General features: G+C 62.1%; 52 protein-coding genes (1 of these 52 cut by a window edge). 26 read left to right on the top strand and 26 right to left on the bottom strand.

The window, feature by feature from the left end:
• From dinG to B348_RS0109810, 6 genes are all read left to right on the top strand, one after another.
• Positions 1-755, top strand: partial view of an ATP-dependent DNA helicase DinG gene (gene dinG, locus B348_RS0109835; protein ID WP_017735951.1) — the final stretch only. 1,390 nt of this gene lie to the left of the window's left edge; the window shows 755 of its 2,145 coding nt (coding positions 1,391-2,145); its start codon lies beyond the left edge, outside the window; its stop codon occupies positions 753-755.
• An 89-nt stretch (positions 756-844) separates the two neighbouring features.
• Positions 845-3,130: a beta-galactosidase gene (locus B348_RS0109830; RefSeq protein ID WP_017735950.1), complete on the top strand. Its 2,286-nt coding sequence runs from the start codon at positions 845-847 to the stop codon at positions 3,128-3,130.
• 82 nt (positions 3,131-3,212) lie between these two features.
• Positions 3,213-4,358 (top strand): EstA family serine hydrolase, encoded by a 1,146-nt coding sequence (locus tag B348_RS0109825; RefSeq protein ID WP_017735949.1) that lies wholly within the window; start codon positions 3,213-3,215, stop codon positions 4,356-4,358.
• 142 nt (positions 4,359-4,500) lie between these two features.
• Positions 4,501-5,532: an OmpA family protein gene (locus B348_RS0109820; RefSeq protein WP_026136696.1), complete on the top strand. Its 1,032-nt coding sequence runs from the start codon at positions 4,501-4,503 to the stop codon at positions 5,530-5,532.
• Positions 5,533-5,559: 27 nt separating this feature from the next.
• Complete coding sequence (pdxH, locus tag B348_RS0109815) at positions 5,560-6,207, top strand: pyridoxamine 5'-phosphate oxidase (protein WP_017735947.1); 648 nt, start codon at positions 5,560-5,562, stop codon at positions 6,205-6,207.
• Between the two features lie 264 nt (positions 6,208-6,471).
• Positions 6,472-6,936, top strand: a complete 465-nt coding sequence (locus tag B348_RS0109810; RefSeq protein ID WP_026136695.1) for a glycine zipper 2TM domain-containing protein — start codon at positions 6,472-6,474, stop codon at positions 6,934-6,936.
• Positions 6,937-7,544: 608 nt separating this feature from the next.
• On the opposite strand, the gene nhaA is transcribed toward B348_RS0109810, so the two are convergent.
• Positions 7,545-8,726 carry a Na+/H+ antiporter NhaA gene (nhaA, locus tag B348_RS0109805; protein WP_017735945.1) on the bottom strand — a complete coding sequence of 394 codons (1,182 nt, stop codon included), beginning with the start codon at positions 8,724-8,726 and terminating at the stop codon, positions 7,545-7,547.
• 216 nt (positions 8,727-8,942) lie between these two features.
• Here nhaA and B348_RS0109800 point away from each other — a divergent pair, with 216 nt between their 5' ends.
• A complete protein-coding gene (locus B348_RS0109800) occupies positions 8,943-10,037 on the top strand; it encodes a PLP-dependent cysteine synthase family protein (RefSeq protein ID WP_017735944.1) in 1,095 nt (364 codons plus the stop codon).
• A gap of 167 nt (positions 10,038-10,204) precedes the next feature.
• Here the strand turns inward: B348_RS0109800 and B348_RS0109795 are convergent, their stop codons facing one another.
• The 3 genes from B348_RS0109795 to B348_RS0109785 all read right to left on the bottom strand — a co-directional run bounded on the left by B348_RS0109795 (position 10,205) and on the right by B348_RS0109785 (position 13,290).
• Positions 10,205-11,818, bottom strand: coding sequence for an NAD(P)/FAD-dependent oxidoreductase (locus B348_RS0109795; protein WP_017735943.1), 1,614 nt, complete (start codon positions 11,816-11,818; stop codon positions 10,205-10,207).
• A 105-nt stretch (positions 11,819-11,923) separates the two neighbouring features.
• On the bottom strand, positions 11,924-12,595 hold the full coding sequence (locus B348_RS0109790; RefSeq protein WP_017735942.1) for a COG3650 family protein: 672 nt from the start codon (positions 12,593-12,595) through the stop codon (positions 11,924-11,926).
• 95 nt (positions 12,596-12,690) lie between these two features.
• A complete protein-coding gene (locus B348_RS0109785; RefSeq protein ID WP_017735941.1) occupies positions 12,691-13,290 on the bottom strand; it encodes a short chain dehydrogenase in 600 nt (199 codons plus the stop codon).
• Positions 13,291-13,393: 103 nt separating this feature from the next.
• Between B348_RS0109785 and B348_RS0109780 the strand changes: the two genes are divergently transcribed.
• The gene (locus tag B348_RS0109780; RefSeq protein ID WP_017735940.1) at positions 13,394-14,302 is read left to right on the top strand and encodes a LysR family transcriptional regulator; all 909 of its coding nucleotides are present in this window, start codon (positions 13,394-13,396) and stop codon (positions 14,300-14,302) included.
• Here the strand turns inward: B348_RS0109780 and B348_RS0109775 are convergent.
• From B348_RS0109775 to B348_RS0109735, 9 genes are all read right to left on the bottom strand, one after another.
• Entirely contained in the window at positions 14,299-14,784 is a 486-nt protein-coding gene (locus B348_RS0109775; protein WP_017735939.1) for a DoxX family protein, read from the bottom strand. The two genes, B348_RS0109780 and B348_RS0109775, sit on opposite strands and share 4 nt — an antisense overlap.
• Positions 14,781-15,557 carry a DNA-binding domain-containing protein gene (locus tag B348_RS0109770; RefSeq protein ID WP_017735938.1) on the bottom strand — a complete coding sequence of 259 codons (777 nt, stop codon included), beginning with the start codon at positions 15,555-15,557 and terminating at the stop codon, positions 14,781-14,783. The genes B348_RS0109775 and B348_RS0109770 overlap by 4 nt, the downstream gene beginning before the upstream one ends.
• Positions 15,554-16,432: a DUF692 domain-containing protein gene (locus B348_RS0109765; RefSeq protein WP_017735937.1), complete on the bottom strand. Its 879-nt coding sequence runs from the start codon at positions 16,430-16,432 to the stop codon at positions 15,554-15,556. Before B348_RS0109765 ends, B348_RS0109770 begins: the two co-directional genes overlap by 4 nt.
• Positions 16,433-16,454: 22 nt before the next feature.
• Positions 16,455-16,751 carry a DUF2282 domain-containing protein gene (locus tag B348_RS0109760; RefSeq protein WP_017735936.1) on the bottom strand — a complete coding sequence of 99 codons (297 nt, stop codon included), beginning with the start codon at positions 16,749-16,751 and terminating at the stop codon, positions 16,455-16,457.
• 193 nt (positions 16,752-16,944) lie between these two features.
• A complete protein-coding gene (locus B348_RS0109755) occupies positions 16,945-17,646 on the bottom strand; it encodes an ABC transporter ATP-binding protein (RefSeq protein WP_017735935.1) in 702 nt (233 codons plus the stop codon).
• A gap of 1 nt (position 17,647) precedes the next feature.
• Positions 17,648-18,415 carry a high-affinity branched-chain amino acid ABC transporter ATP-binding protein LivG gene (gene livG, locus B348_RS0109750; RefSeq protein ID WP_017735934.1) on the bottom strand — a complete coding sequence of 256 codons (768 nt, stop codon included), beginning with the start codon at positions 18,413-18,415 and terminating at the stop codon, positions 17,648-17,650.
• Complete coding sequence (locus tag B348_RS0109745) at positions 18,412-19,665, bottom strand: high-affinity branched-chain amino acid ABC transporter permease LivM (protein ID WP_017735933.1); 1,254 nt, start codon at positions 19,663-19,665, stop codon at positions 18,412-18,414. The genes livG and B348_RS0109745 overlap by 4 nt, the downstream gene beginning before the upstream one ends.
• Positions 19,662-20,585 (bottom strand): high-affinity branched-chain amino acid ABC transporter permease LivH, encoded by a 924-nt coding sequence (livH, locus tag B348_RS0109740; RefSeq protein ID WP_017735932.1) that lies wholly within the window; start codon positions 20,583-20,585, stop codon positions 19,662-19,664. Before livH ends, B348_RS0109745 begins: the two co-directional genes overlap by 4 nt.
• 229 nt (positions 20,586-20,814) lie before the next feature.
• Positions 20,815-21,942, bottom strand: coding sequence for a branched-chain amino acid ABC transporter substrate-binding protein (locus B348_RS0109735; RefSeq protein WP_017735931.1), 1,128 nt, complete (start codon positions 21,940-21,942; stop codon positions 20,815-20,817).
• A gap of 183 nt (positions 21,943-22,125) precedes the next feature.
• Between B348_RS0109735 and B348_RS1000000131740 the strand changes: the two genes are divergently transcribed.
• The 3 genes from B348_RS1000000131740 to B348_RS0109725 all read left to right on the top strand — a co-directional run bounded on the left by B348_RS1000000131740 (position 22,126) and on the right by B348_RS0109725 (position 23,949).
• Positions 22,126-22,287: a hypothetical protein gene (locus tag B348_RS1000000131740; protein ID WP_177325324.1), complete on the top strand. Its 162-nt coding sequence runs from the start codon at positions 22,126-22,128 to the stop codon at positions 22,285-22,287.
• Positions 22,284-22,586 (top strand): DUF2288 domain-containing protein, encoded by a 303-nt coding sequence (locus B348_RS0109730; RefSeq protein WP_017735930.1) that lies wholly within the window; start codon positions 22,284-22,286, stop codon positions 22,584-22,586. Before B348_RS1000000131740 ends, B348_RS0109730 begins: the two co-directional genes overlap by 4 nt.
• A 271-nt stretch (positions 22,587-22,857) precedes the next feature.
• Positions 22,858-23,949: a hypothetical protein gene (locus B348_RS0109725; protein ID WP_017735929.1), complete on the top strand. Its 1,092-nt coding sequence runs from the start codon at positions 22,858-22,860 to the stop codon at positions 23,947-23,949.
• 36 nt (positions 23,950-23,985) lie between these two features.
• Here the strand turns inward: B348_RS0109725 and B348_RS0109720 are convergent, their stop codons facing one another.
• The 3 genes from B348_RS0109720 to B348_RS0109710 form a co-directional block, all read right to left on the bottom strand.
• Positions 23,986-26,163: a hypothetical protein gene (locus B348_RS0109720; protein ID WP_026136694.1), complete on the bottom strand. Its 2,178-nt coding sequence runs from the start codon at positions 26,161-26,163 to the stop codon at positions 23,986-23,988.
• A 204-nt stretch (positions 26,164-26,367) separates the two neighbouring features.
• The gene (locus tag B348_RS0109715) at positions 26,368-28,632 is read right to left on the bottom strand and encodes a bifunctional diguanylate cyclase/phosphodiesterase (RefSeq protein ID WP_026136693.1); all 2,265 of its coding nucleotides are present in this window, start codon (positions 28,630-28,632) and stop codon (positions 26,368-26,370) included.
• 139 nt (positions 28,633-28,771) lie between these two features.
• Positions 28,772-29,137, bottom strand: coding sequence for a YkgJ family cysteine cluster protein (locus tag B348_RS0109710; RefSeq protein WP_026136692.1), 366 nt, complete (start codon positions 29,135-29,137; stop codon positions 28,772-28,774).
• A gap of 251 nt (positions 29,138-29,388) precedes the next feature.
• Between B348_RS0109710 and B348_RS0109700 the strand changes: the two genes are divergently transcribed.
• On the top strand, positions 29,389-30,735 hold the full coding sequence (locus B348_RS0109700; protein WP_017735924.1) for an MFS transporter: 1,347 nt from the start codon (positions 29,389-29,391) through the stop codon (positions 30,733-30,735).
• 147 nt (positions 30,736-30,882) lie between these two features.
• On the opposite strand, the gene rapA is transcribed toward B348_RS0109700, so the two are convergent.
• On the bottom strand, positions 30,883-33,729 hold the full coding sequence (gene rapA / locus B348_RS0109695; RefSeq protein ID WP_017735923.1) for an RNA polymerase-associated protein RapA: 2,847 nt from the start codon (positions 33,727-33,729) through the stop codon (positions 30,883-30,885).
• Positions 33,730-33,948: 219 nt separating this feature from the next.
• Between rapA and B348_RS0109690 the strand changes: the two genes are divergently transcribed.
• Complete coding sequence (locus B348_RS0109690) at positions 33,949-34,290, top strand: hypothetical protein (RefSeq protein WP_017735922.1); 342 nt, start codon at positions 33,949-33,951, stop codon at positions 34,288-34,290.
• Here the strand turns inward: B348_RS0109690 and B348_RS0109685 are convergent.
• The 3 genes from B348_RS0109685 to B348_RS0109675 form a co-directional block, all read right to left on the bottom strand.
• Positions 34,287-35,468 (bottom strand): aminotransferase class V-fold PLP-dependent enzyme, encoded by a 1,182-nt coding sequence (locus tag B348_RS0109685; protein WP_017735921.1) that lies wholly within the window; start codon positions 35,466-35,468, stop codon positions 34,287-34,289. The genes B348_RS0109690 and B348_RS0109685 overlap by 4 nt on opposite strands.
• Positions 35,465-35,935, bottom strand: a complete 471-nt coding sequence (locus B348_RS0109680) for a RidA family protein (protein ID WP_017735920.1) — start codon at positions 35,933-35,935, stop codon at positions 35,465-35,467. Before B348_RS0109680 ends, B348_RS0109685 begins: the two co-directional genes overlap by 4 nt.
• Positions 35,936-36,026: 91 nt before the next feature.
• Positions 36,027-36,893, bottom strand: a complete 867-nt coding sequence (locus B348_RS0109675; protein ID WP_026136691.1) for a LysR substrate-binding domain-containing protein — start codon at positions 36,891-36,893, stop codon at positions 36,027-36,029.
• Between the two features lie 131 nt (positions 36,894-37,024).
• Here B348_RS0109675 and B348_RS1000000131735 point away from each other — a divergent pair, with 131 nt between their 5' ends.
• Positions 37,025-37,186 (top strand): hypothetical protein, encoded by a 162-nt coding sequence (locus tag B348_RS1000000131735; protein WP_003172386.1) that lies wholly within the window; start codon positions 37,025-37,027, stop codon positions 37,184-37,186.
• Positions 37,187-37,329: 143 nt separating this feature from the next.
• Positions 37,330-37,443, top strand: coding sequence for a cytochrome c oxidase subunit CcoM (gene ccoM, locus B348_RS1000000132090; RefSeq protein ID WP_017735918.1), 114 nt, complete (start codon positions 37,330-37,332; stop codon positions 37,441-37,443).
• 249 nt (positions 37,444-37,692) lie between these two features.
• On the opposite strand, the gene B348_RS0109660 is transcribed toward ccoM, so the two are convergent.
• Together B348_RS0109660 and B348_RS0109655 are read right to left on the bottom strand one after the other, a co-directional pair.
• Positions 37,693-39,168: an inorganic phosphate transporter gene (locus tag B348_RS0109660; protein WP_026136690.1), complete on the bottom strand. Its 1,476-nt coding sequence runs from the start codon at positions 39,166-39,168 to the stop codon at positions 37,693-37,695.
• A 323-nt stretch (positions 39,169-39,491) separates the two neighbouring features.
• Positions 39,492-39,692, bottom strand: a complete 201-nt coding sequence (locus tag B348_RS0109655; RefSeq protein ID WP_003172389.1) for a hypothetical protein — start codon at positions 39,690-39,692, stop codon at positions 39,492-39,494.
• Between the two features lie 502 nt (positions 39,693-40,194).
• On the opposite strand from B348_RS0109655, the gene pcaR reads away from it, so the two are divergent.
• The 11 genes from pcaR to pcaC all read left to right on the top strand — a co-directional run bounded on the left by pcaR (position 40,195) and on the right by pcaC (position 51,003).
• A complete protein-coding gene (gene pcaR, locus B348_RS0109650; protein ID WP_017735916.1) occupies positions 40,195-41,037 on the top strand; it encodes a pca regulon transcriptional regulator PcaR in 843 nt (280 codons plus the stop codon).
• A 152-nt stretch (positions 41,038-41,189) separates the two neighbouring features.
• Positions 41,190-42,530 (top strand): MFS transporter, encoded by a 1,341-nt coding sequence (locus B348_RS0109645; protein WP_017735915.1) that lies wholly within the window; start codon positions 41,190-41,192, stop codon positions 42,528-42,530.
• 285 nt (positions 42,531-42,815) lie between these two features.
• Positions 42,816-43,673 (top strand): CoA transferase subunit A, encoded by an 858-nt coding sequence (locus tag B348_RS0109640; protein WP_017735914.1) that lies wholly within the window; start codon positions 42,816-42,818, stop codon positions 43,671-43,673.
• A complete protein-coding gene (locus B348_RS0109635; RefSeq protein ID WP_017735913.1) occupies positions 43,673-44,452 on the top strand; it encodes a CoA-transferase subunit beta in 780 nt (259 codons plus the stop codon). The genes B348_RS0109640 and B348_RS0109635 overlap by 1 nt, the downstream gene beginning before the upstream one ends.
• Entirely contained in the window at positions 44,449-45,651 is a 1,203-nt protein-coding gene (pcaF, locus tag B348_RS0109630; protein WP_177325325.1) for a 3-oxoadipyl-CoA thiolase, read from the top strand. The genes B348_RS0109635 and pcaF overlap by 4 nt, the downstream gene beginning before the upstream one ends.
• Before the next feature lie 17 nt (positions 45,652-45,668).
• On the top strand, positions 45,669-46,373 hold the full coding sequence (gene pcaH / locus B348_RS0109625; protein WP_017735911.1) for a protocatechuate 3,4-dioxygenase subunit beta: 705 nt from the start codon (positions 45,669-45,671) through the stop codon (positions 46,371-46,373).
• Between the two features lies 1 nt (position 46,374).
• On the top strand, positions 46,375-46,941 hold the full coding sequence (gene pcaG / locus B348_RS0109620) for a protocatechuate 3,4-dioxygenase subunit alpha (RefSeq protein ID WP_017735910.1): 567 nt from the start codon (positions 46,375-46,377) through the stop codon (positions 46,939-46,941).
• Positions 46,942-47,130: 189 nt separating this feature from the next.
• On the top strand, positions 47,131-48,426 hold the full coding sequence (locus B348_RS0109615) for an MFS family transporter (RefSeq protein ID WP_017735909.1): 1,296 nt from the start codon (positions 47,131-47,133) through the stop codon (positions 48,424-48,426).
• Between the two features lie 10 nt (positions 48,427-48,436).
• Entirely contained in the window at positions 48,437-49,792 is a 1,356-nt protein-coding gene (locus B348_RS0109610; RefSeq protein ID WP_017735908.1) for a 3-carboxy-cis,cis-muconate cycloisomerase, read from the top strand.
• Between the two features lie 10 nt (positions 49,793-49,802).
• Complete coding sequence (gene pcaD, locus B348_RS0109605) at positions 49,803-50,594, top strand: 3-oxoadipate enol-lactonase (protein ID WP_017735907.1); 792 nt, start codon at positions 49,803-49,805, stop codon at positions 50,592-50,594.
• 10 nt (positions 50,595-50,604) lie between these two features.
• Positions 50,605-51,003 carry a 4-carboxymuconolactone decarboxylase gene (gene pcaC / locus B348_RS0109600; protein WP_017735906.1) on the top strand — a complete coding sequence of 133 codons (399 nt, stop codon included), beginning with the start codon at positions 50,605-50,607 and terminating at the stop codon, positions 51,001-51,003.
• Positions 51,004-51,317: 314 nt separating this feature from the next.
• Here pcaC and B348_RS0109595 read toward each other — a convergent pair whose 3' ends face one another.
• The 4 genes from B348_RS0109595 to B348_RS0109575 all read right to left on the bottom strand — a co-directional run bounded on the left by B348_RS0109595 (position 51,318) and on the right by B348_RS0109575 (position 57,014).
• The gene (locus tag B348_RS0109595; protein ID WP_017735905.1) at positions 51,318-52,217 is read right to left on the bottom strand and encodes a polysaccharide deacetylase family protein; all 900 of its coding nucleotides are present in this window, start codon (positions 52,215-52,217) and stop codon (positions 51,318-51,320) included.
• A gap of 85 nt (positions 52,218-52,302) precedes the next feature.
• Entirely contained in the window at positions 52,303-53,553 is a 1,251-nt protein-coding gene (locus B348_RS0109590; protein WP_017735904.1) for an OprD family porin, read from the bottom strand.
• A gap of 144 nt (positions 53,554-53,697) precedes the next feature.
• Positions 53,698-55,305, bottom strand: coding sequence for a J domain-containing protein (locus B348_RS0109580; RefSeq protein WP_017735902.1), 1,608 nt, complete (start codon positions 55,303-55,305; stop codon positions 53,698-53,700).
• An 11-nt stretch (positions 55,306-55,316) separates the two neighbouring features.
• Positions 55,317-57,014 carry a molecular chaperone HscC gene (locus B348_RS0109575; protein WP_017735901.1) on the bottom strand — a complete coding sequence of 566 codons (1,698 nt, stop codon included), beginning with the start codon at positions 57,012-57,014 and terminating at the stop codon, positions 55,317-55,319.
• Positions 57,015-57,175: the final 161 nt, after the last annotated feature.

Below are 57,175 nucleotides of genomic sequence, written 5' to 3'. Positions count from 1 at the left end.
CCGCCGAAATGCTGCGGCGCAACCTGTGGAACGTGGCCTACGGCTGCCTGGTGACCTCCGCCACGCTGACCGCCCTGGGTACCTTCGACCGTTTCCGCATGCGCGCCGGCCTGCCGAAAAAGGCCGTCACCGCCGTGGTGCCAAGCCCGTTCCATCACGCCGACGCCGGCGTGCTGCGGGTGCCGGACCTCAAGGCCGACCCCCGGGACGCAGCCGCGCACACCGCCGCGATCATCCGTGACCTGCCGGAACTGGTCGAAGGCTCGCGTGGCACCCTGGTGCTGTTCTCGTCCCGCAAACAGATGCAGGACGTGTTCGACGGCCTCGACCGCGACTGGCGCAAGCAGGTGTTTATCCAGGGCAACCTGTCCAAGCAGGAAACCCTGAACAAGCACAAGGCGCGGGTGGATGGCGGTGATTCCAGCGTGCTGTTCGGCCTCGCGAGTTTTGCCGAAGGCGTGGACTTGCCCGGCGCCTACTGCGAACACGTGGTGATCGCGAAGATCCCGTTCTCGGTGCCGGACGATCCGGTCGAGGCGGCACTGGCCGAGTGGATCGAAGCGCGCGGCGGCAACCCGTTCATGGAAATCTCGGTGCCGGACGCTTCCTTGAAGCTGGTCCAGGCCTGCGGCCGCTTGCTGCGCACCGAAGAAGACCGGGGCACCATCACCTTGCTTGACCGCCGTCTGGTCACCCAGCGCTATGGCAAAGCTATTCTTAATGCTCTGCCACCGTTCCGGCGCGAAATTTCTTAAGCCACCGTGGGCGGTTTCGCCCACTTCGTGGTCTATCTCACTGTATTTCATCAGGCCATTCATCGGCCGTCTGGGAGAACCTTGTCTGTATGATTCGCACGCTGCCCGCTCTATTTGCCCTACTGTTCGCCGCGCCCTTGCTGGCCGCGCCTGCCGGGCAACAGACCCTGTTCAACTTCGTCCGGCCGGCCGATGTGGTCAAGGTGGCGACCCAGGACGCCAGCCTGCCGCAATACAACGCCGAACAAACCCCGGAAGGCGAAGTGCTGCGCCGCATCACCTTCAACCCGGCCGCTGAGCCGAGCCTGGTGCTCAGCCCGCAGACCGGTGCCTGGGACTGGTCGCAGTCCAGCGCCATGAGCCTGCGCATCCAGAGTGCCATGGACTGGGCGCTGACCCTCTACGTCACGGTGCAGAGCGCCGACGGCAAGACCTTGCGCAGCCGCATCGACTTGCCCGCCGGCCCGGCCCAGACCTTGCTGGTGCCGCTGCAAGCCAACTCGCCACTGAGCCAGGGCATGAAGGCCGGCCCGCCGATGCCGATCACCGTGGACGGCCAGCGCGTGTTGCTCGCCGGCAGCTTTGGCGAGATCGACCGTAGCCAGGTGGTGTCGGTGACCTTGTCGATGCAAAAGCCCAATGCTGCGCAAAGCATCCTGCTGGAGCGCTTTGGCGTGCAGGACAGCGACCCGGTGATCAAGGCCGCGTACAGCGAGCTGGTGGATGCCTACGGCCAATCCACCCGGGCGCGCTGGCCGGAAAAGGTCAGCAGCGACGAACAACTCAAGGCCGCGGCCGCCAAGGAACAGCAACAGCTGCAAGGTTGGCTGGCCACGCGGGATAAATCCGCCCTGGACAAGTTTGGTGGCTGGAACAAGGGCCCGGCGTTCGACGCCAGCGGTTTTTTTCGCACCGAGAAACGTGACGGCCGTTGGTACCTGGTGACACCAGAAGGCCATCCGTTTTACTCCCTGGGCGTCAACACCGTCGCCCCGGATAACAGCCAGACCTACGTCTCCGGCCGTGAATGGATGTTCGCGGCGCTGCCCAAGGCCGGTGAACCCTTCGACCGGTACTACGGCAGCGGCGATAACCGCACCGGCAACGGCGCCGGCGAAGGGCGCAGCTTTGGCGCCGGGCGTTGGTACGACTTCTACGGCGCCAACCTGCAACGCACTTACGGTGGCGAGGGCTTTGACCAGAAACGTTGGGCCACCCACACCCTCGACCGCCTGCAGGCCTGGGGTTTCAACACTTTGGGCAACTGGAGCGACGAAGACCTGGCCCGCGCCGACCGCGTGCCCTACACCTTGCCGCTGTCGATTGTCGGCGACTACGCCAGCATCAGCACCGGCACCGACTGGTGGGGCGGCATGCCCGATCCGTTTGACCCGCGCTTCGCCATGGCCACCGAACGTGCCGTGGCCATCGCCGCCCGTGATCATCGGGATGACCCGTGGTTGATCGGCTTCTTTGCCGACAACGAACTGGCCTGGGCCGGCCCCGGCGACGATGCGAAGTCCCGTTACGCCCTGGCCTACGGCACCTTGCGCATGACCACCGACGTGCCGGCCAAGCGCGCGTTCCTCAAGCAATTGCGCGACAAGTACCGCAACGAGGAAGGCCTGTCGAAAGCCTGGGGCATCCATTTGGCGGGCTGGGAGCTGATGGAAGACCCGGGTTTCGAGCCGCCGATGCCAAGTGCCGAGCACCCGGAAATCGAGGCCGACTTCAAGTATTTCCAGAAGACCTTTGCTGACGCCTACTTCAAGACCATCTCCGACTCGCTGAAATGGCACGCGCCCAACCAGTTGCTGCTGGGCGGCCGTTACGCGGTGAGCACCCCGGAAGCGGTGGCGGCCTGCGCGCAGTATTGCGATGTGCTGAGTTTCAACATGTACACGCTCAAACCCCAGGACGGTTATGACTTCGCGGCCTTGCGCGCGCTGGACAAGCCGGTGCTGATCACCGAATTCAACTTTGGCTCCACGGATCGTGGCCCGTTCTGGGGTGGTGTGACGCCAGTGGCCAGGGAAGAGGAGCGCGGCACGGCGTACGCCAACTTCCTCAAACAGGCCATGGCCGAGCCGTCGATTGTCGGCGTGCATTGGTTCCAGTACCTGGACCAGCCTGTGACCGGCCGCCTGTTGGACGCCGAGAACGGCCATTTCGGCTTGGTCGGCATCACCGATGTGCCGTTCCAGGGCTTTGTCGAGACTGTGCGCAAGAGCAACCTGGCGGCCGTCGATCAGTTGGGCAAGGAGGCGGAAAAAGCCAAGGCGGCCAGCGCGGTCCGTGAACATCAAAGTGGTAATGGCGCAAGCGCTGGCAAAGCCGCCGGGCATGCGGGCGGGCACGCGGGAAATGGTCACTGATTGCGCGTTGACGGGTTCACAAAGCCTGCAATGACTGGAACAATGTCGGCCACTTTTTACGGCGTTTTCCGAGGGGGCTTAGGTGCAGATTCAGGGTCATTACGAGCTCCAGTTCGAAGCGGTACGTGAAGCTTTCGCCGCCTTGTTCGATGACCCTCAGGAGCGTGGCGCCGGGCTGTGTATCCAGGTCGGCGGTGAAACCGTGGTTGACCTGTGGGCCGGCACCGCCGACAAGGACGGTGCCGAGGCCTGGCACAGCGACACTATCGTCAACCTGTTCTCCTGCACCAAGACCTTCACCGCCGTCACGGCCCTGCAACTGGTCGCCGAGGGCAAGCTGAAGCTGGACGCCCCCGTGGCCGATTACTGGCCGGAATTTGCGGCGGCAGGCAAAGAAGCCATCACCCTGCGCCAGTTGCTCTGCCATCAGGCGGGCTTGCCGGCAATCCGCCAGATGCTGCCCACCGAAGCCCTGTATGACTGGCAATTGATGGTCGACACCCTGGCGGCCGAGGCCCCGTGGTGGACGCCGGGCCAGGGCCATGGCTACGAGGCGATCACCTACGGCTGGCTGGTCGGTGAATTGCTGCGCCGTGCCGACGGGCGCGGCCCTGGGGAGTCCATCGTGGCGCGGGTGGCACGCCCGTTAGGGTTGGACTTTCATGTCGGCCTGGCGGATGCCGAGTTTTATCGTGTTGCCCATATAGCGCGCAGCAAAGGCAATATGGGCGATGAAGCCGCGCAACGCTTACTGCAAGTAATGATGCGCGAGCCGAATGCGATGACGACGCGGGCATTTGCCAATCCACCGTCTATTCTGACCAGCACTAATAAACCCGAATGGCGACGCATGCAGCAACCCGCCGCCAATGGCCACGGTAATGCGCGCAGCCTGGCGGGTTTTTATAGTGGTTTGCTGGACGGTAGTTTGCTGGAGAGCGACATGCTTGAAGAGTTGACCCGCGAACACAGTATCGGGGCGGATAAAACATTACTCACACAAACCCGCTTCGGCCTGGGTTGCATGTTGGATCAGCCACACCTGCCCAATGCCACCTTCGGCCTTGGCCCGCGTGCTTTCGGGCATCCGGGGGCGGGCGGTTCGGTGGGGTTTGCCGACCCTGAGCATGATGTAGCGTTTGGTTTCGTGACTAATACATTGGGGCCTTATGTACTTATGGACCCGCGTGCACAGAAGTTGGTCAGAATATTGGCCGGTTGTCTGTAAACCCCTTGCTGTTTCACGTTTTTTTGTTACAAAGGCAACTATAAGAAGAGGCTGAAGGAAAAGTTGTAACTTTATTCTTATCCTGGCGTCTGTTTAACGGGTCATCCAGACCCCTGATTTTTTCTCATTTTGTGGATATCTCATGTTATCGAACAAGTCCTTGGCACTGGCGCTTTGCCTCACTATGACTGGCTGCGCACAAACCCCACAAAATGATGCCGATGGCGGACATTGGTGGTCATTTGGGTCTGATAAAACCGCCGCCAAGGATGCCGCGACTCAGGTTGCCGCCAAGCCGGATGCCAAAGTCGCCGCCGATGCCAAGGCTGCCGACCTGAAAGCCGATCTCAAGGCTGCTACCCCTGCACCTGCCGCCGCGCCGGCTGTCGCCAAGACCGACAGCGAAACCCACTGGTGGTGGCCGTTCGAAAGCAAGCCAAAGCCATTGGCCAAGGTCGATGTCACCAACATCCCGATGCCAGACCCAAAAATCACCCAAGCCTGGCTGGACGACTATGAGCCGCGCCTGCGCGCTGCCATCAAGGACAGCAACCTGCAACTGGAGCGTCGTGACAACGTACTCGTCGTGATCGCCCCGGTAGACGGCTCCTACAACCCGAAACGCCCGGCGATGCTGCTGCCGGTCACCCTGGGCCCGTTCACTCGCGTGGCCAAGGCCGTTGAAGCCGACCCGAAGACCGCCGTGCTGGTCCTGGGCCACGTCGATGCCACCGGTACCGCACCGGCGAGCCAGGTGTTGAGCAAGGAGCGTGCACAGTCGATTGCCTCGATCTTCAGCCTCAGCGGCTTGAAGCAGGATCGCCTGATGCTGCGTGGCATGGGCGACCTTATGCCACGTGCCGCCAACGACAGCACCCAGGGCCGTGCGCTGAACCGTCGCATGGAAATTATGTTCACTCAGCGTACAACTATGTTGGCCTTGCTGAGCAAGTACAACTCGGGCAAGACCCCGCCTGTGGCTGAAATGGTCGCCGTGCAGGACGTTCCTGCACCCGCACCGGCTGTAAAAGCCCCGGCGAAAAAAGCGCCTGCCGCCAAAAAAGCCGCTGCCAAGCCAGCTGCCAAGAAAGCCCCGGCCAAGCCGGCTGCGAAAAAAGCGGCTCCGGCCAAGGCCAAGGCTGCTGCACCGGCTAACGACCAGGCAAAAAACTGACCTGTTGAAGTAGAAGGATAAAGCCGCATGACCCAGGCACTGGCCGATATGCGCCGTGACTACACCCGGGACGGTTTGAGCGAGGCCCAGGCCCCGGCCGAGCCGTTTGCGTTGTTCCACCAGTGGTTTGCCGATGCGGTGAAAACCGAGCAGCCACCGGTGGAAGCCAATGCCATGACCCTGGCCACGGTTGACCAGGAGGGGCGCCCACACTGTCGCATCCTGCTGCTCAAGGGCCTGGATGCGCAGGGCTTTACCTTCTTCACCAACTATCAGAGCGCCAAGGGCGAACAGCTTGCCGCGCGGCCGTTTGCGGCCATGACGTTCTTCTGGCCGACCCTGGAGCGCCAGGTGCGGATCGAGGGGCGGGTGGTCAAGGTGTCGCCTGAGGAGTCGGATGCTTATTACCAGGTCCGTCCGTTGGGGAGCCGCTTGGGGGCTTGGGCTTCGCCGCAGAGCAAGGTCATTCGTGACCGTGAAGAACTGCACGACTTGCTCAAGGCCACCGAGCAGCGTTTCATCGATACCCAACCCGACTGCCCCGAGCACTGGGGTGGTTATCGCTTGCTGCCCGAGCGCATCGAGTTCTGGCAAGGCCGCGCCAGCCGCCTGCATGATCGCCTGAACTACCGCCTGCAAGGGGCCGACTGGACCCGCGAGCGCCTGGCGCCCTGAGCGCCACCTTTCGTCATCCCGCCTGAATGTTTTCCGCTGCGCCGACGTCTCTATGGTAGAGACGTCGGCCGCGTGCGGCTGCGCGACTACAATGATGAAACAGTCGTGACATCACTTGGCACAAGAGCTGGGCTACCGTTGGTCGAGTTTTGTGGTGCTAGCAGTCTGTACTCAGGCTGAATGAAAGCTATTTTCTGCGGTGCTTGCCGTGACAGGCGCCAAGCCGCAGCGTCTAATGATCACCTGTCCTTTGGAGTTGATGCTATGCGTAAGTCCGTTTTACTAGTTGCCTGCTTCACCACTCTGTCACTTCTGCTGGGTGGCTGTGCTTCGAGTCTGACCGGCGACTCGTACTCCCGTGACGAAGCGCGTCGTGTACAGAGCGTGCGCATGGGCACCATTGAATCCCTGCGCCCGGTGAAAATCGAAGGCACCAAGACCCCAATCGGCGGCGCTGCTGGCGCAGTCATCGGCGGCGTTGGCGGCAGCGCCATCGGCGGCGGCCGTGGCAGCATCGTGACCGCAGTGATCGGCGCCGTCGCCGGTGGCCTGCTGGGCTCGGCCACCGAAGAAGGCCTGACCCGCACCCAAGGCGTGGAAATCACCGTGCGCGAAGACGACGGCAGCATGCGTGCCTACGTGCAGGCCGTGCAGGAGAATGAAATCTTCCGCATTGGTGACCGTGTGCGCATCATGACCGTTGATGGGACTAGCCGGGTTACTCGCTAAGCGTTAGCCGCAGAAACGAAAAAACCCCAACCGGGTGACCGGTTGGGGTTTTTTGTTGCAAGCCCAGTTAGTGGCTGGGCTTGCGGCTTCAAAGATGCATCGACCTGCAGCCGGATACTACCGTCGGGCATAGTGTCATGCAAGGTTGAACGATGGCCGGCATTGGTATGCTTTGAATCTTTCTCTTGGCGATTGCCGCTGCAAAAGTTTGCAATAGATACACTAATCAGAAATGGATATTCGGCCTCTTTTGGTCACACCTTCAAGCGGTATTTTGGTTAGGCTCCTCTTCGTTCTGCGTTTGTCGCTTTCAGGTGAGCCGGGTACGCGCGCGAATTTTTGGACCGACCGCCACGGGCTAGTAATCCGTGCCGGATTCATGCGGAAAGCCCATTAACCCGGCCGCCTCAAAGATGCATCGACCTGCATCCAAAGGCCCACATGTTCCGGTAAGTGCGCTGGAGGTAAGGCCCAACTCACGGAGGGCCGAGTATGTCTAAGTTTGCCTGTGGCGAGGGAGCTTGCTCCCGCTGGAGTGCGCAGCGCTCCCAAGGCTTCTGGGGCCGCTTCGCAGCCCAGCGGGAGCAAGCTCCCTCGCCACATTGACCTTAGTGGGACACTTTCTTGCGACTCGCCATCGCCGTCACCGCATACCCAATACACGCCGCCAGAATCGACCCGGTCAGAATCCCCATCCGATCCTCCCCGGCAAACTCACTGGCGCCCGGCACAAACGCCAGCGAACCGACAAACAGGCTCATGGTAAAGCCGATGCCGCACAGGATCGCCACGCCAAACACCTGGCCCCAGTTGGCGCCTTCGGGCAGTGCGGCCAGGCCGGTCTTGATGGCCAGCCAGGTGAGGCCGAACACACCGACGGTCTTGCCTATCAGCAGGCCGGCGGCAATGCCCATCGGCACGTGGTGGGTGAAGCTTTCCAGGCTGACGCCGGTCAGGGATACGCCAGCGTTGGCGAACGCAAACAGCGGCAGGATGCCATAGGCCACCCACGGGTGCAGCGCGTGCTCCAGGGTCATCAGTGGTGAAGGCTCGGCGTTCTTGGTGCGCATCGGGATGCAGAACGCCAATGTCACGCCGGCCAGGGTGGCATGCACGCCGCTTTTCAGCACGCAGACCCACAGGATCAGCCCGATGATCAGGTATGGCCCGAGCTTGATCACGCCCAGGCGATTCATCGCGATCAAGGCGATCAGGCATGCGCCCGCACCCGCCAGTGCGGCGCCCGAGAGGTCGGCGGAATAGAACACGGCAATCACGATGATTGCGCCGAGGTCGTCAATGATCGCCAGGGTCATCAGGAACAGCTTCAACGACACCGGCACGCGCTTGCCCAGCAGGGCCAGCACGCCAAGGGCGAAGGCAATGTCGGTGGCCATGGGAATTGCCCAGCCGGACAGTGCGGCGGGGTAGTCCTTGTTGATTGCCCAGTAGATCAGCGCGGGGATGACCATGCCGCCAATCGCCGCGGCACCGGGCAGCACCACTTGCGAGGGCTTGGACAGGTGCCCATCGATCAGCTCGCGCTTGACCTCCAGACCGATCAGCAGGAAGAACAGTGCCATCAGGCCGTCGTTGATCCACAGCAGCGCGGGCTTGGCGATTTTCAGGGCGCCGATCTGTGCCACCACCGGCACGTCGAGAAAGGCGCTGTAGAGGTGCGACAACGGCGAATTGTTGATGATCAGCGCCAACGCGGCAGCGGCGATCAGCAACAGGCCGCTGGCGGCTTCCAGCTGGAAGAAACGGGTGAAAGTGCTACGCAGAGGCAAGGGATGCTCTCCAATCCAGGTTCAATAGGGGGTTACCCTAACCCGTACCGTTAGTTGTTAAAACAAAAGTTATATTCTTATTTGTTATAAGCGATGGCCCGGGGTGACGGTGCGCCAAAGCCTAGCAATTGTGTGTCCAATTGAGTCGGTACTGTATCTGTGTGGAGTGTAGGAAACCTCCTAAGATTGGGGGTGAAATCCTTAGAGAAACTCCTCATGAGCGACCATCGTCCCTGGGCTCGCGAAGCCATTCGCATCATCGAAGCGGACTTCCAGCGCAGCGCTGACACGCACCTGATCCCGCTGCCGTTACCGGGTTTGCCGGGTATCGAGTTGTACTTCAAGGATGAGTCCAGCCATCCCACCGGCAGCCTGAAACATCGGCTGGCCCGCTCGTTGTTCCTGTATGCGCTGTGCAATGGCTGGCTGAAGCCGGGTGCGCCGGTGATCGAAGCCTCCAGTGGTTCGACGGCGATTTCCGAAGCCTACTTCGCTCGCCTGCTTGGCTTGCCGTTTATCGCGGTGATGCCGGCGAGCACTTCCCAGGAAAAGATCGCGCAGATCGCCTTTTACGGTGGCAAGAGCCACTTGGTAAGCGATCCGACGCAGATCTACGCCGAATCCGAACGTTTGGCGCAGGAAAGTGGTGGTCACTTCATGGACCAATTCACTTACGCCGAACGCGCCACCGACTGGCGGGCGAACAACAACATCGCTGAGTCGATCTTCCAGCAGATGCGCTTTGAGCATTTTCCCGAGCCGAGCTGGCTGATTTCCAGCCCAGGCACCGGTGGCACCACCGCGACCCTGGGGCGTTATGTGGGTTATCGCCAGCATTGCACCCGCGTGCTGTGCGCCGATGCCGAGCGTTCGGTGTTTTTTGATTATTACTTGAGTGGCGATGCCAGCTTGCGCCTGGACTGCGGTTCACGGATCGAAGGCATTGGCCGGCCTCGGGTAGAAGCGTCGTTTCTGCCCAAGGTGATTGATGCGATGGTCAAAGTGCCGGATGCGTTGTCGTTGGCGGCCATGCATTACCTGGCTGAGCGGTTGGGGCGGCGGGTCGGCGGGTCCAGTGGAACCAACTTGATTGGCGCGTTGATGGCTGCGCAGCAGATGAAGGCGGCGGGGGAGTCGGGGTCGATCGTGGCGATCTTGTGTGATGGGGGCGAGCGGTATGCCACCACCTACTATGATCCGGCGTGGCTTGAGGCGCAGGGCTTTGAACTGGCTGGCTTGATTGCGGTTGTCGCGGCGAGTGTTGAGCGGGGCAAGCCGCTGCCGGCCAGCGTCTTGCGCGCGAATATCTGATACGGCGCAAAAACCCGTGTTAGAAGTGGACAGTGTGGGAGCGGGCTTGCCCGCGATAGCGGCGGATCAGACAACAGCCTTGTAACTGAAAGACCGCTATCGCAGGCAAGCCAGCTCCCACAAAAGCCAGCTCCCACAGTGGGTGTGTGGAAGCTGGAGGGTGAATGTCAGGCCTCGATGCCCAACATATCCCGCGCCAACGCCTCGGCAATCCGAATCCCGTCCACACCCGCCGACAGAATCCCACCGGCATAACCCGCGCCTTCACCGGCCGGGAACAGGCCTTTCACGTTCAAGCTCTGCATCGATTCATTGCGGGTGATCCGCAGTGGCGACGAGGTGCGTGTCTCGATACCGGTCAACACGGCATCGTGCAGCGAGTAGCCCTTGATCTGCTTCTCGAACGCCGGCAGCGCTTCGCGGATCGCCTCAATGGCGAAGTCCGGCAGCGCGAGGGCCAGATCGCCCCAGGACACACCCGGCTTGTAGGAAGGTTCCACACTGCCAGTGGCGGTGGACGGCTTGCCATCGATGAAATCGCCGACCAACTGCGCCGGAGCCTCGTAGTTGCTGCCGCCGAGGATGTAGGCGTGGGATTCCAGGCGTTCCTGCAACTCGATACCCGCCAGCGGGCCACCCGGATAGTCCACCTCTGGCGTGATGCCGACCACGATGCCGGAGTTGGCATTGCGCTCGTTACGCGAGTATTGGCTCATGCCGTTGGTCACGACGCGACCCGGTTCGGAGGTCGCAGCGACCACCGTGCCGCCTGGGCACATGCAGAAGCTGTAGACCGAGCGGCCGTTCTTGGCGTGGTGCACCAGTTTGTAGTCCGCCGCGCCGAGTTTTGGATGGCCGGCGTATTTACCCAGGCGCGCCGCGTCGATCAGCGACTGCGGGTGTTCGATACGGAAACCCACCGAGAACGGCTTGGCTTCCATATACACACCACGGCCGTGGAGCATGCGGAAAGTATCGCGGGCGCTGTGGCCGAGGGCCAGGATCACGTGCTTGGAGAGGATCTGCTCGCCGCCGTCGACCACTACGCCATGCAACTGGCCGTCTTCAATCAGCACGTCGGTGACGCGTTGCTCGAAACGCACTTCACCGCCGAGGGCGATGATCTGCTCGCGCATGTTTTCCACCACGCCGGTCAGGCGGAAGGTACCGATGTGCGGCTTGCTGACGTACAAGATCTCTTCCGGCGCGCCGGCCTTGACGAACTCGTGCAGGACTTTGCGCCCGTGGAATTTCGGGTCCTTGATCTGGCTGTACAGCTTGCCGTCGGAAAACGTCCCGGCGCCGCCTTCACCGAACTGCACGTTGGACTCTGGGTTGAGCACGCTTTTGCGCCACAGGCCCCAGGTGTCCTTGGTGCGCTGGCGCACTTCCTTGCCGCGTTCAAGGATGATCGGCTTGAAGCCCATCTGTGCCAGCAACAGCCCGGCGAAGATCCCGCACGGGCCAAAGCCCACGACGATCGGACGTTCGGTCAGGTCTTGTGGCGCCTGGCCAACCACCTTGTAGCTGACATCCGGCGCGGGGTTGACGTTGCGGTCATCGGCGAACTTGAGCAACAGGGCGGCTTCGCCTTTCACGTTCAAGTCGATGGTGTAGATGAAGCACAGCTCCGACGATTTCTTGCGGGCGTCGTAGCTGCGCTTGAACAGGGTGAAATCGAGCAGGTCATCACTGGCGACGCCCAGGCGCTGCACGATGGCAGGCCGCAGGTCTTCTTCGGGATGGTCGATGGGCAGCTTGAGTTCGGTGATTCGTAGCATGACAGGATCCGGTGTGCGGCGTTCGTAAGGCCGGCGGTTTTGCAAACCGGCGATTATAAGCCCCAACCGTGGTTTCCCGTCATGCTAAAACAGCGCAGGGGGTAATCAATCGTCCCGCGAACCGCCGAAAGCCGCGCAGCCACGCTGGACTTGACCGTTGATCCGCAATTCGGCGGTCATGTGTTGCAGGCTGCCGCTGACGCTGTCGATGCAACGCTGCGGCGCGACCCACAGTTCGACCTTCTGGTTGTTGGCCTCGGTCATCAGGTTGAAGCGGCCGTCGCCGATTTGCTCTTCCACATACGGCACCGCCAGTGGCGGCTGGCCTTCACGCTCCAGGACCATGCCCTTGGCCGTGACGTTCATCGCCCAGGCCGGCTTGTGCCCGTTGGCGCGCAGGATCATGCGCCTGAAGTCCGGGTCGTTGCACGCCGAGGTCGAGCGCTCCACACGATAGAGTTGCTGCAGGTCCACGCTGCCCTGGGTGCCGCTGGCCACACCGGAGAACTTGCCGCGCAGGTCGGCGAACAGCGCGCCTTGCTGGCCGGCCAGGGAAGCGGCTTCCTGCAGGATGCTGGTGCCGCCGGTGTCGTTGACCACGTAGTTGCGTTGGTCGTTGCACGGCTGGAACAGCAGCTTGCCACTGACCGCCGTGAGTTCGCCCTGCATGCGGGTCAGGCCGGCAGTTGACGGCTTGGCCGGCTCGCTTTCGAACATCTGGCAGGCGGCGAACAGGGGGAGCAGGGCAAACAGGGCAAGGGTACGAGCGGCACGCATAGAGGGTCTCCAGACAAGTGCCGCCACGTTACGCAGGCTGACGCTGCATCACAAGCCCGCCTGCCAGCTTCAGGCGATTCTGTCAGACGTGAAGGTCAGCCGACGATAAAGGTCTGACCGGTCTGCAAGCCCTCGACGCTTTTCGCGTAGGCCAACGCAACATCGGCCCCCGGAGCGGGTTTGAAGCCGCGGAAATACGGCGCATAGCTGCCCATGGCTTCCACCAGCACCGTAGGACTGACGGAGTTGACGCGCAGGCCCCGTGGCAATTCAATCGCCGCCGCCTTTACAAAGGCGTCGAGTGCGCCGTTGACCAGCGCCGCCGAAGCACCGGTGCGGATCGGGTCACGGTTGAGAATGCCGCTGGTGAAGGTGAACGAGGCGCCGTCGTTGGCGTACTCGCGGCCGATCAGCAGCAGGTTGACCTGGCCCATCAACTTGTCGCGCAGGCCCAGCTCGAAGTCGGTTTCGCTCATGTCACCCAGGGGTACGAAGTTCACGCTACCCGCCGCGCACACCAGGGCGTCGAACTTGCCGGTCTGTTCAAACAGTTTGCGGATCGAGGTGCTGTCGCTGATATCGACCTGCAAGTCGCCGCTGCTGCGGCCGATGCTGATGACCTCGTGACGCTGTGCCAGTTCTGCCTTGACTGCCGAGCCGACGGTGCCGCTGGCACCAATCAATAGGATTTTCATGGGGCTGTTCCTCCGGGGGTAAGTGAAGGTTCAGTCTAGAGTGGCTTTTTCAATGGATAAACGTGCTAATAGGCAACCTTTGGTTTTCTATTGGAAACAATCCATGAGCGAAATGGATGACCTGGCGGCCTTTGCCGTGCTGATCGAAGCCGGCAGTTTCACCGTGGCGGCCGAGCAATTGGGCTGCAGCAAGGGGCAATTGTCCAAGCGCATCAGCCAGTTGGAAGCGCAGTTTTCCGTGGTCTTGCTGCATCGCACCACGCGCAAGCTGAGCCTCACGGCAGCCGGTGCGGCGTTGTTGCCCCAGGCCCAGGCGCTGGTGGTGCAGGTGGATCGCGCTCGTCAGGCATTGGCTCGGCTGAAGGACGATTTGGCCGGGCCGGTGCGTATGACGGTTCCGGTGTCGCTGGGCGAAACCTTCTTTGATGGCTTGTTGCTGGAGTTCTCCAAGCAATACCCGCAGGTGCAGATCGAGTTGGAGTTGAACAACAGCTACCGCGACCTGGCACGGGATGGCTTTGACCTGGGGGTGCGCTCGGGTGCGATTGAAAACGAGCGCCTGGTGGCCAAGCCGCTGCTGGCCTGGCATGAAATGACCTGCGCCAGCCCGGCCTACCTGGAACAGCACGGCGAGCCGCAGACGCCGGCGGACCTGGCTGCCCACACCTGTCTGCTCAACAGCCACTACAGCGGCCGCGAAGAGTGGCTGTACCACCAGCAACATGAGTTGTTGCGGGTGCGGGTCAGCGGCACCTTTGCCTCCAACCACTACAACCTGTTGAAGAAGGCCGCCTTGGTGGGGGCCGGTATTGCCCGTCTGCCTTCCTACGTCCTGCCGGCGGAATTGGCTGACGGGCGCTTGCGTTGGCTCCTGCGCGATTATCAGACGCGGAGCATGCCGATGTACCTGGTCCACCCCTATCAAGGCGGCCTGCCACGGCGCACCCAGGTACTGGCCGATTACCTGGTGGACTGGTTCAAGCGCAGCGGCGAAGCGCTGGACCGTCTTTAGCCGTAGCGTCGGGCGATCAGGTGGTCGATAGACAGGCGCCCCGGGCCTCTGGCCACCAGCCACAACAGTATGGCCAGCCAGGTGCCGTGGGTCGGGTAGGCATCCGGGTAGACGAACACCTGAATGACCAGGGTCATGCCGATCAGCGCCAGGGCCGAAAAGCGCGTGGCAAGGCCCACCAGGATCAACACCGGGAAGAAGTGCTCGGCAAACGCCGCCATGTGTGCAGCCACTTCCGGCGATAGCACTGGCACGTGGTATTCACTGCGAAATAACGGCAATGTCGAGGCGGCAAGGCGTGGTTCGCCCAGTTGGAAGGTGCCGCTGATCAGGTCAACGGCAAAACCTTCGACCTTGGTTTGCCCCGACTTCCAGAACACCGCCGCGATGGAGAAGCGTGCGAGAAAGGCGATCAGGCTGTAGGGGATTTTCTCTAAAAGCGCGATTGCCCGATTTATCAGGCCGGTGGGGGCAGTGTTCATGGCGATACCTTTGGTTCCAGGTGCAGATGGGTGATGGCCTCGTGACTGACCAGCAGTGACAGGCATTTGTGCAAGTCGAACTCGGTCGACGCCTCAAGGGCGTGAGCGACTGCTTGTTGCAGCGTTGAGCCGTGGTTCAGGCTGTTGATAAACGCTACGGCGCCGCCGTCGATGGCGAACACCTTGACCCCCAGGCCGTGGCGCAATACCAGCGCACTCTGTGGGTGCCAGGGGTTCAAGGTGGCCAAGGCGCCTTCGATCTGATGCGCGGCCCACACGGCAACCACGGCATACGCGCTGTTCAGCGTCGCGAGGGACGGGTGCAGTTGCAGGCGCAACGTCCCCAGGTCCGCCCCGTTTTGCAGGTGGTGGAGGACGGCGTGCCGATTCAGGCCCGGCGTATCCGCCGCGTGATAAGCCCGCACGCGCAGGCGTTCAAGCTGGGCGACATCTGCCAGGTAGGGCACGCTGGCGGCGGGTTCGAACGCGCGGATGAATGCGGCAAAAGTGTCGCCGTATTCGCTGATCAGCGGGCTGCTCGGCGGGCTGGCCTGTACATAGAGGCCGGCCATGGCCCGAAAGAAGTCGTCGCCCACCAGTTGCAAGGTCACCGGGTGTGCTGCCGCCAACGCATTGATCAACGCGCTGTGGACGTTGTTGCGGTACACCGCAAAGCGGCTGGCCGGGTCGGCACCGTTGCTGCTGAACAGCCCATCGGGGCAGGGCAGGTCAGGCGCCAGCAGAGCGCTGGCAAATGTGTCGTAGAGGCTCATGGGAGCACCTGCGACAAGTGCCAGTCGGCCTGTTGCGCCTCAGCGTGAAGGGCACTGAAGGCCGGCACCTGGTTATCCCGTTCGATCAGCGTGGCCACCGGGCCCGTGCGTGCCAGTAGGGTTTCGTACAGGCGCCACACGGCGTTATCGATGGGCGCACCGTGATCGTCGATCAGCAAGCGGTCGCCGAGGCTGTCAGTGTCTTCGGCAAACCCGGCCAGATGAATCTCACCGACAGCGTGCAACGGCAGTGCATCGATGTAGGCCAGCGGGTCGCGTTGATGATTGATACACGACACGTAGACGTTGTTGACGTCCAGCAGCAAGCCACAACCGGTGCGGCGGATGACTTCGCTGATGAAGTCCGTCTCGTCCAGGGTCGAGCGCTGGAATTGCAGGTAGGTGGATGGGTTTTCCAGCAGCATGGGGCGCTTGAGCGTGCTTTGCACCTGATCCACGTGTGCGCAGACGCGCTTGAGGGTCGCGGCATCGTAGGCGAGGGGCAGCAGGTCGTTGAGAAACACCGGGCCGTGGCTTGACCAGGCCAGGTGTTCGGAAAAGGAGTGGGGTTGATAGCGCTCGATCAGCGCAGCCAGCCGTGCCAGATGCGCACGGTCCAGCGGGCCTTCGCCGCCGATGGACAGGCCCACGCCGTGCAAGGACAGCGGGTACTGCTCGCGGATCAATCCCAGGTAGTGGTGAAACGGCCCGCCGGCGACCATGTAGTTTTCGGCGTGCACTTCAAAAAAACCGATGTCGGGGGCGGTCTCAAGCACTTCGCTGAAGTGCTCGTACTTGAGCCCCAGCCCGGCCCGGCGCGGGAGGCCGGGCGCCTGAGCCTGGGAGATGGCTGGCAAGGATGAAAGGGTCATCATCAGTACTCAGGCTGTGCAGGTTTCAGGACTTGGCGGTGAAGGCGGCTTCCTGGCCGAAACCGGTCGGCGAGGTGGAGCTTGGGGTTTGGGTGCAGGTGCCGGCCGGGACCAGTTTCCAGGCGTTGGCCTGGTCCTTGGTTTTCGACGTGCCGGCGCAGGAGGTGCCAGCGCCGGCGGCGCAATCGTTCTTGCCGGCTTCAGCGACGCCGAAGCATTTCTGCATGTCGTCGGCCGCGTGGGCGGTGGAGGTCAGGGCGGACAGGCTCAGGGCGGAACCGAGGGCCAGGACGAGGGTGGCGGCGGACAGTTTGGTGGTCATGGTGGATCTCCAGCAGTGGGTTGAGTGGGCGGGCTTGGGTGCCTGCTTGTACCACTAGAGACGGGAGCGGGAGGTTCGTTACAGGTCGGTCGAAAAAATTTCAAACATTGCAAAAGTCCGGGATCACCCAAAAACAAATGTGGGAGCAGGCAAGCCAGCTCCCACATAAGCCAGCACAGATATTGAGTGTTGCCTAGCCGCCGAGGTAGGCCTCACGCACCTTCGGATCCGTCAGCAGTTGCTCACCCGAGCCTTCCATCACCACCCGGCCGTTTTCCAGGACATAGGCGCGGTCGGCGATTTTCAGGGCCTGGTTGGCGTTCTGCTCCACGAGGAACACCGTTACACCGTCCTTGCGCAGCTGTTCGATGATGTCGAAGATCTGCTGGATGATGATCGGTGCCAGGCCCAGCGATGGTTCGTCCAGCAGCAGCAGCTTGGGTTTGCTCATCAGCGCGCGGCCGATGGCGAGCATTTGCTGCTCGCCGCCAGACATGGTGCCGCCGCGCTGGCTGAAGCGCTCCTTGAGCCGTGGGAACAGGTGCAGCACCTTGTCCATCTGCTCCTGGAAGTCGCCCTTGTCGGTAAAGAACCCGCCCATGGCGAGGTTCTCTTCCACGGTCAGGCGGGAAAATACCCGACGGCCTTCCGGCACCACGGCGATGCTCTTGCGCATGATCTGCGACGATTGCAGGCCCACCAGCTCTTCACCCATGTAGCGGATGCTGCCGCTGTGGGCCTGGGGCGAACCGCACAGGGTCATCAGCAAGGTGGACTTGCCCGCGCCGTTGGCGCCGATCAGCGTGACGATCTCGCCTTGGCGCACTTCCACGTTGACGCTGTGCAGGGCCTGGATCTTGCCGTAGAAAGTGGAAACGTTTTCGAATTGCAGCATTTTACGCTTCCCCCAAATAGGCTTTGATCACTTCAGGATTGTCGCGGATCTGCTCCGGCGTCCCGTCGGCCAGCGGCGTGCCCTGGTTGATCACCACGATGTGGTCGGAAATGCTCATGACCAGTTTCATGTCGTGTTCGATCAACAGCACGGTGACGTTGTGTTCCTCACGCAGCACGCTGATCAGCGCCTTGAGGTCTTCGGTCTCCTTGGGGTTCAGGCCGGCGGCCGGTTCGTCGAGCATGAGGATCCGCGGGCGGGTCATCATGCAGCGGGCGATTTCCAGGCGACGTTGCTGGCCGTAGGCCAGGGTGCCGGCAGGGCGGTTGGCAAACTCGGTGAGGTTGACCTTGTCCAGCCAGTACGCGGCAAATTCCATGGCCTCGCGCTCGCTCTTGCGGAACGCCGGGGTCTTGAACAGGCCCGCCAGGAAGTTGGTGTTCAAGTGACGGTGCTGGGCGATCAGCAGGTTCTCGACCGCCGTCATGTCCTTGAACAACCGCACGTTCTGGAAGGTGCGCACCACGCCCTTGCGGGCGATCTCGTGGCCGGCCAGGCCCTGGATCGGCTGGCCGTCCAGCAGGATGCTGCCACCGCTCGGCTTGTAGAAACCGGTGAGGCAGTTGAACACCGTGGTCTTGCCGGCGCCGTTGGGGCCGATCAAGGCAACCACCTGTTTTTCTTTGACGGTCAGGGCCACGCCGTTGACCGCCAGCAAACCGCCGAAGCGCATGCTCAGATTTTCGACTTTCAGGATCTCGCGGCTCATTTGCGCAGCTCCATGTGTGGACGTTGCATGGGCAGCAGGCCTTGAGGGCGCCAGATCATCATCAGCACCATCATGGCGCCGAACATCAACATGCGGTATTCACTGAACTCACGCATCATTTCCGGCAGCAGGATCATCACGATCGCCGCCAGGATCACGCCCAGCTGCGAGCCCATGCCACCCAGTACCACGATGGCGAGGATGATCGCCGACTCGATGAAGGTGAACGACTCCGGGGTCACCAAGCCTTGGCGCGCGGCGAAGAAGCTGCCGGCAAAACCGGCGAACGCAGCACCCAGGGTGAAGGCGGAGAGCTTGATGATGGTCGGGTTCAGGCCCAGGGCCCGGCAGGCGATCTCATCTTCGCGCAGCGCTTCCCATGCACGGCCGATGGGCATGCGCAGCAGGCGGTTGATCACGAACAAGGCGGCCAGTGCCAGCAACAGCGCCACCAGGTACAGGAACACCACTTTGCTCACCGGGTTGTAGTCGATCCCGAAGTATTCGTGGAAGGTCTGCATGCCTTCGGCGGCGCTGCGGTCGAACGACAGGCCGAAGAAGGTCGGCTTGGGAATGCTGCTGATGCCGTTGGGGCCACCGGTGATGTCCGTGAGGTTACGCAGGAACAGCCGGATGATTTCACCGAAGCCCAGGGTCACGATGGCCAGGTAGTCACCGCGCAAGCGCAGTACCGGGAAGCCCAGCAGGAAGCCGAACGTGGCCGCCGCCATGCCCGCCAGTGGCAGGCAGATCCAGAAGCTCCAGCCCAGGTAGTGCGAGAGCAGCGCGTAGGTGTAGGCACCCACGGCATAGAAGCCCACATAACCGAGGTCGAGCAGGCCGGCGAGGCCCACGACGATGTTCAGGCCCAGGCCCAGCAACACGTAGATCAGGATCAGGGTGGCGATATCGACTGCGCCGCGCGAGCCGAAGAACGGCCAGATCAGCGCGGCCACGATCAGGCCGATGATGATGTAGCGCTGGGTGCGCGGCAGGGTCAGGAACTGGCTGACCTTGGGCGACACCAACGGACCACGGTTGCCCTTGAACAAGGCACCGACCTGCTGGGTGAACAGCACGCGCAGGAACATCAGCACCGAGCACAGGGCAATGATGGTCAGGGTCACGGGACCGGTGCCATGCACTTCCAGGTTGATCCCGACAATGCTCAGCTTGAGGCCGAGTACCGGAAAGGCCACGGCCCAGACCAGCAAGGCGCTGAAAAACGCCGATTTGAGATATCTGCTCATACTTTCTCAACCTCCGGGCGGCCCAAAATGCCGGTCGGACGGAACAACAGCACCAGAACCAACAGGCCGAACGCCACGACGTCCTTGTATTGGTCGCCGAAGATATCGGCACCGAACGCTTCGGCCACACCCAGCACCAGGCCACCGAGCATCGCGCCCGGGATACTGCCGATGCCGCCCAGGACCGCTGCGGTAAAGGCCTTGAGGCCCACCAGGAAACCGGCGTTGGGGTTGATCACGCCGTACTGCATGCTCAGCAGCACCGCCGCGACGGCAGCCAGTGCGGCACCGATCACGAAGGTCAGGGCGATGATGTTGTTGGTGTTGATGCCCAGCAGGTTGGCCATCTTGATGTCTTCGGCACACGCCCGGCAGGCGCGCCCCAGACGGGAGCGGGAGATGAACAGGGTCAGGCCCAGCATCGCCACCAGGGTGACGACGAAGACCAGGATTTGCATGTAGGAAATCAGCACTTCCTCCGCGCCGCCCGGGCCGAAGGAGATGCTCCCAGGGATCAGGTTGGGGATGGATTTATCCTTGGAGTCCTGGGACAGCAATACGGTGTTCTGCAGGAAAATCGACATACCGATGGCGGAAATCAGCGGGATCAAACGGTTGCTGCCACGCAAGGGACGGTAGGCAACACGCTCGATACTGTAGCCATAGGCACTGGTTACAACGATTGACGCGATAAACGCGGCGGTCATCAACAGCGGCAGGGAGTGGATACCCATCATGGCCAGCCCGGCAAGGGCGATAAAGGCCACGTAGGAACCAATCATGTACACCTCGCCATGGGCGAAGTTGATCATTCCAATGATGCCGTAAACCATTGTGTAGCCAATGGCTATCAAGGCATAGGTGCTGCCAATGGTCAGGCCATTAACCAGCTGTTGGAAAAAATGATAGATCTCAGGCATTACAGCGCTCCTAAAAACCCGATACGCATTTCACTGGTGGAGTCATGTTCCGGCCCTGCGCTGTGTTCTATGAGCACATTTGCACAAAGCGTTTGCCAGCGAACCGCTGGTGACGGTTTTAAGATTTTCAGGTGAGCCAGCGCCCGGATCGCGGGTGACAGGCCCATAAACCTCGTAAAACAAAGCCCACTGCTCTCACAGTGGGCTTGTTGGACCAGTAATGCCTGGCTTACTGAGGGGAAACTTCGGTTTTTGGTTTGCCGAAGTGCCATTCGTAGACCACGAACTTGAAGTCCTTCAGGTCGCCCTTGGCGTCGAAGCTCAGGTCGCCGGTTGGGGTCTTGAAGGTGCCCGCGTGGATGGCTTCGGCCACTTTGGCGGTGTCTTCGCTCTTCGCAGCCTTGATACCGCCTGCGATCAGCTCAACGGCGGAGTAGGCCGGGAACACGAACGGGCCGCTTGGGTCCTTGCCGTCAGCCTTGATGGCGTCAACGATGGCCTTGTTTTCAGGCTCGGAGTCGAACGACTTCGGCAGGGTCACCAGCAGGCCTTCGGAAGCACCCTGGGCGATTTGCGAGATGGAGTCGTTGCCGACGCCTTCCGGGCCCATGAACTTGGCTTTCAGGCCTTTTTCCTGGGACTGGCGCAGGATCAGGCCCAGCTCTGGGTGGTAGCCGCCGTAGTAGACGAAGTCGACGTTGGCTTGCTTGAGCTTCTGGATGATCGAGGAGAAGTCTTTGTCGCCAGCGTTCAGGCCTTCGAAGACGGCAACCTTGGTGCCTTTCTTCTCCAGGGTCTGTTTGACGGCAGTGGCGATGCCTTCACCGTATTGCTGCTTGTCGTGCAGGACGGCAACGACTTTCGGCTTCACGTGGTCGGCGATGTAGTTGCCGGCTGCCGGGCCCTGGGCGCTGTCCAGGCCGATGGTGCGGAACACCAGCTTGTAGCCACGGGAAGTGATGTCCGGGCTGGTGGCGGCTGGGGTGATCATGATCACGCCTTCATCTTCATAGATGTCGGACGCTGGTTGAGTGGAGCTGGAGCAGAGGTGACCGATGACAAACTTGACGCCGTCGTTGACCACTTTGTTGGCTACGGCAACCGCTTGTTTAGGATCGCAAGCGTCATCGTATTCCTTGGCTTCAAGCATCTTGCCGTCTACGCCGCCCTTGGCGTTGATGTCTTTGATGGCTTGCTTGGCGCCGGTGAACTGCATGTCACCGTATTGCGTCACTGGACCGGTCTTGGGCCCGGCGATACCGATCTTGATGGTATCAGCTGCGAACGAATGGCCGGCAACCCCAGCCAGGACCATAGCGGCAAACAGTTTGGAAATCTGCTTAGTAGCCTTATTCATAGTGCTCCACTCTTACTGTTGTATTTTTTATAGTTCTAGCGGCCTTGTGAGCTGCAGAACCGGATCGGATATCTCGGATATCCCCCCGGCAGCGACCTGGCAACTGTACCGGTACAGTGTAGAGCGCCGGTTGATCGCTTGAAAAGCTGGCTGCTGGGGGCAAAACCCGGGTGTGTCGCTTAAATGAAAGAAAAAGACAGAATTGCGGCGGGCTTATGCCAGAGTTTCAGGCAATCCTTGGCTTTTCTGACACTTTCTATCGATGCCTCATTTGCAACTGGGTTTTTCTACCAAGGGCGTGACGTTATGATTGCGCCGTTTTTTCCCCAAGGTGAACTCCCATGACGCAAGAACCTAGCACCCTCTATGCCAAGCTGCTCGGTGAAACCGCCGAAATTTCCTGGAAGGAGCTTGAACCGTTCTTTGCCAAGGGTGCCCTATTGTGGGTCGATGCCGGCCTGGATTTGATCGAGGCCGCCGAAGGAATGGCCGAGGACAACCGTGACAAAGTGGCTGCCTGGCTGGCCTCGGGCAGCCTTGGCGAAGTGTCTGCGACGCGGGCATTGGACCTGGTTGAGCGTGATCCGAGCCTGTGGGCCGTGGTGGTTTCGCCGTGGATTCTGATCCAGGAAAGGGCAGCGTAAGAAAACCTCGCACAAAAAAGGTGCATGTTTTTCCCTGGCAGAAGTGTGTAGCGGAGTAACCGCTGGCGCCGTGATGGCAAGTTGCCGTAGAGAAAGGTCACAGCGCAGGGTGACGTGCGCGTCATGGGAACAGTTTTGAGCCCGGCTAACCGGTGGGAGAATTGTTTCCTGGTGTGAATAAACAAGGGTCATTTGTAAGATAAATCTGCGGGTTGCGCGGATTTGTCAGTGGATTCCGGTAAAGTTCGCGGCTTGTTCCATGGAGCCCGTCATGCCGTCCACGCTGCCGCCCTTACTAAAAACCCCGCACCAGCTGCTCTACCTTGTCTACGGTGAACAGGATGTTTATCGACGCGAGGCCAAGTTCAGCATCCTCACCGCCCTGTCGCAGCTCAAGCAGGGCGAGTCGTTGTGCATTCGGGTCATGACGGATCGTCCGCAGGACTACACCGGCTGGCCAGTCGAAACGCTCGCACTGGATGAGCAGACCTTGACCCGGTGGCAGGGCGACAACGGCTACACCCACCGCCGCAAGGCCTGCGCCATCGCCCATGGGCTGACGCTGGCGGACAAGACCCTGTTCGTTGATACCGACACGCTGTTTCTCAAATCGCCCCACCGCGTACTCGAGCTGATCGAGCCCGGCCAGTATGTGATGGACGAGTTCGAATACGACTGGAGCTACGTCTGCAAGCGTCCGGACTACCTCAAATTGGGTCGCGACCTACAGGCCCATGGCATCAGTGCCAGCAATGGTTTCAAGCTATACAACAGCGGCCTGTGCGGTGTGCGGGCGAGTGACGCACCGCTGCTCGAAACGGCGATCGGCTTTATCGACGAGTGGACCCGCGAGTCGTTCGACATCCACACCATCGAGCAGGTGGCGATTTCCTTCGCGATGCGCGGCAAGCCGGTGCGCGAGGCGCGCAAGTTCGTGCACCACTTTTACGCCGACAAGCGCTTCTTCCATGCCATGCAGGCGCACTTTTTTGGCCTGCACGGTGAGGCGTTCAGCCCGGAACTGGTCGCACGCTGCCTGGATGTGCCGCGCTTCAAGCCGATGCCATCGCCACTGCAGCGCGTGTGGATCAAGTGGCAGTTGCGCAACCTGCGCAAGCATCTGAAGAAGGTCGGCCGTGACTTGCTCTACGGCAGCTCCGCGCCCGAGCACCCGTACTACGACGTCTGCCGACACGGCTGGTGGGAATCCGCCTGCAAGGAAATACGACGCTGGGACGAGGCTGAGCAGAAGAAGCTGCTGCAGGCGAAGGACGCCGGATGGCCGCAGCACATGCCCCGGCCCGCCAAGGCGGCGGACGAGCAAACCATCCTGGCCTTCCTGCGCCAGCGCCTGGCCCAATAACAGGGCGGCGGCGCCGAGTGGCGCCGCCTCCGCGGCCTAGAACGTCTTGCCGGTGTAGTTGTTCAAGGAAATGACCTTGGTCTTGCCGATGCGATGACGATAGATCTCGCGCAGGTACTTGATCGCCTTCTTCACGCAATCCCGTGACAGTCGAATGTCATTGATCGAGACAAACTTCTCTTTGTCGTTGATCAGCTCGCGGTACTTCTTCTCATACATCGGCTTGATCGCGTACCAGTTGGTATCGAGGATCTTCGCCGGGTTTTCAAACTCGTTGAGCAACTCGTCGATGCGGTCTTCGTCGAAGTCCTCGTGGATGATGAAGTCCAGGATCGAGTTGTCCAGCGTCTCATCGAAACGGTACGGGTTGCGCGCAAAACAGCGCTTGATAAACGCCACGATCAGCGTGAGGAAATCATCCGACAGGCACGGGCTCTTGGCGATCAGGGTGGTCAGCGACAGGTTGGCCGAAGCGCCGATCACCAAGGCATACCGCTTGAGCGTGGTGTTGGGGAACAGGCTGTTGAGGTGGGTCTTGAGCCGGTTCAGGTCCATGTAGGACAGCTTGTAGTCCTTGGGCAACGAAACGATGGACACCACCGACGAGCAGTTCTTGAAGAAGTGCAGGTCGTGCAGCGCCGCCGCGTCGTAGCCGGAATTCTTGTACTGCTCCAGGGACGCCTTGTAGCGCTTGGACTCGATCGGCAACAGGCTGATGCCTTCGATGGCCTGGGTGACCTTGTTGAAGTGCGGCAGGTCGATGGAGCGGAAGAACAGGTCGTCGATGTTCAGGCGCTGCGGTTCTTTATCGAACACCTTGAACTTGTCATTGGACGGCGCCGGGGTTTCCGGGACCACGGATTCGGCGTAGGCAATCGCCACCGGGCCGGCCAGGCTCATGAACAGGTCGTTGGCATCCAGGCGGATGGTCTCGCCAATGTCGATACCGGCGCGACGGAAGTAGTTCTGGTCGTAGTCGGTGGTCACCGCCTGGGCGGTGAGGATGTTGAAGATCTGCTGGGAGATGTACTGGTTGGCGTGTTTTTCCATGGCATTGACGTCAATGTTCTGGATATTGCCGTCATCGCTTTCTTCGGCGTAACGCATGATGTCGTTGGAGATCAGCATCATCGCGTTCCACGGCCGGATACGCCCCTTCACGCTGGCTTCGCTGCTGTCTTCGTTGGCGAAGTTGTACGAGAAATCCCATTCTTCCGACAGATACTTGCAGAGCAAACGCCCCGCGTTGATGTGCAGCGCCTCGGACATTTCGCTGCGGTGGTCGGAGATATTCGGCAGCACGCAGATGCCGCTGGTGAAGATCGGCTCGAACACAAACGCGTGGCCGCTCTTGCTGTCGTGCTCGTCGGCGGGCTTGGTGTCGAACGTCTTGTTCATATAGGAGTGCTGCTGGGCCAGGCCGAATTCCGAGGCCATGCCCGAGCCAGTACCACCGCCGGCGCTGAAGATCGAGAAGTACAGGCGCGACTGGTTGGCCTTGATGCCGCAGGAGTCGATCAGGTACGAGTGGATCATTTTCCAGTCGGGGCTGGAGAAACGCTGGGTGTCCTTGTTGAGGATGATCTTGGCCAGGTACTGGCCGAGGATCGGCGCGTTACCGGCGCCACCGGCATGGACTTCCGAGAGGTCCATGATTTTCATCTTGCTGTAGTCGCGCAAGAAGCCGCTTTTTTCGCCCTTGCGCGAGAAGCGGATGCGCCCGGCGATGTCCTTGTCCAAGTCGCCCAGCATCACCAGCGGTTCCACCAGGAATACCGGCTTGCTGGCCTTGCCGCCGCCCAGGCGCAGGTTGTTGCGAATCCACTGGGCCGGGCTGTAGCCCTTGTCCACCGACTTGTCTTCGTTACTGAATTCGTTCAGGTAGAACTTGCGCGCGTTGTACACCAGTTCCGCCACGTCCAGCGCGATGTTCGAACCGCAGCGGCCCAGGCCGATCAGGCATACCGAGGGAAATTCCTGCTCGTTGCGCGGGTCGCCGTCGCCTTCCTGTTGGGGCAGGCGCGGGAACACCATGTCACGCAGGCCGTCGAGGTTGTCGAGGATGCGGTCGGTATTGGTTTCGGTGAAGTACAAGTACTGCTGGGTCGCCAGCGGGCGGGCGCTGCTCAATGACTTTGAACCTGGGGATTTTTCCGCAGGTGCTGTCGGCAACTCGTCGGGAACCACGGTGGCAGAGTTATTTTTGGAAGTCATTGGGCGCCATGTACTTGGACGGATGGCTGGAAGAATTCAAGGAGCCATCACTGAATGGGAGTTCGCGACTTTGCAGCGCGTTTTCGTCCGGGACGCGTGGGTTTAACCCTGCTTTTTCAAGGGAAATCGTGGCCGGACTCTGATGAATCGGCCGTCTGTCGGGTTTCTTTAAGCAAATGATGGCGAAATGCCAAAGTTTCGGCGTCAGCGAATTGGCCGAATCACCGAAGTGGGGCCGATACGGACCGGGGAGGGACTTCTGGGGGCCAGCGGGTCCTTGGTGCCCGCCACGCTGAATGGGTACAACGGATTACGCATCTGAATGCCCTGGATGACACCGATCACGTCGGCGGCACACACCGCCGGGCTCAACAGGTAACCCTGGACGTAATCGCAGCCATGCTTGAGCAGCAGCTCGAATTGCGCCTGGGTTTCCACGCCTTCGGTCACCACTTGCAGGTGCAGGGTGTGGGCCATGCCGATAATCGCCTGGACGATCTCGATGTCGGCGGTGGACTTGGGGATGTCCTGGATAAATGAGCGATCGATCTTCAAGGTGTTCAGCGGCAGGCGCTTGAGATAGGCGAGGGACGAATACCCGGTGCCGAAGTCGTCGATGGCCAGCGACACGCCCAGCGCACGGATCTGCCGCAACAGGGCGAGGGTGCTGCTGATATTGCCCATCAGGGCGTTTTCGGTGACTTCCAGTTCCAGGCGGTGGGCCGCGATGCCGCTGAAGCGCAGGGCGTCTTCGATCTCGTCGGCCAGTTCGTCGCGGGCCAGGTTGAGGGCCGAGCAGTTCACCGCCATGGTCAGTTCGGTGTAGCCCCGGTCAGACAACAGGCTCAGGTCATGACAGGCCTGGCGCAATACCCAGTGGTCCAGGTCGGCAATCAGCCCATTGTTTTCGGCGATGCCGATAAAGCGGTCCGGGGCGAGCAGGCCATGCACCGGGTGCTGCCAGCGCACCAGGGCCTCCAGGCGCGTGACCTTGCCCAGCTTCATGTCGAAGATCGGTTGGTAGAACAGCACCAGTTGGTTGCGCGCACGCAGGGCACCGCGCAGTTCTTCTTCCAGTTGCAGTTCGAGGAAGGCGCGGGTTTTCAGGTTGGAGCTGAAGAAGGTCAGGCTGTTGCGCCCGGTGTCCTTGGATTGGTACAGCGCCAGGTCGGCGGTTTTCAGCAGCTCTTCACAGGTGAGGCCATCATCGGGAAACAGGCTGATACCAATGCTGGTGGTCATCACCATGCGCCGCCCGGCCAGTTCGATCGGTTCTTTCATTTTTTGCATGATGCGTTGGGCCAGGTGGCGCGCTTCGTCACGGTGATGGACGCTGATCAGAATGCAGAACTCATCGCCACCGAACCGAGCCACCACATCTTCATGACTGCGCACCGTGCCTTTGATATGCGCGGCGAGCACGGTGAGCAACTGGTCGCCTGCGTCATGCCCGAGGCTGTCGTTGATGCGTTTGAAATGATCGATATCGAGGAAAACCACGGCCATCATGCCGTGAGTCCTGGTTTTCTCGTCGAGCTTCTCGGCAAAGATCTGGTTGAAACCGCGCCGATTGAGCAGGCTGGTCAACGCGTCAAAGTGCGCCACCTGTTGCAGGGAGGCGCGGGCCTGGTCCAGTTCGCTGAGCAGGGCGTTGACCCGGCGCAGGTCGCGTTCCTTATGCTGAAGCTTCTTGTCCGCGAGGGCGGCGCTGACGCTGCTGCCAATCACCAACAGCGTGATCACGGCGACGGACAGGCCGAGTTGAATGGGGTTGTTGTCCAATGGCAGCGATAGATCGGCGCCAGTGGGCACCAGCATGCGCATGGCCGCCATGCCGGTGAAATGCATGCTCAGGATGCCGGCGCCCAGTACCAGGCTGGCGGCGTACTTGAGCAGTTGGTGGAACACCCCGGCACCGTTGCGCAGGTAGCTCGACAGCAACAGCGCCGCCAGGCTGGCGCCGATGGCAATGCCCACCGAGGCCATGAACAACCCGGATTCGAAATACACCGCGGCCTGGGAGCGCATGGCCGACATGCCCACGTAGTGCATCAGGGCGATGCCCAGGCCCATCCATACCGACGCCAGCAGGTACTGATGGAACCGCAGATGGGTGTGGCTGAGGGTTTTCATGGCGAACAGCGCGGCGATCATGGCGATCAGCAGCGAGGCGAACGTCATGATCAATTCGTAATGAATGGCAATGGGCGCCTGAAAGGCCAGCATGCTGATGAAGTGGGTGGACCAGATGCCACCCGCCAGGCAACCGGCACCGAGCCAGCGCCAGCGGCGACGAGCGGTAGGGTCTTCGACGTGGCCGACCCGCTCGGCCATATCAAGGGTGCCAAAACCCGCCGCACACGCGACCAGGTAGGCCAGCAGAACCAGGAAGGGGTTATGACTGCAATTGAGTAATAAGTGCCCGTTCTCTGGAAGCTCGGTAAAAAAATGCAGACCAAGCCATTCCATAGCATGTCCCGTAAAAGTCGTTGCGCCATTGCCTACAGCGATGGCCTACGACCTCGAGTATAGAAGGCCTGCGAAATTCGCCATGGATAATGGCACTTTGATCTCTACGATTTTGGCATGCCGGCCATAGCGTTTGATGCTAAGCGCTGATGGGCAGGTCCAGCTCGAAGGGCATCTCCAGCGGCGCCAGGCCAAAGGCCGCGCGGGCGGCATCGCAATCGACGTTCTGTACGCCCTCGTGCCAGGACGCTTCAAACTCACGGCAGGTGCTCGACCGTTGCTCGTAGATCGAGCAACGGGTGCCTTTGCCCACTTCGCCTTCAAGGCTGCAGCAACGCACGGGTTTCTGGTCGGTGCCGATCATGGCCACGCGCGTCGGATTGATCTGCACCACCAGATCGTCCGGTACCGTCCCGCCGGAGGAGGCGCACTCACCCCAGAAAAAAGACACACGGAAGTGTGAACAGCAGGCACCACAATTCAGGCACGGACTGGCTTCGGACATGGACGTCATCGATAAGAAATGTAAGAGGGGGTACTACGGGAAGGCTCGCCATTCTATCTGCGCCATGGCCGTTGGGAAGAGGGGCGCAGATATATATTTTCGTAGGGGAAGTCCCATGAATCTGGGGGAAATCATGCCCTATCAGCTTTACGAATCATTACAGACAAGCGCCGCCAGCCTGACTATGTTGCTGATACCGGGCAGGATGCATCGGGCATCGCAGCTCTCATAACAATAAAAGAGACGGACCCATGCAGAACTCGACCCAAGCGGCGAATGCCTGGCGCATTCTGTTCCTGCTGTTCCTGGCCAACCTGTTCAACTTCTTCGACCGCACCATTCCCGCGATCATCATCGAGCCGATCCGCATGGAATGGCACCTGAGCGACTTCCAGCTCGGCATCATCGGTACCGCCTTTACCATCGTCTACGCCATTGCCGGCCTGCCCCTCGGGCGCATGGCCGACACCGGTTCGCGCAGCAAACTGATGGGCTGGGGCCTGTTCGCCTGGAGCGGGCTGACGGCGGTCAATGGCCTGGTCGGCAGTTTCTGGACCTTCCTGCTGGTGCGCATGGGCATCGGCATCGGCGAGGCCAGCTACGCACCGGCGGCCAACTCGCTGATCGGCGACCTGTTTCCCGCCCACCGCCGCGCCCGGGCCATGGGCATCTTTATGCTTGGCTTGCCCCTGGGCTTGTTGCTGGCATTTTTCACCATCGGCTGGATGGTCAAGGCGTTCGACAGCTGGCGCGCACCGTTCTTTATTGCCGCCGTGCCGGGGATGATCCTCGCGGTGTTCATGTTCTATATCAAGGAGCCCAAGCGCGGCGCGGCGGAGACCGTGCAAGTGTCCCAGGAACGCGTGGACCGCCCGATCCGCCGCGTCCTGGCGGTGCCGACCTTCCTCTGGCTGGTGCTGGCTGGCCTGTGCTTTAACTTTGCCACCTATGCCTGCAACTCGTTCCTGGTGCCGATGCTGCAGCGCTACTTCCTGATGCCGTTGCAGGACGCGGCGGTGGCCACCGGGGTCATCGTCGGCCTGACGGGCCTGGTGGGCCTGACCCTGGGCGGCTGGGTGGCCGACAAGATCCATCAGCGCATCGCCAATGGCCGGCTGTTGTTTGCGGCGTTCAGCCTGATTATCTCGACGGTGTGCACCGCCTGGGCCTTGCATGCCGGGCGCATTGAGATCGGCGTGTTCGTCGCGGTATTCAGCGTGGGCTGGCTGTTTGCCTATAACTTCTACACCTGCGTGTACACGGCGATCCAGGACGTGGTCGAGCCGCGCCTGCGGGCCACGGCGATGGCGCTGTTCTTCGCCGGGTTGTACTTGCTGGGTGGTGGCATGGGGCCAATTGTGGTGGGGGGCTTGTCCGATCACTTTGCCCATTCGGCGATGTATGCGGCCGGGGCGGAGCAGATGACCGAGGCTTATAAGGCGGTGGGGTTGCATGACGCCATGTACCTGATTCCGGTGGCGCTGTTCTTGACCATGCTGTTTCTGTTCCAGGCGTCGCGGTGTTTTGTGCGGGATGCCAAGAAGATGAAGGAGGGGTTGAGTGCGGTGGAGGTGCCGGGTTCGGCGGTTACAGCTTGAGACCGAGGTGACCTCATCGCAGGCAAGCCAGCTCCCACAGTTGACTGCATTCCAACGTTGGAACTCGGTCAACTGTGGGAGCTGGCTTGCCTGCGATGAGGCGCGAAAGGCCTATAAAAAAGGCCCGCATTGCGCGGGCCTTCTTTTTTAGCCGGCGACCAGGACGCGAATCGCTTCCAAACGCAAAGCGGCCTTGTCCAGCATCGCCAACCCTTGCTCACGCTGGTTGCGCAACGCCACCAACTCACTGTCACGCACTGTCGGGTTGACCGCCTGCAACGCGGTCAAGCGCGCCAGTTCTTCGTCGGTGTCCGCCGCCAGGCGACGCTTGGCCTCGGCCACGCGCTCGGCATGTTGCGGGGTGATTTTTTCTTCACCGGCGTTGATCCGTGGCGTCAGCTGGTCGCGCTGGGCCTGGATGAACTTGTTGGCGCTGGCCCGTGGCACGCTTTCCAGTTGGTCATTGAGGGTCACGAACGACACACGGCCCGACAGGTCATTGCCATTGGCATCCAGCAGGCAGCGCAGGGCCGCCGGCGGCAGGTAACGCCCCAGTTGCAGGGCGCGCGGTGCCACCACTTCGCTGACGTAGAGCAGTTCCAGCAACACGGTGCCCGGCTTGAGCGCCTTGTTCTTGATCAGCGCCACGGCGGTGTTGCCCATCGAACCGGACAGCACCAGGTCCATGCCGCCCTGCACCATCGGGTGTTCCCAGGTGATGAACTGCATGTCTTCGCGCGACAGTGCCTGGTTGCGGTCGTAGGTGATGGTCACACCTTCGTCGTCGCCCAGGGGGAAGCTGGCGTCGAGCATTTTTTCGCTCGGCTTCAAGATCAGGGCGTTTTCCGAATGGTCTTCGCTGTCGATGCCAAACGCGTCGAACAGGGTTTCCATGTAGATCGGCAGGGCGAACTGATCGTCTTGCTCAAGGATGTCCTCGACCAGCGCATCGCCTTCACCGGCGCCGCCGGAGTTGAGTTCCAGCAGGCGGTCGCGGCCGGTGTGCAGCTCTTGCTCCAGGCGCTCGCGCTCGGTGCGGGCTTCGTCGATCAGGGCTTGCCACTCGCCATCGTCGGCGGCTTCCAGCAGCGGCAGCAGGCGTGGGCCGAACTGGTGCTGCAAGGCGTTGCCGGTCGGGCAGGTGTTGAGGAAGGCATTCAGCGCTTCGTTGTACCACTGGAACAGGCGCTCTTGCGGGCTGGTCTCGAGGTACGGCACGTGCAGTTCGATCACATGTTTCTGGCCGATCCGGTCCAGACGCCCGATGCGCTGTTCCAGCAGATCGGGGTGGGACGGCAGGTCGAACAGCACCAGGTGGTGGGAGAACTGGAAGTTGCGGCCTTCGCTGCCGATCTCGGAGCAGATCAGCACCTGGGCGCCGAACTCTTCATCGGCGAAGTAGGCGGCGGCGCGGTCACGCTCGAGGATGTTCATGCCCTCGTGGAACACCGTGGCCGGAATACCGGAACGCACGCGCAGGGCGTCTTCCAGGTCCATGGCGGTTTCGGCGTGGGCGCAGATCACCAGGACCTTGGTGCGTTTGAGCATTTTCAGCTGGTCGATCAGCCATTCGACACGCGGGTCGAAGCGCCACCAGCGGTGTTCTTCGTCGATGTCCGGTTGTGCCTGGAAGCTGACTTCCGGGTACAGCTCGGCGTGTTCGCCCAGCGGCAGTTCGAGGTATTCGTCCGGGTTGGCCAGCGGGTAGGCGTGCAGCTTGCGCTCCGGGAAACCCTGCACGGCGGCGCGGGTGTTGCGGAACAGCACGCGGCCGGTGCCGTGGCGGTCGAGCAGCTCACGCACCAGGCGTGCGCTGGCTTCGGTGTCGCCATCGTTGACGGCGGTGAGCAGGGCTTCGCCTTCATCGCCGAGGAAACCCTGGATGGTTTTATGCGCCTTGGGCGACAGGCGACCCTTGTCCATCAGCTCCTGCACGGCCTCGGCCACCGGGCGATAGTTCTCGCTCTCGGCGCGGAAGGCTTTCAGGTCGTGGAAGCGGTTCGGGTCCAGCAGGCGCAGGCGTGCGAAGTGGCTGTCCTGGCCCAGTTGTTCCGGGGTGGCGGTGAGCAACAGTACGCCAGGGATCACTTCGGCCAGTTGTTCGACCAGGGCGTATTCCGGGCTGGCTTTCTCTTCGTGCCAGACCAGGTGGTGGGCTTCGTCGACCACCAGCAAGTCCCAACCGGCGGCGAACAGCGCGTCCTGGGCCTTCTCGTCGTCCACCAGCCATTCCAGCGCCACCAGGGCCAGCTGGGTGTCTTCGAACGGGTTGGCGGCATCGCTTTCGATAAAGCGCTCTTCGTCGAACAGTGCAACCTGCAAGTTGAAGCGGCGGCGCATTTCCACCAGCCACTGGTGCTGCAGGTTTTCCGGGACCAGGATCAGCACGCGGTTGGCGCGGCCCGACAGCAGCTGGCGATGGATCACCAGGCCGGCTTCGATGGTCTTGCCCAGACCGACTTCGTCGGCCAGCAATACCCGCGGTGCGATACGGTCAGCGACTTCACGGGCAATGTGCAATTGGTGGGCAATCGGTTGCGCACGCACGCCACCCAGGCCCCACAGGGCGGATTGCAACTGGCGGCTGGTGTGTTCCAGGGTGTGGTAGCGCAGCGAGAACCAGGCCAGGGGGTCGATCTGCCCGGCGAACAGACGGTCGCTGGCCAGGCGGAACTGGATGAAATTGGACAGTTGGGTTTCCGGCAGGGTGACCTGCTCGTTCTGCCCATTGAGGCCGTGGTAGACCAGCAGGCCGTCGACGTCGTCGACTTCCTGTACGGTCATTTTCCAGCCTTCGAAATGGGTGATGCTGTCACCCGGCGAGAACCGCACGCGGGTGAGGGGCGCATTCCGTAGCGCATACTGGCGGGTGTCGCCAGTGGCCGGATAGAGCACGGTCAACAAGCGCCCGTCCTGTGCCAGAACGGTGCCTAACCCCAGCTCTGCTTCGCTGTCACTAATCCAGCGTTGCCCCGGTTGATACTGCTGCGCCATGCTGCCTGACTCCCGCCGTGAAAAAGCCGACTATCTTAACGGAACACGGCCCTCAGCCAAAGGACTCCTGACAAAAACTACTCCGTTTGCGTGGCTGAGCGAGAGTCGGATCGACGGGTGGCGGGCACTTGGGAGTGTCGACTGGGTCACAGCTTGGCGAGTGCGCGCTCAAGTCGCCCTGTGGCGCGCCGACAGCCTGTTGATCAGGAGAGTAAACCTATGCTGCCACCCATGCTGCCCGTGAGCGTTGTGCCGGTCACGTCACAACTCGATCCGGTGCGCCAGAAGCCGGATATCCCGCCCGTGGTGCCAGTACAACCGGGCTCCAATGAAAGCACGATCGACCTGAAAAACCGCGACGCCGAGCAATCGACCCTGCTGCTGCGCGAAGAACAGCGCCGCCAGCAAGAGCAGCAAAAACGCCGGCGTGAAGCCGATGAAGACCCGGAACAGCACTTGGCGATTCCGGGGGATGTGCTCAACGCCGACAACACCGTGCCGGTGATACCGCTGATTGAAGATGCGCCGCGCCAGGGCTTGTGGGTGGACGTCGAAGTCTAGCCGCGCAATGCCCGCAGGGCGGCCAGCAGCCGCTCGATGTCATCCGCGTTGTTGAGCGGGCTGACGGAAATCCGCGCCACGCTGGCCAGGCCGCGCGCCTGCATGTCCAGCGGGGTGTAGGCCACGCCGTTGGCGCCGATGTTGATGCGCTGCAAGCCCAGCCGCCGTTTCAGTTCAAAGGCGTCCCAACCAGCCAGGTTGAAGGCGATCAGGCCCGATTGGCTGGCGCCCAGATCATGCACGGTAATGCCGGGGATCTGACCCAGCGCTTCGCGAATCTGCTGACGGGTCTGCCTGATGGTTTGCCACACCTGCTCGATACCCAGTCGGTTTATCTCCTGCAACGCATTGCCCAATCCCGCCAATAAGGCGTAGGACACTTCGCTGGTTTCAAAACGGCGGGCGTCGTTGCGCAGGTCGAAGCCGTCGGCCGTCCACGGTGCGGAAAACACGTCGCGCTGGGCCGGGTTCAACTGCGCGAGGAACGCTGGCCGCACATACAGCAACGCGGTACCGCGCGGCCCACGCAGATGCTTGCGGCCGGCCGACTTGAGCACATCGCAGTGCAATGCCTGCACGTCCACCGGTACTTGGCCGACGGCTTGGCCGGCGTCGATGAAGTAAGGGATCGCGTGTTTTTTGGCGATCTCGCCGATGGCTTGGGCCGGGTTGATCAGGCCGCCGTTGGCTGGCAACCACGTGAGGTCGATCAGCTTCACTCTGGCGTCGATCATCGCCTCCAGCGCCAGCGGGCACACCGCGCCGGTTGCATCGCAGGGGATGACCTCCACGCGGGCGCCGGCTTGCACCGCGAGCTGCATGCTCGCCAGGTTGCCGCCCCATTCATGGCGGCCCACCAGGATGCGGTCGCCCGGCTGCCACGGCGCCAGTGCCTGGAACGCCATGTTCCAGGCGGCCGAGCCGCTGCTGGCGAAGGCAATGGACGAGGCCGGCGCATTGAGCAATTGCGCGGCGGCGCGGCGGGCGTTTTCCAGCAGCAGGGCGCCATGTTCGCCGGCTTCCATCGGGCCGTCGCGGGCTTCGCGGTGCAGGTGCGCGATGATGGCATCGAGGGTGGCCTGGCTCGGCAGCGAGGCGCCGGCATGATTGAAATGCACGATGCCGGATTGGCAGCCGGGTGTGGCGTCGCGCAGCGCCTGGGTGTCGAGCAGGCTCATGGTTGCAGCTCGAAAATCCCGTCCACCTCCACCGCGACACCGGCGGGCAGGCTGGCAACGCCGACGGCGGTGCGCACATGCCGCCCCTTGTCGCCGAGGGCATTCACCAGCAGGTTCGACGCACCGTTGGCGACTGCGCTCTGGTGCGTGAATTCGGCGCTGCTGGCGATAAATACCCCCAGGCGTACCGTGCGCACCAGGCGCGACAGGTCATCCCCCAGGGCATGGCTCAATTGCCCCAGCAGGCCCAGCGCTGCCAGTTCGGCGGCCTGGGTGCCTTCGCTATCGTTGAGGGCTTCGCCCAGTCGGCCGACGTAGGCCGGTTGGCCATCCACCAGCGGAATCTGCCCGGAGACAAACAGCTGGTTCGCGCTGATCACGTAGTTAATGTAGTTGGCGGCTGGCTGGCTGGGCGTCGGCAGCGTGAGGCCGAGGGCTTGCACGCGTTGGCGCAGGGAGTCGCTCATGATCAATCCTCAAAGGTAAAAGAGGCTTGAGCATGTCGGCCGGGATCATTGGCGACAAACGGATAGATCTCACCCGACGCATCGAAAAAACTCACGCGTCGCGGCAAGCGTCCTGCAGCCATTGGCTGAAACATTCGGCCGCCGCGCTGGCGGGGCCTTGGGGGGCGATCAGCCAGTAGCCGATGTCACTGTGATACGGCGGCCACTCGAACGCTTCCACCAGGCTGCCGTCCTTGAGCCGACGCTCGATCAAGCGGTGGCGGCCCATGGCGATGCCCTGGCCGGCCACGGCGGCTTCGACCACGATGTTGTAGTCATGCAGCATCACGCGGGGATGGCTGGCGAGATCGACGTGGTGGTGCTCGGACCAATCGGTCCACTCGAACGGCCGGTGGGAGGTGGCCATCAGCAACGGGCTGTCATGCCGGGCCTTGAACGCCGGGCTGCACACCGGCGAGATCACTTCCGCCATCAGGCGCGTGGCCTGCACATCGGGCCAATCGCCCTTGCCGTAACGTATCGCCAGGTCCACCTCGGCGGCGGCGACATCAGCCAGTTGAATTGCCGGTAACAACTCCACCTGGATATGCGGGTAGCGATGCAGAAAGTCGGCCAGGCGCGGCGCCAGCCACAAGGTGGCGAAAGAGGCGAGCAGGCCGATGCGCAGCACCGTGGTGCTGGGCGCGGTGCGCTGGGTGCGGGTGGCGGCCGCGATGGTGTCGAGGGCAGGGCGGATTTCGGCGTAGTAGCGTTGGCCGTCGCCCGTCAGGTCAATCGCCCGGGTGCGTCGGATAAACAGCGGTTTGCCCAGGTGCTGCTCAAGTTTTTGCACTTGATGGCTCAGTGCGCTCTGGGTCACCGACAGCTCATGCGCCGCCTTGCTAAAACTCAAGTGCCGCGCCACGGCTTCAAAGGCGCGCAGGGCCAGCAAGGGCGGAAGGTCCTTGTGCAGTGCCACTTGAGTGCGCTCCGTTGCCTGAGGGAAGGGCCGATTTTGGGCGATGGCCTGCATTTTGTCGCCCGCTGATTTGCCGTCGGGCGGGGCAGGACGCATTATTGAGGCATTCCCGCCACAACGTAAGCCAAGCCATGAGCGATGACGACAAGCTGATCGACCTGAACGCCGAACGTGCCAAGCGCGTGCACGACCTTAACGACAAGCGCCTGAACGAAGTGCGCCAGGCCTTCGAGCAGGCCATGCCGTTGGGCAAGGCCAAGAAGAAACCAAAGAACAAACCGAAAAAGCGTTGAGACAGCCTGCATCTGTTGATGCAGGTCAGTTATTACCCTTCTTTACGCCCCGTTGTGGGCGACATTGATCCCCGTCAATTTTCCAATCCGCCTTCTCGATTAACTTAGCCCTATCGCAACAGGGCAAGTGCAGGAGGCCGGTCATGTTTTTCGATAATGTGGTTTTTGCCGGAGTGCTGACTGTCAGCCTCATGGTGCTGTTTTTTGTAGGGTTTGGTTTTTTTATCTGGAAAGACGCGAATAAGCGGAAAAAATAAGTCTTTCTGGATTACATGAGCACGCAAGGCATTTTGGGCGACTTCGGTCGCCCTTTTTTTTGCCCGTTAGTTCGTGATCGTTCCCACGCTCTGCGTGGGAATGCATCCTGTGACGCTCTGCGTCGCAACTTCAAGAGTGGACGCAGAGCGTCCAGGCCGGCATTCCCACGCGGAGCGTGGGAGCGATCACCAGGCAATAAAAAAGGTGCGACCCTCGCGGATCGCACCTTTTTTAATACAGGCGGCTTATCAGCTGCCCAGCGCCTTGGACGCCAGCCAGAACAACCCGGCCGACAGGCCAACGGTCGCTGGCAGGGTCAGCACCCAGGCCATCAGGATGGTCTTGACCGTCCCGCCTTGCAGGCCGCTTTTGTTCGCCACCATGGTACCGGCCACACCCGACGACAGTACGTGAGTAGTGGACACCGGCAGTGCAAAGATGTTGGCAAAGCCAATCATGGTGGCCGTGGTGATCTGCGCCGACATGCCCTGGGCATAGGTCATGCCCTGCTTGCCGATCTTCTCGCCAATGGTCAGTACCACACGCTTCCAGCCCACCATGGTGCCCAGGCCCAAGGCCAGTGCGACGGCGAGGATCACCCAGAACGGTGCGTACTCGGTGGTGGCGGTCAGGTCTTTGCGCAGCTTGTCCAGGTCGGACTTCTCACGTGCTTCCAGGCCCGGCAGCTTGCCGACTTTCTTCGCGGTGTCGTCCAGGCAGAGCAGGTAGCGACGTACTTCGATGCGGCGATCGGCGGTCAGCGAGTGGTAGTCGGACACACCTTTCAACGTATCCAGCAGGGCGTTGATGGTCGGCTCGGTCTGTTGCGGGTTGCAACGGAACTTGCCCGGCAGGTCGTCCTTCACGCTTTTGCCCAGGGCCAGGAACTCACCGAGGGTCTCGTGGTTGCGCTGGTAGAACTGGTTGAGGTGCAGGGTGGCGTCGCGGGTACGCTCGATCTGGTAGGTGGTGCTGCCCAGGTCGAGGACGAACTGCGCCGGCACGATACCGATGAGCACCAGCATGATCAGGCCGATGCCTTTCTGGCCATCGTTGGAACCGTGCACGAAGCTCACGGCCATGGCCGAAATCACCAGGACCAGGCGGTTCCAGAAGGGCGGGTGCTTCTTGTCGTCAAGCTTGCGGCGCTGGTCCGGCGTCTTGTGCATCTTCGACAGTGGGCGCCACCATTTCAGGCCGATCAGCACCAGGGCTGCGACCAGGAAGCCGGCCATTGGCGAGAACACCAGGGACGCACCGATATCGATCGCTTTCTGCCAGTTCACACCGTCAGCCAGGGGGATATCGTTGATCAGGGCGTTGGCCAGGCCGACACCGAGGATCGAGCCGATCAGGGTGTGGGAGCTGGAGGCCGGGATACCGAAGTACCAGGTGCCCAGGTTCCAGGTGATCGCCGCCGCCAATAGCGAGAAGACCATGGCCAGGCCGTGGCCCGTGTTCACATTGATCAGCAACTCCACCGGCAGCAAGTGCACGATGGCGTAGGCGACACCGACACCACCGAGCAACACGCCGAGGAAGTTGAACACCCCGGAGAAGAACACGGCCAGGTGCGGCGGCATGGCTTTGGTATAGATGACTGTGGCCACCGCGTTAGCGGTGTCATGAAAGCCATTGATGAACTCGAAGGCGAGGACAAAGGCCAGGGCGAGCAGCAGGCTCACTAGAACCCAAGCATCCAGTCCGCTGAATAAATCGATCATGAAGGTTTTCTGACCCGGTCGTAAGGGGGCGCGATTATGCCAGAAAACCTCGGTAATCGATGCATTAGCTGCTCATCGGTAGCAATCTTCATTGAAATGCCAGGGGCGGGAGGCGTTCATCCCAGGGTTTTCGGGGCTTTGGCAAGTCTTTGATTTATAAAGTGAGGGCGCGTTTCTGGGAGGAAATGCCACTGAATCGGCATGTCTGAAACATTTGTATGAAATTTCGTTTGCGACGATAGGACGCGTGCCGAATCTATCGCGGCCCTCGGCTGGCAATGCGCCAGCTGAGGTGGCAAGTGCCGCAGCTCAGGTCGAAGGGCTTATGGCTCTTCGGCCTTGAGTTCCTGTTCAATCTTTTGGATTTCCTGGGCAAACGCCTGATCGAGCAAGCTGGCGCGTTTACGCCAAGGTTTACGCTCGGGTTCAGGCTGCGCGGCGTAGGTGGTGACTTCCCCGCCGTAAACGTCCTTGTAACGTTGTTCCTGGCGCTCAAGTTCCGCGCGCAGTTCATCTTTCGTCACTGTATTACCTAATATGAGTTGAGTTTGATTATTGTGCAGTGGCGTACCGGAAAGTCGCTGACAGGTTGTTCGAAGTTGAACGGTTTAACGTTCAAGTCCGAGTGAGTGGCCTGAGGTCGATACTTTAAGCGGTTACTTGTGACCGACGATGCACACTGAATGCATCGCCTGGCGAGCTCTGGCCCCGATAATGAAACCGGGTTGACCTCTGCACAGGTTGCAGTATAGCGGCGCATTTTAAGAACACTATCACCATAAAGTTAAAAATTGCCAACTTCGTGTGAGCGTTTTGTTACTTAAGCGCGTCAGTCGATTGCGGAAAATCTGGCGTCAGAAAGTTTTCATCCTCGAACAAGAGCCTGGCGCTGTAAATTGCGATAATCGGAAGAGTGTCCGATAATCGCCCAGTGTCACTGCCCCGGCGTTGTGCAGTGCGCCCTGTGCGGCTTGTAATAGCGGCCAAACGCGATGACGGTTGAAAACAAGAAAAAGGACTCATGAAATGAACGATCAATTGCGCAACTCCTTCGCATCAGTGGCGCCACCGATCGTGGCGTCACCGGCCAAGCGCATCCAGGCGTTTACCGGCGATCCCGATTTCATGACCTCCCTGGCCCGCGGCCTGGCCGTGGTGCAGGCGTTCCAGGAACGCAAGCGCCACCTGACCATCGCCCAGATCAGCCATCGCACGGAAATCCCCCGCGCCGCCGTGCGCCGTTGCCTCTACACCCTGATCAAGCTCGGCTACGCCACCACCGATGGGCGCACGTATTCGCTGCTGCCCAAGGTGTTGACCCTTGGCCATGCGTACCTGTCGTCCACGCCGTTGGCGGTGTCGGCGCAGCCTTACCTGGACCGCATGAGCGAGCAGCTCCACGAAGCCTGCAACATGGCCACCCTCGAAGGCGATGACATTCTCTACATCGCCCGTTCCGCCACGACCCAGCGCCTGATCTCGGTGGACCTGTCGGTGGGCGGGCGCCTGCCGGCGTACTGCACGTCCATGGGCCGCATCCTGCTCGCTGCGCTGGATGACGCGTCCCTGCAGGACTACCTCGACCACGCCGACCTGCAAACCAAGACCAGCCGCACCCTGACCACCCCGGCCGCCTTGCTCGAATGCCTGCAACAAGTGCGGCAGCAGGGCTGGTGCATTGTCGATCAGGAACTGGAGCAGGGTCTGCGCTCCATCGCGGTGCCGGTGTATGACGCCTCCGGTCAGGTGCTGGCCGCGCTCAACGTCAGCACCCACGCCGGCCGCGTCAGCCGCAGCGAGCTGGAGCAGCGTTTCCTGCCGAGCATGCTCAGCGCCAGCCGCGAGCTGAGCGCGCAGTTGTTTACCTAAGCTGTTCGCTGATCGCACAGATCCCGGTTTGATCAATTGACGATGTTTCCCCCGGCTTATTACTGTGCGGCAGCGCTCTAGGGCGCCGCCTCACTCAATAATAACGACGGCCCCAGGTCGTCAGCCCGCCCATCGGTGTGGAAATAACAATAATGAATCAATCGTCTGTTGGTACGACCCTGGACGTCCAGTCCTTCATCAACGCCCAGCCACTGTCGCGATACCAATGGCGCGTGGTGATCCTGTGTTTCCTGATCGTCTTCCTCGATGGCCTCGACACGGCGGCCATGGGCTTTATTGCGCCTGCACTGTCCCAGGATTGGGGCATCGACCGTGCCAGCCTCGGCCCGGTGATGAGCGCCGCGCTGATCGGCATGGTGTTCGGCGCCCTCGGCTCCGGCCCGTTGGCCGACCGGTTCGGGCGCAAAATGGTGCTGGTGGGCGCGGTGCTGGTGTTTGGTGCGTTTAGCCTGGCCTCGGCCTACGCCGCCAACGTCGACCAGTTGCTGGTGCTGCGCTTTCTCACCGGGCTTGGCCTCGGGGCCGGCATGCCGAACGCCACCACGCTGCTCTCCGAATACACCCCCGAGCGCCACAAATCCCTGCTGGTGACCAGCATGTTCTGCGGCTTCAACCTGGGCATGGCCGGCGGCGGGTTTATCTCGGCCAAGCTGATCCCGGCATTTGGCTGGCACAGCCTGCTGCTGATCGGCGGCATCCTGCCGTTGATCCTCGCGGTGGTATTGCTGGTGTGGCTGCCGGAGTCGGCGCGTTACCTGGTGGTGCGCAATCGCGGCACCGACAAAGTGCGCAAGACCCTGGCACCCATCGAGCCGAACATCGTCGCCCAAGCCAGCGACTTCAGCGTGCCCGAGCAAAAAACCGTGAAGGCGCGCAACGTGTTCGCGGTGATCTTCTCCGGCACCTACAGCGCCGGCACCTTGCTGCTGTGGCTCACCTACTTCATGGGCCTGGTGATCGTCTACCTGCTGACCAGCTGGCTGCCGACCCTGATGCGCGACAGCGGCGCCAGCATGGAGCAGGCCGCGTTTATCGGCGCGTTGTTCCAGTTTGGCGGGGTGCTGAGCGCCGTCGGCGTGGGCTGGGCGATGGACCGCTTCAATCCGCACAAGGTCATCGGCACGTTCTACCTGCTGGCTGGGGTCTTTGCCTACGCGGTCGGGCAGAGCCTGGGCAATATCACGCTACTGGCGACCCTGGTGTTGATCGCCGGGATGTGTGTCAACGGCGCGCAATCGGCGATGCCCTCGCTGGCGGCGCGGTTTTACCCGACCCAGGGGCGTGCCACCGGGGTGTCGTGGATGCTCGGGATTGGGCGGTTCGGCGCGATTCTCGGGGCGTGGATGGGCGCAACGTTGTTGGGGTTGGGTTGGAATTTCGAGCAGGTGCTGACGGCACTGGTGATTCCGGCGGCGTTGGCCACGGCGGCGGTGGTGATCAAGGGCATGGTCAGCCATGCGGATGCGACTTGAGGCTTAGCGCTGATCTTATGGCGGCAGGGCTTGTGTGGGAGCTGGCTTGCCTGCGATAGCGGTCTGTCAGTTGATGAATCAGGTGCTGATCCACCGCTATCGCGGGCAAGCCCGCTCCCACAGTGGGGGCTGTGCATTGAGGAAAGTTAGCCAGGCAACAATCAGTTCGATTATCGAACACTTAGTCGATTATCGGATTGTTACAGCCATTTCCCCGACTTAATCTTCAATGCACTTCGGCGCCACCTCTGCGCCTTTTTCGATCCACACCGGGAGCCCGACCCCATGGCTGAAATGCTCACCCTGACCGACGCGGTAAAGCGTTTCGTGAACGACGGCGATACCGTTGCGCTCGAAGGCTTCACCCACCTGATCCCCACGGCGGCGGGTCATGAAATCATTCGTCAGGGCAAGAAAGACCTGACGCTGGTGCGTATGACGCCTGACTTGGTCTATGACCAATTGATCGGTGCCGGCTGCGCTCGCAAGCTGATTTTCTCCTGGGGCGGCAACCCGGGCGTGGGTTCCCTGCATCGCCTGCGCGACGCGGTCGAGAAGCAATGGCCGCAACCGCTGGAGATCGAAGAGCACAGCCACGCCGACCTGGCCAACGCCTACGTCGCCGGCGCTTCCGGCCTGCCGTTCGCGGTGCTGCGTGCCTACGCCGGTTCCGACCTGCCCAAGGTCAACCCACTGATCAAGACCGTGACGTGCCCGTTCACCGGTGAAGTACTGGCGGCCGTGCCGTCGGTGCGTCCGGATGTGACGGTGATCCACGCGCAAAAGGCCGACCGCAAGGGCAACGTGCTGCTCTGGGGCATTCTCGGTGTGCAGAAGGAAGCGGCCCTGGCGGCCAAGCGTTGCATCGTCACCGTCGAAGAAATCGTCGATGACTTGAATGCGCCAATGAACAGCTGCGTGTTGCCGACCTGGGCCCTGACTGCGGTGTGCCATGTACCCGGTGGTGCGCATCCGTCCTACGCCCACGGCTACAACGAGCGCGACAACCGCTTCTATCAGGCGTGGGACCCCATCGCCCGCGACCGTGAGACCTTTACTGCCTGGATCGACGAATACATCCATGGCACCGCCGACTTCAGTGAATTCCAGGCCAAGCTGGCCACTGCACAGGGGGCCAAGTAATGGCTTACTCCACCAATGAAATGATGACCGTCGCCGCCGCGCGTCGCCTCAAGAATGGCTCCGTGTGTTTTGTCGGCATCGGCTTGCCCTCCAAGGCCGCCAACCTCGCGCGCCTGACCTCGTCGCCGGACGTGGTGCTGATCTACGAATCCGGCCCGATCGGCGCCAAGCCGAGCGTATTGCCGCTGTCCATCGGTGACGGCGAGCTGGCGGAAACCGCCGACACCGTCGTCCCTACCGGTGAGATCTTTCGCTACTGGCTGCAAGGCGGGCGCATCGACGTCGGTTTCCTTGGCGCGGCCCAGGTCGATCGCTTCGGCAATATCAACACCACCGTGGTCGGTGATTACCACCAGCCCAAAGTGCGCCTGCCGGGTGCCGGTGGTGCGCCGGAGATCGCCGGCTCCGCGAAGAGCGTGCTGATCATCCTCAAGCAGTCGGCGCGCTCGTTTGTCGACAAGCTGGATTTCATCACCTCGGTAGGGCACGGCGAAGGCGGCGATTCACGCAAGCGTCTGGGCCTGCCGGGCGCCGGGCCGGTAGGGATCATTACCGACCTGTGCATCATGGAACCGGAAGAGGGCACCCATGAATTTGTCGTCACCGCGTTGCACCCAGGGGTGACCCGCGAGCAGGTGGTGGCCGCCACTGGCTGGGCGATTCGTTTTGCCGAGCAGGTCAGCACCACCGCCGAACCGACAGACCTGGAACTGACTGCTTTGCGTGACCTTGAAGCGCGCACTGCGGCGGCCCACGGCCAAGCGCCTGGAGAAGCCTGATGCGCGATGTATTTATCTGTGACGCCATCCGCACCCCCATCGGCCGTTTCGGCGGTGGCCTGGCCACGGTGCGTGCCGATGACTTGGCGGCCCTGCCGATCAAGGCGCTGATCGAACGCAACCCGTCGGTGGATTGGAGCGCGGTGGACGAAGTGTTCCTCGGCTGCGCCAACCAGGCGGGCGAAGACAACCGCAACGTCGCGCGCATGGCGCTGTTGCTGGCGGGGCTGCCGGAGAGCGTTCCGGGCGTCACCCTCAACCGCCTCTGTGCCTCGGGCATGGACGCCATCGGCACGGCCTTTCGCGCCATTGCCAGCGGCGAAATGGAACTGGCGATTGCCGGCGGCGTGGAGTCGATGTCCCGCGCGCCGTTCGTGATGGGCAAGGCCGGCGCGGCGTTTTCCCGCGACATGAAGCTGGAAGACACCACCATCGGCTGGCGTTTTATCAACCCGTTGATGAAGGCCCAGTACGGCGTGGACGCGATGCCGCAGACCGCCGATAACGTTGCCGATGACTACAACGTATCCCGCGCCGACCAGGACGCCTTTGCCCTGCGCAGCCAGCAACGTACTGCTGCCGCACAAGCCGCTGGGTTCTTCGCCGAGGAAATCGTGCCGGTGCGGGTCGCCCATAAAAAAGGCGAGACCCTGGTGGAGCACGATGAGCATCCACGGGACACCACCCTGGAAGCCCTGGCCAAGCTCAAACCGGTGAACGGCCCGGACAAGACCGTGACGGCCGGCAATGCTTCCGGCGTGAACGACGGCGCGGCAGCCTTGATCCTCGCGTCCGCCGAAGCGGTGAAAAAACACGGCCTGACCGCCCGCGCCCGTGTCTTGGGCATGGCCAGTGCCGGCGTTGCGCCGCGTGTGATGGGCATCGGCCCGGTGCCAGCCGTGCGCAAGCTGGTGGAACGCCTCGGCCTGGCGGTCACCGACTTTGACGTCATCGAACTCAACGAAGCCTTCGCCAGCCAAGGCTTGGCGGTGCTGCGTGAACTGGGCATCGCCGACGACGCGCCGCAGGTCAACCCGAACGGCGGCGCCATCGCCCTCGGCCACCCGCTGGGCATGAGCGGTGCACGGCTGGTATTGACCGCCCTGCACCAATTGGAAAAAACCGCTGGCCGCAAAGGCCTGGCGACCATGTGTGTGGGCGTCGGCCAAGGTCTGGCCCTGGCGATTGAACGCATCTAATAAGAGAGGATTGCTCCATGAGTGACAAGCCCGGTTACCGGCGCCCGCAAGCGGGCACCCAACCTGATTACCTGCACCCGGCCTACCAGTCGACGAACGTGCGTTCGCCGTCACAGCCGTTGGTGTTTCTGCCCCATTCCTTGTCGGAAATCACCGGCCCGACCATCGGCGCCGAGCGCATCAACGCGAAGGACAACGACCTGACCGCCCAGCATGACGGCGAGCCCCAGGGCGAACGCATCATCATTCACGGGCGTGTGCTCGATGAAAACGGCCTGCCGGTGCCGGGCATCCTGGTGGAGATCTGGCAGGCCAACGCCGCCGGTCGCTACAACCACAAGCGTGACCTGCACGACGCACCGCTGGACCCGAACTTCACCGGCACCGGCCGCACCGTCACCGACGCCGACGGCTGGTACCAGTTCCAGACCATCAAGCCCGGCGGCTACCCGTGGGGTAACCACCACAACGCGTGGCGCCCGGCGCATATCCACTTTTCGCTGTTCGGCCCCAGCGTGCTGACGCGCCTGGTCACGCAGATGTACTTCCCCGGCGACCCGCTGCTGGAATACGACCCGATCTACAACTGCGTCCCGGACACCCGCGCCAAGGAGCGCTTGATCGCCCGTTTCGACCTGGAAAAAACCATTCCTTCCTATGCCCTCGGCTACCGCTGGGACATCGTCCTGCGCGGCCGCGACGCCACGCCGATGGAGAAATGAGATGACACTCAACGCGACCACGTCCCACACCGTCGGGCCGTATTACCACATCGGCCTGACCTGGCTGAACCGCGAAGACCTGACCACCGCCGCCACCCTCGGTGAACGCGTGGCGATCAGCGGGCAAGTGCTGGACGGCAACGGTGAAGTCGTCAACGACGCCATGCTGGAAGTCTGGCAGGCCAACGCCGCCGGCAAATATGACCACCCGGAAGATGAGCAGGACAAAGCGCTCGACCCGAACTTCGAAGGCTTTGGCCGGGTGCCGGTGGATGCCGAAGGGCGGTTTCGCTTTACCACCATCAAGCCGGGCGCCGTGCCGGGGCTGAAGGGCACGACCCAGGCGCCGCACCTGGTGGTGCTGGTGTTTGCCCGTGGCTTGGTGAAGCACTTGCTGACGCGGATTTATTTTGACGGCGAGCCGATGAACGGGGATGACCCGTTGCTGGCGTGCGTGCCGGCTGCGCGACGTGAGACCTTGATTGCCAAGCAGGATGCAGCGGGTGTGCATCAGTGGAATGTGGTGTTGCAGGGGACCGATAAGGAGACGGTGTTCTTCGATTATTGAGTGGGCCTTGAGGGCCTCATCGCAGGCAAGCCAGCTCCCACAGTTTGATGTGTGAACGCCGTCAAAGGTGGGAGCTGGCTTGCCTGCGATAGGGCCCTCCCTGTCCCCCCACCTCCAAAGGTCTTGTTGCGGAACGAGCTTGTTGCAAAGTATGTCTAGGCTATAACCGTTCCCACTGAGTGAAAAATCATGACAACAACCACCAGTCACTACACCGGAGAAGAACGCCGCAAACGGATATTTGCGATTGTCGGGGCCTCTTCCGGCAACCTCGTCGAATGGTTCGACTTCTACGTCTACGCCTTCTGCGCCATCTACTTCGCCCCCGCCTTCTTCCCGTCGGACAACCCCACCGTGCAGCTGGTGAATACGGCCGGTGTATTCGCCGCCGGTTTCCTGATGCGGCCCATCGGCGGCTGGCTGTTCGGGCGCGTGGCTGACAAGCACGGCCGCAAGAACTCGATGATGATCTCGGTGCTGATGATGTGCGCCGGCTCCCTGGTCATCGCCTTTTTGCCGACCTATAACGACATCGGCGTCTGGGCACCGATCCTGCTGCTGATCGCGCGCCTGTTCCAGGGCCTGTCCGTGGGCGGCGAATACGGCACCACCGCGACCTACATGAGTGAGGTGGCGCTCAAGGGCCAGCGTGGGTTCTTCGCCTCTTTCCAATACGTGACTCTGATCGGCGGCCAATTGCTGGCGGTGCTGGTGGTGGTGATCCTGCAACAGATCCTCACTGAAGAAGAGCTGCGCGCCTGGGGCTGGCGGATTCCGTTTGTGATCGGTGCCATCGCGGCGGTGATCTCCCTGTTGCTGCGCCGCACCCTGAAGGAAACCACCAGCAAGGAAATGCGCGAAGACAAGGACGCCGGCAGCATTGCCGCGCTGTTTCGCGACCACAAGGCGGCGTTTATCACGGTGCTGGGCTACACCGCGGGCGGCTCGCTGATTTTCTACACCTTCACCACGTACATGCAGAAGTACCTGGTGAACACCGTCGGCATGCACGCCAAGACGTCGAGCTACATCATGACCGGCGCGCTGTTCCTGTATATGTGCATGCAGCCGCTGTTCGGCATGCTCGCGGACAAGATCGGCCGCCGTAACTCGATGCTCTGGTTTGCCGGCCTTGGCACCTTGTTCACCGTGCCGATCCTGCTCACCTTGAAAACCGTCAGCAGCCCGTTCCTGGCCTTTGTGTTGATCACCCTGGCCCTGGCGATTGTCAGCTTCTACACCTCCATCAGCGGCCTGGTCAAAGCGGAAATGTTCCCGCCCCAGGTGCGCGCCCTGGGTGTGGGCCTGGCGTATGCGGTGGCCAATGCGATCTTTGGCGGCTCGGCGGAATTCGTCGCGCTGAGCCTCAAGTCCATCGGCATGGAAAACAGCTTTTATTGGTACGTCACGGCGATGATGGCCATCGCGTTCCTGTTCAGCTTGCGCTTGCCGAAACAGGCGGCGTATTTGCACCACGACTTGTAAGGGACGGGTTATGACACTGCGCACGAGCAATCAACTGTTCGACGCTTACTTCACGGCGGGCAGCATGGCCGAGGTGTTCTGCGATCAGGGACGCTTGCAGGGCATGCTGGATTTTGAAGCCGCGTTGGCCCGGGCCGAGGCGAAGGTCGGGTTGATCCCGCAAACTGCCGTCGCGCCGATTGCCCAGGCGTGCCTGGCCTCGCTGTACGACGTCGATGCCCTCGGCGTGGCGATTGCCACGGCGGGCAATTCGGCGATCCCGCTGGTGAAGGCGCTGGGCAAGTTGATCGCCAGTGAAGACGCTGGCGCCGAACGTTATGTGCACCTGGGTGCCACCAGCCAGGATGTGATGGACACCGGGCTGGTGCTGCAATTGCGTCAGGCGCTGGTGCTGATCGAAACGGACCTGGCACGACTGGGCGATATCCTGGCCGCACAGGCCCAACGTTATGCCGACGTGCCGCTGGCCGGACGCACCTGGTTGCAGCATGCGACGCCGGTCACGCTGGGGATGAAAATCGCCGGTTGGCTGGGGGCGGTGACCCGCAGCCGTCAACGCCTGGCCGAGCTGAAACCGCGCTTGCTGGTGCTGCAATTCGGCGGCGCATCCGGCACGCTGGCTGCGCTCGGCGAACAGGCACTGCCGGTGGCGCAAGCGCTGGCCGATGAGTTGCAACTGAGCCTGCCCGAACAACCCTGGCACACCCAGCGCGATCGACTTGTGGAGTTCGCCAGCGTGCTCGGCCTGATCGCCGGCAGCCTGGGCAAATTGGGGCGCGACATCAGCCTGTTGATGCAGACCGAAGCGGCCGAGGTATTCGAACCCTCCGCGCCGGGCAAAGGTGGCTCGTCCACCATGCCGCACAAACGCAACCCGGTGGGCGCCGCCGTGCTGATCAGCGCCGCCACCCGCGTGCCCGGGCTGGTGGCGACAATGTTCAGCGCCATGCCTCAGGAACACGAGCGCAGCCTGGGCCTGTGGCACGCCGAATGGGAGACCCTGCCGGAGATCTGCCGGCTGGTGTCCGGCGCGCTGCAACAGGCGTTGCTGGTGAGCGAAGGTCTGGAGGTCGATCCTGAGCGCATGGCGCAAAACCTCGACCTGACCCAAGGCCTGGTGTTGGCCGAAGCCGTGAGTATCGTGCTGGCCCAGCGCCTGGGCCGTGAGACCGCGCACCATCTGCTGGAACACTGCTGCAAACGCGCCGTCGCCGAAGGGCGGCACTTGCGGGCGGTGCTGGCGGACGAACCCCAGGTCACCGCTGAACTGTCAGCGACCGAACTCGACCGCCTGCTCGACCCCGCCCATTACCTGGGGTTGGCCCGTACCTGGGTCAGCCGCGCCATCACCGAACACTTCTCTTGAGGAGACCACCGTGGCCTTTGTACAACTCGCCGACGGCGAACTGCATTACCAACTGGACGGCCCCGTGGGCGCGCCGGTCCTGGTGCTGTCCAACTCCCTGGGCACCGACCTGCACATGTGGGACATCCAGATCCCGGCATTCACCGAGCACTTTCGCGTGCTGCGCTTTGATACCCGTGGCCATGGCAAATCCCTGGTCACCCCAGGGCCCTACAGCATCGAGCAATTGGGCCGCGACGTGATCGCGCTGCTGGACGCGCTGGATATCCCGCGCGCGCATTTCTGTGGCTTGTCCATGGGCGGCTTGATCGGCCAGTGGCTGGGTATCAATGCGGGCGAGCGTCTGCACCGTTTGGTGGTGTGCAACACCGCTGCCAAGATCGGCACGCCTGAGATCTGGAACCCGCGCATCGAGATGGTCCTGCGCGACGGCGCGGCGGCGATGGTCGCCCTGCGCGATGCGTCGATTGCGCGCTGGTTCACTGCCGACTTTGCGGCGGCCAACCCGCACCAGGCCAAGCAGATCACCGACATGCTGGCCGCCACATCCCCCGCAGGTTACGCCGCCAACTGCGCCGCCGTGCGCGATGCGGATTTCCGCGAGCAACTGGCGTTGATCAAGGCCCCGACCCTGGTGATCGCCGGCACCGACGACGCCGTTACGCCACCGGAGGGCAGCCACTTTATCCAGAACCATGTGCAGGGTGCCGAATACGCCGAGTTCTATGCGGCGCACCTGTCCAATGTCCAGGCCGGCGCTGCGTTCAGCGACCGGGTTATTGAATTTCTGCTGGCCCACTGAGGAGCTTTTTGTGGACGAGAAACAACGTTACGCCGACGGCCTGCAAGTGCGCCGCGAAGTGCTGGGCGATGCTCATGTCGACCGCAGCCTCAATGCCTTGACCGAGTTCAACAGCGAATTCCAGGACATGATCACCCGCCACGCCTGGGGTGACATCTGGACCCGCCCGGGTTTGCCTCGGCACACCCGCAGCCTGATCACCATCGCGATGCTGATCGGCATGAACCGCAATGACGAGCTGAAGCTGCACCTGCGCGCCGCCGCCAGCAATGGCGTGACCCGTGCCGAGATCAAGGAAGTGCTGATGCAGAGCGCGATCTACTGCGGGATACCGGCGGCGAATGCGACGTTCCACCTGGCCGAATCGGTATGGGATGAATTGGGCGTGGAATCCCGCCAACCCTCCTGAACCTGAAATGCGATCAACTGTGGGAGCTGGCTTGCCTGCGATGGCGGTGCATCAGCCAGCAACTGTTTAGCTGACCCACCGCCATCGCAGGCAAGCCAGCTCCCACATTAATTGCAGGGTGTCAGTGGGGATTGGTGTCCTACAACCAGTGCGGGGCAGCAGCGGCGAATGCCACTTACACCAACCCTCCTGAACCTGAAATGCGATCAACTGTGGGAGCTGGCTTGCCTGCGATGGCGGTGCATCAGCCAGCAACTGTTTAGCTGACCCACCGCTTTCGCAGGCAAGCCAGCTCCCACATTAACTGCAGGGTGTCAGTGGGAATCGGCATCCCACACCCAGTTCCACACGCCCGGCAGGTGCACCGGTTCACTCACATCCTTCACCGTGCGGGCCAGTGCGGCGCGTTCGAGTTGGGCCGTGTCGGTGTAGAACGGCTCGGCCGCCGTCTTCATGCCGTTGATCCGTGCGCTGTCCAGCAGGATCTGCAAGTACTCCTGAATGTGCCGCGCCGTGTAGCGGTTGATGTCGTGAAACGTCACCACCACCGGAATCACCCCGTCCACCGTCGGCAATTCCTCCAACGCAATGCGCTCGCGCACCACCGACAGTTGCCGGTACAGGTTGGCCCGACGGCGCGGGCTGCCGTTGAAGCCCCAGATCTTGCCGTCATTGGCACTCAAGTCGGTCAGCAGCACGTGCATGCCATGCCGCTGGTAGGCGGCGAAGGTGCGGCGGTCGTAGTTCCAGAACGGCGGGCGCACCAGCAGGGGCGGGCGGCCGGTGATCGAGGCGATGTCGGCCGCGCCTTGGCTGAGGGTGCTTTCCAGCTCGGCGTCGTTCAGCCAGCGATGGTTGGTATGAAACGTCGTGGCCGTGTGGAAGGCCAGGATGTGCCCGCCGGCGTACTCGCGCTCCATGGTCTTGCGCCCACGTGAGCTGCCACCGGAGCGTGAGGATTCGGTCTGCAGGAAGAACACCGCCTTGATACCTGGCAGAGTCGGGTTGTGCGCCAGGTCAGCGACCACCGAGCGGCTCGGGTTGTTGTAGCCGGAGGCGCTGGGGCCGTCATCGAAAGTCAGCAGGAAACGGATCGGCGCCTGGGCTTGCAGGCGTTGTTCGGTTTGCGGCGTGAGGGCGATGGGGGCACCGATGCAGCCGCTGAGGCTCAAGGCCAGGGCAAGCAGGGCGCACGCTAAAGCGAAGGATTTCATGGTGTGCAGGGGCTCAAATAAAAAGCCGCTGCTGATTTAGCTCAGCAGCGGCAGGCGCGCACCATACAGCAAGGTCGATGACGGTTTACAGCAGACTGATCGGGTAACTGACGATCAACCGGTTTTCATCAAACTCATTGTTGCTGTAGTCGCGGCGCATGCTGGAATTGCGCAGGCGCACTGTGAGGTTTTTCGCCACGCCGCTCTGCACGGTGTAGCCCACTTCGCTTTCGCGGCCCCATTCCTTGCCGTCGGTGATGGTGCCGGTGTGCACGTTGCTGCCGCTGATGTAGCGGTTCATCAGGGTCAGGCCGGGCACGCCGAGGGCGGCGAAGTTGTAGTCGTGGCGCAGTTGCCAGGATTTTTCCTCGGCGTTGTCGTAGCTGGAGTTGTAGCTGTCGTTGGCCAGGGTGCCGCCGCTGGTGCCGTTGACGCGCATCCAGGCGTTGTTGCCGGTGAGTTTTTGCAGGCCGACGTAGAAGGTGTTGCCGCCGTACTTGGCCGAGAACAGGCCGGACCAGGTCTTGTTGTCGAGGCTGCCGGCGCGGGCGCTGCCGTCGTCCTTGCCGTAGAAGAAACCGAGGTTGGCGCCCAGGGTCCAGGCGCCCAGGGGCTGGCTGTGGATCAGGTTGACGAACTGCTGGCGGTAGATGTCCTTGAGCTGGGCGTTCCACAGGCCGACCTGGGTGCGCTTGTCGTTGAACGCATATTCAGCGCCCTGGAAGTTGAAACGGTCGGAGGTGAAGGCGGTTTTGCCGACCATCGACATGTCGTTCATGCTGCTGTCGTCGCGCGGGCTGTTGGCGCGGAACTGGCCGCCGTAGAGGGTCAGGCCGTCGATCTCTTTGGAGGTGATCTGCCCGCCGCGCAGGGTTTGCGGCAGGGAGCGGCCATCGTCCGCGCGCAGGATCGGCAGCACCGGCATCCATTCGCCGACCTTCAATTCGGTCTTCGAAATCTTCGCCTTGAACGCCACGCCCAGGCGCCCGAACTCGTCCGCCGGGCGGCCGTCGTGGTCCAGTGGCAGCAACTGGGTGCCGCCGGTGCCACGTCCGCCATCGAGCTTCAATGAGTACATGCCCAGCACATCCACGCCGAAACCCACCGTGCCCTGGGTGAAGCCGGACTTGGCGTCAAGGATGAAACTCTGCGTCCACTCCTGTGCGCCGCCCTGGGTCTTGGTCGGGTTGGTGTAATTGCGATTGAAGAAGAAATTGCGCAGGTTGAGGTTGGCGCTGGCGTCTTCGAGGAAGCCGTGTTCTTCGGCGACGACGGGCAAGGCAAGGCTGGTGACGGCGGCAGCCAGCAACAGCTGGCGAGGGCGGAACGTGCTCATGGCGTTGAACCTATTGTTATTGGAGGTTGTGCAGGTGCGGGCCATGGTGCGGGGCGGGGTGCAAGCGGTTCAATCGGGGGAGGGCGGGTTGTGGGCGATGATCGCACGCAAGTTGCCGGGCACTGCGGCCCGGCGTGTTTGTGCCTAGAGAACGTGCGTCAGGCTGGTCCAGGGAATCTCGGGCAAGTAGCGCTGGCACAGCAGGGTGGCAGGTACCATCACCGCGAGGAACGCCACTTGCAACGGGCTCCAGTGCGCCCAGTGCAAACCGCTGAACCACGGGTAATAGTGCTCGACGTGCTCGCTGACCTGACCGATGCGCTTGGCGTGCAGCACATGGATCAGGATCATCCCGGCGTACGCCAGCATGCCCATCACCCCCAGCAGCATGCCGAAGAACACCAGCAGGCACAGTTGTGGGACACCGTGGCGCAGCACCAGCCACTGCTGATGCGGGTTGAAGCGTTCGGGCAGCAGGCGCTGGGTCAGCCACAGGTCGGCGATGATCAAGCGTGAGGTCACGGCCGCCCACAGTTGGGTGGCACGGATCGCGAGGAAGGCCGGAATGACCGTCAGCAGCACCACCAGGATCGCTTCGGTGGACAGTGTTTTGGTCTCGGGGACGAGGGCCAGTCCCGTGGCCAAGGCGAGCGCGCCCCACAGCCGGATCCAGCTGCGATGGGACACCGGGCGCGGGAGGAATTTGCGCCAGAAAAACACGTCGGCCTGGGGCAGGCGCTCCAGCAGTTGCGGATAACGCCAGTTGAGGGTTTCGGCCAGCTGTTGGCAGGCGTGCCAGTCGTTGTCACTGAACTGCGCGGTCATCCAGCTTTGCTGGGTGTCGGACAGGGGCGTCAGCAGCAGGCGCGCGGCCATGGCATCGGCGGATTTCCAGGTGGGGTCCTGGGCCTTGGCTTGCAAGTGTTCGTAGAAACTCTCCTGCTCGCAGCGCGCGACCAGCTCGCGCCACATCCAGACGGGTTCCGGGTACACACCTTTCTGGTCGTCCCAGCCGAACGACTGGCACACGCGCTCGAACAGCGGCACGCTCCAGGTGGTGTCGTGGAGCAGGTGCAGGATGATGCGTTGCCACTGTTGTTGCAGGTCGAACACCCGCAGCCAGGCTTGGTTGCCGTACTGCGTGAGCTGGGTGATGAACTCGCGTTCGGCCTTTTGCTCCAGCAGTTCCTGCAAGGTGCGGCGGTAGTCCTGGAGCAGTTCGCCGGTCAGCGCATCGTGCTGCCAGCGGGTCATGGTCACCTGTTGCCAGGGTGTCAGCCATTCCAGGTGGTGCACCGCCCAACCGGCAATCGCACCGCGTTCGCCGGGGCTGTCGAAGCAATGGCGCAACAAGCCGGCCTGGAACGCGTCGCTGCAGCCTTGCTGCTGCGCCAGGGCCCAGCGCTCGTCGAGATTGTGCAGGTTGAGGCCGCTGATCAGCGCCTGGGCCGGGTCGGGCTCTGGTGTTTCAAGCGGGGCTGGGTGCAGGGCGCTGACGTCCATCAGCTCGGCGAGGTCGTTGAGGTTGCCGTAGGCCTGTGCGGCCACGGGCTCCTCCACGCGGGTGTCGTCTTCTTCCCAGTCAGCCCGCCAGCGGGCGTAGGCCAGCGCTTCTTCGTAGGCTTCGCGCAGGCGCTGGAAACCTTCGGCGTCATCGTCCGGGCGGCAGCTTTTGAGCAGCCGCGCGTAGGTGCGCTTGATGGTGCGCTCGTCGGTGTCTTCCGGCAGTTGCAATACGGTCCAGCAATCCATGGGGTGTTTCCTCAGCGCCAGAACCCGTTGTCGAGCTGTTCGAGTTGGCGGGTCAGTTCGCTGCGGGCCTCGCGGATGCGTCGCTCGTCCTGGGTGTCGAGCACCTGCTGGAACTGCGCGGCCCAGTGGCCGAGCTGTTCGCGCAGCTCGCCGAGGTTTTCCTGGTAGAGCCGTTCGAGGCGGGCAGTGAGCACGGTGTTGACCTGCTGGTCGCGCGGGTGGACCTTCAACAGCGCCAGGGCTTGCAGGCGTTGCTGGATTTCGTCCGGGCTCAATACGCCGGGGTTGTTCTCGATCACCAGGGAGTGTTGTTCGCCGGTCAGCGGGATCTTCACCTGGGCTTCCAGCAGGCCGTTGTTGTCGTAGGTGAAGCGCACGTCCAGCGAGACCTCGCCGGCCTTGCGCTTGGGCACGGCAATGTCCAGTTGGCCGAGCTCGATGTTGTCTTTGACCAGGCGACTTTCGCCCTGGTAGATCTTCAGCAGCACCTGGCTCTGGTTGTCGTGCAGGGTGACCACGCTTTTGACCCGGCTGACCGGCACGCTGCTGTTGCGTTCGATCAGCGGCAGGTAGTGACCGCTTTCGATATGGCCACCATATTGGTGCGAGGTTTCGATGCCCAGGGTGTAGGGGCAGACGTCGGTCAACACCACTTCTTCCAGCGCTGCCGAGCGCGCTTTAAGCGCGGCCTGGATTGCGGCGCCGTGGGCGACCACCTGGTCCGGGTCGAGGCTGATGGACGGGAAGCGCCCGAACAAACCAGCGGCGAGCTTGCGCACCAGCGGCATGCGTGTGGTGCCGCCCACCAGGAGGATTTCATCAAGGTCGCCGACACGAATCCGCGCATCGCGCAGGGCCCGCTCGATGGGCGCGCGCAGGCGCTCCAGCAGCGGCGTGTAGAGTTTGGCCAGTTCCTGCTGGGTGATGGTCTTGACCCACTGCTGGCCGTCGACGCGCAGGGCGAATTCGGCGCTGTCGTCCTGGCCCAGGGCCTTGCGCACGCGCTCGGCTTCACGGCGCAGGGCGTGCAAGACGCTGCTGGTGGGTGGGAACCCGGCGGCGTGGCGCTGGCTGTCGACGAAGTGTTCCAGCAGCAGGGTGTCGAAATCTTCGCCGCCGAGGAAGTTGTCGCCGGCGCTGGCGCGTACTTCCATCACCCCGTCGAACAGCTCGATGATCGACACGTCAAAGGTGCCGCCGCCAAGGTCGAATACCAGGAACGAGGTTTCCTTGTCGCGCTGATGCAGGCCGTAGGCGAGGGCGGCAGCGGTGGGTTCGTTGATCAGCTTGTCGACGTTGAGCCCGGCCAGTTCGCCGGCGATGCGCGTGGCTTTGCGCTGGCCGTCGCTGAAGTAGGCGGGCACGCTGATCACGGCGTCGGTGACGGTGTGGCCGTAGGTGCGTTCGATGTCTTCCTTGAGGCTTTTGAGCACCAGGGCCGAGAGTTCTTCGGGGCGGAATGAGCGGTCGCCCAAACGCACTTCGGTGGCGCTGCCCATGTAGCGCTTGAACAGCGAAGTGGTCAGGTGCGGGTGGGTGTGCAGGCGTTCCTTGGCGGCCTGGCCTACCAGGATGCGGCCTTGGTCATCCAGGCCCACCACGCTGGGGGTGAGCAATTCACCCAGGGCATTGGGCACCATCTCGGCGGCGTCACCGCGCCAGACGGCGGCGAGGCTGTTGGTGGTTCCCAGGTCGATTCCTACGATCATTACGACAAGCTCCCTCTGTGGTCTGTAAGAATCTGTGACCAATTTTATCCTGAAAGGTTAAACGAAATGCAAGGTGGTGGGTTTAGGGGGAGGTTGCCTGGTGGGATTGGGCCGAGCGCCGCTGAACTCATGTGGGAGCTGGCTTGCCTGCGATAGCGGTG

It is taken from the genome of Pseudomonas sp. CBZ-4 (genome assembly GCF_000346755.1).
Lineage (GTDB): Bacteria > Pseudomonadota > Gammaproteobacteria > Pseudomonadales > Pseudomonadaceae > Aquipseudomonas.
The sequence above is the reverse complement of the archived record's forward strand: the minus strand, read 5'-3'. Positions and strand labels throughout refer to the sequence as shown.

Bases quoted from the DNA above. Each gene is read 5' to 3' on its own strand.
- B348_RS0109725 (WP_017735929.1), top strand. From the start codon at position 22,858: ATGCCGTCCACGCTGCCGCCCTTACTAAAAACCCCGCACCAGCTGCTC.
- B348_RS0109640 (WP_017735914.1), top strand. From the start codon at position 42,816: ATGGCTGAAATGCTCACCCTGACCGACGCGGTAAAGCGTTTCGTGAAC.
- B348_RS0109575 (WP_017735901.1), bottom strand. From the start codon at position 57,014: ATGATCGTAGGAATCGACCTGGGAACCACCAACAGCCTCGCCGCCGTC.
- B348_RS0109810 (WP_026136695.1), top strand. From the start codon at position 6,472: ATGCGTAAGTCCGTTTTACTAGTTGCCTGCTTCACCACTCTGTCACTT.
- B348_RS0109790 (WP_017735942.1), bottom strand. From the start codon at position 12,595: ATGCGTGCCGCTCGTACCCTTGCCCTGTTTGCCCTGCTCCCCCTGTTC.
- livH (WP_017735932.1), bottom strand. From the start codon at position 20,585: ATGCCTGAGATCTATCATTTTTTCCAACAGCTGGTTAATGGCCTGACC.
- B348_RS0109590 (WP_017735904.1), bottom strand. From the start codon at position 53,553: ATGAGCACGTTCCGCCCTCGCCAGCTGTTGCTGGCTGCCGCCGTCACC.
- B348_RS0109595 (WP_017735905.1), bottom strand. From the start codon at position 52,217: ATGAAATCCTTCGCTTTAGCGTGCGCCCTGCTTGCCCTGGCCTTGAGC.
- livG (WP_017735934.1), bottom strand. From the start codon at position 18,415: ATGAGCCGCGAGATCCTGAAAGTCGAAAATCTGAGCATGCGCTTCGGC.
- B348_RS1000000131735 (WP_003172386.1), top strand. From the start codon at position 37,025: ATGAGCGATGACGACAAGCTGATCGACCTGAACGCCGAACGTGCCAAG.
- B348_RS0109580 (WP_017735902.1), bottom strand. From the start codon at position 55,305: ATGGATTGCTGGACCGTATTGCAACTGCCGGAAGACACCGACGAGCGC.
- B348_RS0109765 (WP_017735937.1), bottom strand. From the start codon at position 16,432: ATGATGACCCTTTCATCCTTGCCAGCCATCTCCCAGGCTCAGGCGCCC.
- B348_RS0109715 (WP_026136693.1), bottom strand. From the start codon at position 28,632: ATGGAATGGCTTGGTCTGCATTTTTTTACCGAGCTTCCAGAGAACGGG.
- B348_RS0109800 (WP_017735944.1), top strand. From the start codon at position 8,943: ATGAGCGACCATCGTCCCTGGGCTCGCGAAGCCATTCGCATCATCGAA.
- B348_RS0109680 (WP_017735920.1), bottom strand. From the start codon at position 35,935: ATGAGCGACTCCCTGCGCCAACGCGTGCAAGCCCTCGGCCTCACGCTG.
- B348_RS0109645 (WP_017735915.1), top strand. From the start codon at position 41,190: ATGAATCAATCGTCTGTTGGTACGACCCTGGACGTCCAGTCCTTCATC.
- B348_RS0109730 (WP_017735930.1), top strand. From the start codon at position 22,284: ATGACGCAAGAACCTAGCACCCTCTATGCCAAGCTGCTCGGTGAAACC.
- B348_RS0109720 (WP_026136694.1), bottom strand. From the start codon at position 26,163: ATGACTTCCAAAAATAACTCTGCCACCGTGGTTCCCGACGAGTTGCCG.
- B348_RS0109780 (WP_017735940.1), top strand. From the start codon at position 13,394: ATGAGCGAAATGGATGACCTGGCGGCCTTTGCCGTGCTGATCGAAGCC.
- B348_RS0109735 (WP_017735931.1), bottom strand. From the start codon at position 21,942: ATGAATAAGGCTACTAAGCAGATTTCCAAACTGTTTGCCGCTATGGTC.
- pcaG (WP_017735910.1), top strand. From the start codon at position 46,375: ATGACACTCAACGCGACCACGTCCCACACCGTCGGGCCGTATTACCAC.
- B348_RS0109770 (WP_017735938.1), bottom strand. From the start codon at position 15,557: ATGAGCCTCTACGACACATTTGCCAGCGCTCTGCTGGCGCCTGACCTG.
- B348_RS0109690 (WP_017735922.1), top strand. From the start codon at position 33,949: ATGCTGCCACCCATGCTGCCCGTGAGCGTTGTGCCGGTCACGTCACAA.
- pcaR (WP_017735916.1), top strand. From the start codon at position 40,195: ATGAACGATCAATTGCGCAACTCCTTCGCATCAGTGGCGCCACCGATC.
- B348_RS0109760 (WP_017735936.1), bottom strand. From the start codon at position 16,751: ATGACCACCAAACTGTCCGCCGCCACCCTCGTCCTGGCCCTCGGTTCC.
- B348_RS0109785 (WP_017735941.1), bottom strand. From the start codon at position 13,290: ATGAAAATCCTATTGATTGGTGCCAGCGGCACCGTCGGCTCGGCAGTC.
- B348_RS0109795 (WP_017735943.1), bottom strand. From the start codon at position 11,818: ATGCTACGAATCACCGAACTCAAGCTGCCCATCGACCATCCCGAAGAA.
- ccoM (WP_017735918.1), top strand. From the start codon at position 37,330: ATGTTTTTCGATAATGTGGTTTTTGCCGGAGTGCTGACTGTCAGCCTC.
- B348_RS0109615 (WP_017735909.1), top strand. From the start codon at position 47,131: ATGACAACAACCACCAGTCACTACACCGGAGAAGAACGCCGCAAACGG.
- B348_RS0109700 (WP_017735924.1), top strand. From the start codon at position 29,389: ATGCAGAACTCGACCCAAGCGGCGAATGCCTGGCGCATTCTGTTCCTG.
- B348_RS0109635 (WP_017735913.1), top strand. From the start codon at position 43,673: ATGGCTTACTCCACCAATGAAATGATGACCGTCGCCGCCGCGCGTCGC.
- B348_RS0109745 (WP_017735933.1), bottom strand. From the start codon at position 19,665: ATGAGCAGATATCTCAAATCGGCGTTTTTCAGCGCCTTGCTGGTCTGG.
- B348_RS1000000131740 (WP_177325324.1), top strand. From the start codon at position 22,126: ATGAAAGAAAAAGACAGAATTGCGGCGGGCTTATGCCAGAGTTTCAGG.
- B348_RS0109685 (WP_017735921.1), bottom strand. From the start codon at position 35,468: ATGAGCCTGCTCGACACCCAGGCGCTGCGCGACGCCACACCCGGCTGC.
- B348_RS0109610 (WP_017735908.1), top strand. From the start codon at position 48,437: ATGACACTGCGCACGAGCAATCAACTGTTCGACGCTTACTTCACGGCG.
- pdxH (WP_017735947.1), top strand. From the start codon at position 5,560: ATGACCCAGGCACTGGCCGATATGCGCCGTGACTACACCCGGGACGGT.
- B348_RS0109755 (WP_017735935.1), bottom strand. From the start codon at position 17,646: ATGCTGCAATTCGAAAACGTTTCCACTTTCTACGGCAAGATCCAGGCC.
- pcaH (WP_017735911.1), top strand. From the start codon at position 45,669: ATGAGTGACAAGCCCGGTTACCGGCGCCCGCAAGCGGGCACCCAACCT.
- rapA (WP_017735923.1), bottom strand. From the start codon at position 33,729: ATGGCGCAGCAGTATCAACCGGGGCAACGCTGGATTAGTGACAGCGAA.
- B348_RS0109660 (WP_026136690.1), bottom strand. From the start codon at position 39,168: ATGATCGATTTATTCAGCGGACTGGATGCTTGGGTTCTAGTGAGCCTG.
- B348_RS0109830 (WP_017735950.1), top strand. From the start codon at position 845: ATGATTCGCACGCTGCCCGCTCTATTTGCCCTACTGTTCGCCGCGCCC.
- B348_RS0109710 (WP_026136692.1), bottom strand. From the start codon at position 29,137: ATGTCCGAAGCCAGTCCGTGCCTGAATTGTGGTGCCTGCTGTTCACAC.
- B348_RS0109775 (WP_017735939.1), bottom strand. From the start codon at position 14,784: ATGAACACTGCCCCCACCGGCCTGATAAATCGGGCAATCGCGCTTTTA.
- B348_RS0109820 (WP_026136696.1), top strand. From the start codon at position 4,501: ATGTTATCGAACAAGTCCTTGGCACTGGCGCTTTGCCTCACTATGACT.